Origin of the sequence: Pseudomonas graminis (assembly GCF_004364335.1) — a bacterium.
GTDB lineage: Bacteria > Pseudomonadota > Gammaproteobacteria > Pseudomonadales > Pseudomonadaceae > Aquipseudomonas > Aquipseudomonas graminis_D.
This window is the reverse complement of record NZ_SOCR01000017.1, coordinates 1-56,509: the sequence shown is the minus strand read 5'-3', so window position 1 is coordinate 56,509 and position 56,509 is coordinate 1. Positions and strand designations below refer to the sequence as shown.

At 61.0% G+C, this 56,509-nt stretch carries 53 protein-coding genes and 1 pseudogene (1 of these 54 cut by a window edge); 20 read left to right on the top strand and 34 right to left on the bottom strand.

The genetic code is table 11. The annotated features are described in order from the left end of the window. The 3 genes from EC919_RS25310 to EC919_RS25300 form a co-directional block, all read left to right on the top strand. On the top strand, positions 1 to 361 hold the end of the coding sequence (locus EC919_RS25310; protein ID WP_133777034.1) for an MFS transporter. The gene continues 959 nt to the left of window position 1, outside the view; the window shows 361 of its 1,320 coding nt (coding positions 960-1,320); the start codon falls outside the window, past its left edge; the stop codon is at positions 359 to 361. Positions 362 to 753: 392 nt separating this feature from the next. Beyond that, entirely contained in the window at positions 754 to 1,026 is a 273-nt protein-coding gene (locus EC919_RS25305; protein ID WP_133777033.1) for a helix-turn-helix domain-containing protein, read from the top strand. A gap of 186 nt (positions 1,027 to 1,212) precedes the next feature. Beyond that, positions 1,213 to 1,932 (top strand): hypothetical protein, encoded by a 720-nt coding sequence (locus EC919_RS25300; RefSeq protein WP_133777032.1) that lies wholly within the window; start codon positions 1,213 to 1,215, stop codon positions 1,930 to 1,932. A 32-nt stretch (positions 1,933 to 1,964) separates the two neighbouring features. On the opposite strand, the gene EC919_RS25295 is transcribed toward EC919_RS25300, so the two are convergent. After that, positions 1,965 to 3,044: a diguanylate cyclase gene (locus EC919_RS25295; protein WP_133777031.1), complete on the bottom strand. Its 1,080-nt coding sequence runs from the start codon at positions 3,042 to 3,044 to the stop codon at positions 1,965 to 1,967. Positions 3,045 to 3,349: 305 nt separating this feature from the next. Between EC919_RS25295 and EC919_RS25290 the strand changes: the two genes are divergently transcribed. Together EC919_RS25290 and EC919_RS25285 are read left to right on the top strand one after the other, a co-directional pair. Continuing rightward, positions 3,350 to 3,985 carry a LysE family translocator gene (locus EC919_RS25290; protein ID WP_133777030.1) on the top strand — a complete coding sequence of 212 codons (636 nt, stop codon included), beginning with the start codon at positions 3,350 to 3,352 and terminating at the stop codon, positions 3,983 to 3,985. 105 nt (positions 3,986 to 4,090) lie between these two features. After that, positions 4,091 to 5,260, top strand: a complete 1,170-nt coding sequence (locus EC919_RS25285; protein ID WP_133777029.1) for an RsiV family protein — start codon at positions 4,091 to 4,093, stop codon at positions 5,258 to 5,260. A gap of 90 nt (positions 5,261 to 5,350) precedes the next feature. Here EC919_RS25285 and EC919_RS25280 read toward each other — a convergent pair whose 3' ends face one another. Further along, positions 5,351 to 5,935, bottom strand: a complete 585-nt coding sequence (locus EC919_RS25280) for a polyribonucleotide nucleotidyltransferase (protein WP_133777028.1) — start codon at positions 5,933 to 5,935, stop codon at positions 5,351 to 5,353. A gap of 718 nt (positions 5,936 to 6,653) precedes the next feature. Between EC919_RS25280 and EC919_RS25275 the strand changes: the two genes are divergently transcribed. Further along, on the top strand, positions 6,654 to 8,330 hold the full coding sequence (locus EC919_RS25275) for an NAD-dependent malic enzyme (RefSeq protein ID WP_133777027.1): 1,677 nt from the start codon (positions 6,654 to 6,656) through the stop codon (positions 8,328 to 8,330). 65 nt (positions 8,331 to 8,395) lie between these two features. Here EC919_RS25275 and EC919_RS25270 read toward each other — a convergent pair whose 3' ends face one another. The 3 genes from EC919_RS25270 to EC919_RS25260 form a co-directional block, all read right to left on the bottom strand. Next, entirely contained in the window at positions 8,396 to 9,160 is a 765-nt protein-coding gene (locus tag EC919_RS25270; RefSeq protein ID WP_133777026.1) for a 2-keto-4-pentenoate hydratase, read from the bottom strand. Between the two features lie 64 nt (positions 9,161 to 9,224). After that, positions 9,225 to 10,523 (bottom strand): MFS transporter, encoded by a 1,299-nt coding sequence (locus EC919_RS25265; protein ID WP_133777025.1) that lies wholly within the window; start codon positions 10,521 to 10,523, stop codon positions 9,225 to 9,227. 101 nt (positions 10,524 to 10,624) lie between these two features. Next, positions 10,625 to 11,836 (bottom strand): pyridoxal-phosphate-dependent aminotransferase family protein, encoded by a 1,212-nt coding sequence (locus EC919_RS25260; protein ID WP_133777024.1) that lies wholly within the window; start codon positions 11,834 to 11,836, stop codon positions 10,625 to 10,627. A gap of 161 nt (positions 11,837 to 11,997) precedes the next feature. Between EC919_RS25260 and EC919_RS25255 the strand changes: the two genes are divergently transcribed. After that, positions 11,998 to 12,735, top strand: coding sequence for a GntR family transcriptional regulator (locus tag EC919_RS25255; protein WP_133777023.1), 738 nt, complete (start codon positions 11,998 to 12,000; stop codon positions 12,733 to 12,735). Positions 12,736 to 12,760: 25 nt separating this feature from the next. Beyond that, positions 12,761 to 14,014: a glycine hydroxymethyltransferase gene (locus tag EC919_RS25250; protein ID WP_133777022.1), complete on the top strand. Its 1,254-nt coding sequence runs from the start codon at positions 12,761 to 12,763 to the stop codon at positions 14,012 to 14,014. Positions 14,015 to 14,492: 478 nt separating this feature from the next. Here EC919_RS25250 and EC919_RS25245 read toward each other — a convergent pair whose 3' ends face one another. Further along, complete coding sequence (locus EC919_RS25245; RefSeq protein WP_133777021.1) at positions 14,493 to 15,479, bottom strand: restriction endonuclease; 987 nt, start codon at positions 15,477 to 15,479, stop codon at positions 14,493 to 14,495. A 360-nt stretch (positions 15,480 to 15,839) separates the two neighbouring features. Here EC919_RS25245 and EC919_RS25240 point away from each other — a divergent pair, with 360 nt between their 5' ends. Continuing rightward, positions 15,840 to 16,130, top strand: a complete 291-nt coding sequence (locus tag EC919_RS25240; protein ID WP_133777020.1) for a hypothetical protein — start codon at positions 15,840 to 15,842, stop codon at positions 16,128 to 16,130. 33 nt (positions 16,131 to 16,163) lie between these two features. Here EC919_RS25240 and EC919_RS25235 read toward each other — a convergent pair whose 3' ends face one another. From EC919_RS25235 to EC919_RS25205, 7 genes and pseudogenes are all read right to left on the bottom strand, one after another. Continuing rightward, complete coding sequence (locus EC919_RS25235) at positions 16,164 to 17,078, bottom strand: HNH endonuclease (RefSeq protein WP_243842340.1); 915 nt, start codon at positions 17,076 to 17,078, stop codon at positions 16,164 to 16,166. A gap of 132 nt (positions 17,079 to 17,210) precedes the next feature. Beyond that, a pseudogene (locus EC919_RS25230) lies at positions 17,211 to 17,744 on the bottom strand (REP-associated tyrosine transposase). A gap of 261 nt (positions 17,745 to 18,005) precedes the next feature. Next, complete coding sequence (locus tag EC919_RS25225; protein WP_133777019.1) at positions 18,006 to 19,253, bottom strand: ribonucleotide-diphosphate reductase subunit beta; 1,248 nt, start codon at positions 19,251 to 19,253, stop codon at positions 18,006 to 18,008. Between the two features lie 642 nt (positions 19,254 to 19,895). Next, positions 19,896 to 20,513: a putative adenosine monophosphate-protein transferase Fic gene (locus EC919_RS25220; protein ID WP_133777018.1), complete on the bottom strand. Its 618-nt coding sequence runs from the start codon at positions 20,511 to 20,513 to the stop codon at positions 19,896 to 19,898. Beyond that, entirely contained in the window at positions 20,513 to 20,683 is a 171-nt protein-coding gene (locus EC919_RS25215; RefSeq protein WP_108120523.1) for a YhfG family protein, read from the bottom strand. Before EC919_RS25215 ends, EC919_RS25220 begins: the two co-directional genes overlap by 1 nt. 192 nt (positions 20,684 to 20,875) lie before the next feature. Next, the gene (locus EC919_RS25210; RefSeq protein WP_122622261.1) at positions 20,876 to 23,791 is read right to left on the bottom strand and encodes a ribonucleoside-diphosphate reductase subunit alpha; all 2,916 of its coding nucleotides are present in this window, start codon (positions 23,789 to 23,791) and stop codon (positions 20,876 to 20,878) included. Between the two features lie 528 nt (positions 23,792 to 24,319). Next, a complete protein-coding gene (locus tag EC919_RS25205) occupies positions 24,320 to 24,814 on the bottom strand; it encodes a hypothetical protein (RefSeq protein WP_133777017.1) in 495 nt (164 codons plus the stop codon). Between the two features lie 11 nt (positions 24,815 to 24,825). Between EC919_RS25205 and EC919_RS25200 the strand changes: the two genes are divergently transcribed. The 3 genes from EC919_RS25200 to fhuF are packed head-to-tail and all read left to right on the top strand — an operon-like array spanning position 24,826 to position 27,938. Continuing rightward, positions 24,826 to 25,563, top strand: coding sequence for a response regulator (locus tag EC919_RS25200; RefSeq protein WP_133777016.1), 738 nt, complete (start codon positions 24,826 to 24,828; stop codon positions 25,561 to 25,563). A gap of 3 nt (positions 25,564 to 25,566) precedes the next feature. Further along, positions 25,567 to 27,207 (top strand): ATP-binding protein, encoded by a 1,641-nt coding sequence (locus tag EC919_RS25195; RefSeq protein ID WP_133777015.1) that lies wholly within the window; start codon positions 25,567 to 25,569, stop codon positions 27,205 to 27,207. After that, positions 27,165 to 27,938: a siderophore-iron reductase FhuF gene (fhuF, locus tag EC919_RS25190; protein ID WP_432213851.1), complete on the top strand. Its 774-nt coding sequence runs from the start codon at positions 27,165 to 27,167 to the stop codon at positions 27,936 to 27,938. Before EC919_RS25195 ends, fhuF begins: the two co-directional genes overlap by 43 nt. Here fhuF and EC919_RS25185 read toward each other — a convergent pair. Then, the gene (locus EC919_RS25185; protein WP_208295014.1) at positions 27,889 to 28,614 is read right to left on the bottom strand and encodes a 4'-phosphopantetheinyl transferase family protein; all 726 of its coding nucleotides are present in this window, start codon (positions 28,612 to 28,614) and stop codon (positions 27,889 to 27,891) included. The two genes, fhuF and EC919_RS25185, sit on opposite strands and share 50 nt — an antisense overlap. A 1,204-nt stretch (positions 28,615 to 29,818) precedes the next feature. On the opposite strand from EC919_RS25185, the gene EC919_RS25180 reads away from it, so the two are divergent. The 5 genes from EC919_RS25180 to EC919_RS25160 all read left to right on the top strand — a co-directional run bounded on the left by EC919_RS25180 (position 29,819) and on the right by EC919_RS25160 (position 35,465). Further along, positions 29,819 to 30,247: a hypothetical protein gene (locus tag EC919_RS25180; protein WP_133777012.1), complete on the top strand. Its 429-nt coding sequence runs from the start codon at positions 29,819 to 29,821 to the stop codon at positions 30,245 to 30,247. A gap of 126 nt (positions 30,248 to 30,373) precedes the next feature. After that, positions 30,374 to 31,051 carry a response regulator transcription factor gene (locus EC919_RS25175; RefSeq protein ID WP_133777011.1) on the top strand — a complete coding sequence of 226 codons (678 nt, stop codon included), beginning with the start codon at positions 30,374 to 30,376 and terminating at the stop codon, positions 31,049 to 31,051. Beyond that, positions 31,048 to 32,391 (top strand): ATP-binding protein, encoded by a 1,344-nt coding sequence (locus EC919_RS25170; protein ID WP_133777010.1) that lies wholly within the window; start codon positions 31,048 to 31,050, stop codon positions 32,389 to 32,391. The genes EC919_RS25175 and EC919_RS25170 overlap by 4 nt, the downstream gene beginning before the upstream one ends. Before the next feature lie 299 nt (positions 32,392 to 32,690). Beyond that, complete coding sequence (locus EC919_RS25165; RefSeq protein ID WP_133777009.1) at positions 32,691 to 34,028, top strand: dicarboxylate/amino acid:cation symporter; 1,338 nt, start codon at positions 32,691 to 32,693, stop codon at positions 34,026 to 34,028. Positions 34,029 to 34,283: 255 nt separating this feature from the next. Continuing rightward, positions 34,284 to 35,465 carry a CaiB/BaiF CoA transferase family protein gene (locus EC919_RS25160; RefSeq protein ID WP_133777008.1) on the top strand — a complete coding sequence of 394 codons (1,182 nt, stop codon included), beginning with the start codon at positions 34,284 to 34,286 and terminating at the stop codon, positions 35,463 to 35,465. A gap of 9 nt (positions 35,466 to 35,474) precedes the next feature. Here EC919_RS25160 and EC919_RS25155 read toward each other — a convergent pair whose 3' ends face one another. Both EC919_RS25155 and EC919_RS25150 read right to left on the bottom strand, forming a co-directional pair. Continuing rightward, positions 35,475 to 35,969 (bottom strand): SprT family zinc-dependent metalloprotease, encoded by a 495-nt coding sequence (locus EC919_RS25155; protein ID WP_133777007.1) that lies wholly within the window; start codon positions 35,967 to 35,969, stop codon positions 35,475 to 35,477. 80 nt (positions 35,970 to 36,049) lie between these two features. Then, positions 36,050 to 36,652, bottom strand: coding sequence for a Yip1 family protein (locus EC919_RS25150; RefSeq protein WP_133777006.1), 603 nt, complete (start codon positions 36,650 to 36,652; stop codon positions 36,050 to 36,052). A gap of 424 nt (positions 36,653 to 37,076) precedes the next feature. Here EC919_RS25150 and ttcA point away from each other — a divergent pair, with 424 nt between their 5' ends. Then, positions 37,077 to 37,901, top strand: a complete 825-nt coding sequence (gene ttcA / locus EC919_RS25145; protein ID WP_133777005.1) for a tRNA 2-thiocytidine(32) synthetase TtcA — start codon at positions 37,077 to 37,079, stop codon at positions 37,899 to 37,901. 172 nt (positions 37,902 to 38,073) lie between these two features. Here the strand turns inward: ttcA and EC919_RS25140 are convergent, their stop codons facing one another. The 16 genes from EC919_RS25140 to arsC form a co-directional block, all read right to left on the bottom strand. Next, the gene (locus EC919_RS25140) at positions 38,074 to 38,991 is read right to left on the bottom strand and encodes a dihydrodipicolinate synthase family protein (RefSeq protein ID WP_133777004.1); all 918 of its coding nucleotides are present in this window, start codon (positions 38,989 to 38,991) and stop codon (positions 38,074 to 38,076) included. A 232-nt stretch (positions 38,992 to 39,223) separates the two neighbouring features. Next, positions 39,224 to 40,261, bottom strand: a complete 1,038-nt coding sequence (locus EC919_RS25135) for a trans-3-hydroxy-L-proline dehydratase (RefSeq protein WP_133777003.1) — start codon at positions 40,259 to 40,261, stop codon at positions 39,224 to 39,226. A 198-nt stretch (positions 40,262 to 40,459) separates the two neighbouring features. Further along, positions 40,460 to 41,182: an amino acid ABC transporter ATP-binding protein gene (locus EC919_RS25130; protein ID WP_133777002.1), complete on the bottom strand. Its 723-nt coding sequence runs from the start codon at positions 41,180 to 41,182 to the stop codon at positions 40,460 to 40,462. Further along, positions 41,175 to 41,825, bottom strand: coding sequence for an amino acid ABC transporter permease (locus tag EC919_RS25125; protein WP_108120509.1), 651 nt, complete (start codon positions 41,823 to 41,825; stop codon positions 41,175 to 41,177). Before EC919_RS25125 ends, EC919_RS25130 begins: the two co-directional genes overlap by 8 nt. Positions 41,826 to 41,835: 10 nt before the next feature. After that, positions 41,836 to 42,501, bottom strand: coding sequence for an amino acid ABC transporter permease (locus tag EC919_RS25120; RefSeq protein WP_133777001.1), 666 nt, complete (start codon positions 42,499 to 42,501; stop codon positions 41,836 to 41,838). Then, entirely contained in the window at positions 42,494 to 44,278 is a 1,785-nt protein-coding gene (locus tag EC919_RS25115) for an aconitase X (protein WP_133777000.1), read from the bottom strand. Before EC919_RS25115 ends, EC919_RS25120 begins: the two co-directional genes overlap by 8 nt. 351 nt (positions 44,279 to 44,629) lie before the next feature. Further along, entirely contained in the window at positions 44,630 to 45,442 is an 813-nt protein-coding gene (locus tag EC919_RS25110; protein WP_133776999.1) for a transporter substrate-binding domain-containing protein, read from the bottom strand. Positions 45,443 to 45,833: 391 nt separating this feature from the next. Next, on the bottom strand, positions 45,834 to 46,586 hold the full coding sequence (locus tag EC919_RS25105; RefSeq protein WP_133776998.1) for an AraC family transcriptional regulator: 753 nt from the start codon (positions 46,584 to 46,586) through the stop codon (positions 45,834 to 45,836). A gap of 85 nt (positions 46,587 to 46,671) precedes the next feature. After that, the gene (locus EC919_RS25100; RefSeq protein ID WP_133776997.1) at positions 46,672 to 47,946 is read right to left on the bottom strand and encodes an NAD(P)/FAD-dependent oxidoreductase; all 1,275 of its coding nucleotides are present in this window, start codon (positions 47,944 to 47,946) and stop codon (positions 46,672 to 46,674) included. Further along, positions 47,943 to 48,179 carry a (2Fe-2S)-binding protein gene (locus tag EC919_RS25095; RefSeq protein WP_133776996.1) on the bottom strand — a complete coding sequence of 79 codons (237 nt, stop codon included), beginning with the start codon at positions 48,177 to 48,179 and terminating at the stop codon, positions 47,943 to 47,945. Before EC919_RS25095 ends, EC919_RS25100 begins: the two co-directional genes overlap by 4 nt. Continuing rightward, positions 48,172 to 49,308, bottom strand: coding sequence for an NAD(P)/FAD-dependent oxidoreductase (locus tag EC919_RS25090; protein WP_243842339.1), 1,137 nt, complete (start codon positions 49,306 to 49,308; stop codon positions 48,172 to 48,174). The genes EC919_RS25095 and EC919_RS25090 overlap by 8 nt, the downstream gene beginning before the upstream one ends. Beyond that, complete coding sequence (locus EC919_RS25085) at positions 49,305 to 50,255, bottom strand: 4-hydroxyproline epimerase (RefSeq protein ID WP_133776995.1); 951 nt, start codon at positions 50,253 to 50,255, stop codon at positions 49,305 to 49,307. Before EC919_RS25085 ends, EC919_RS25090 begins: the two co-directional genes overlap by 4 nt. Positions 50,256 to 50,558: 303 nt before the next feature. Next, positions 50,559 to 51,233 (bottom strand): GntR family transcriptional regulator, encoded by a 675-nt coding sequence (locus EC919_RS25080; protein WP_133777101.1) that lies wholly within the window; start codon positions 51,231 to 51,233, stop codon positions 50,559 to 50,561. A 99-nt stretch (positions 51,234 to 51,332) separates the two neighbouring features. Then, on the bottom strand, positions 51,333 to 52,004 hold the full coding sequence (locus EC919_RS25075; protein WP_133776994.1) for a DNA-3-methyladenine glycosylase I: 672 nt from the start codon (positions 52,002 to 52,004) through the stop codon (positions 51,333 to 51,335). 241 nt (positions 52,005 to 52,245) lie between these two features. After that, complete coding sequence (gene wrbA, locus EC919_RS25070; RefSeq protein ID WP_133776993.1) at positions 52,246 to 52,851, bottom strand: NAD(P)H:quinone oxidoreductase; 606 nt, start codon at positions 52,849 to 52,851, stop codon at positions 52,246 to 52,248. Continuing rightward, positions 52,848 to 53,201 (bottom strand): arsenate reductase (glutaredoxin), encoded by a 354-nt coding sequence (gene arsC / locus EC919_RS25065; RefSeq protein ID WP_133776992.1) that lies wholly within the window; start codon positions 53,199 to 53,201, stop codon positions 52,848 to 52,850. Before arsC ends, wrbA begins: the two co-directional genes overlap by 4 nt. A gap of 135 nt (positions 53,202 to 53,336) precedes the next feature. Here arsC and EC919_RS25060 point away from each other — a divergent pair, with 135 nt between their 5' ends. Continuing rightward, on the top strand, positions 53,337 to 53,804 hold the full coding sequence (locus EC919_RS25060; protein WP_133776991.1) for a TlpA family protein disulfide reductase: 468 nt from the start codon (positions 53,337 to 53,339) through the stop codon (positions 53,802 to 53,804). Between the two features lie 44 nt (positions 53,805 to 53,848). Here EC919_RS25060 and EC919_RS25055 read toward each other — a convergent pair whose 3' ends face one another. Both EC919_RS25055 and EC919_RS25050 read right to left on the bottom strand, forming a co-directional pair. Continuing rightward, positions 53,849 to 54,361 carry a GNAT family N-acetyltransferase gene (locus EC919_RS25055; RefSeq protein WP_208295013.1) on the bottom strand — a complete coding sequence of 171 codons (513 nt, stop codon included), beginning with the start codon at positions 54,359 to 54,361 and terminating at the stop codon, positions 53,849 to 53,851. Positions 54,362 to 54,760: 399 nt separating this feature from the next. Next, positions 54,761 to 55,186: a GlcG/HbpS family heme-binding protein gene (locus EC919_RS25050; protein ID WP_243842342.1), complete on the bottom strand. Its 426-nt coding sequence runs from the start codon at positions 55,184 to 55,186 to the stop codon at positions 54,761 to 54,763. Between the two features lie 174 nt (positions 55,187 to 55,360). On the opposite strand from EC919_RS25050, the gene EC919_RS25045 reads away from it, so the two are divergent. Then, positions 55,361 to 56,242 carry a LysR family transcriptional regulator gene (locus tag EC919_RS25045; RefSeq protein WP_133776990.1) on the top strand — a complete coding sequence of 294 codons (882 nt, stop codon included), beginning with the start codon at positions 55,361 to 55,363 and terminating at the stop codon, positions 56,240 to 56,242. The last annotated feature ends 267 nt before the right edge of the window (positions 56,243 to 56,509 follow it).

Here is a 56,509-nt window from a genome sequence, read left to right as displayed (position 1 = left end):
GCTGCCCGTCGGTGTCGGCGTGCTCTACGCCAGTCTGGTCATTCACTGGTTGCCGTTGAGCCTTGCTTACGCGGTGGCCGGTCTGGCCTGCGGCATCGTCGGCGTCGTGCCTTCGGTCATGGTCGGACTGTTCCCGGCGAACATTCGCGTCTCCGGCATCTCGTTGACCTACAACATCAGCTACGCCCTGTGGGCAAGCACCACGCCGCTGGCGCTGATTGCCTTGATGCCGTGGAGCCCGTGGGTGTGCGTGGGCTATTGCGTGATCATGGGTGCAGTCGGTCTGGTGACGGCCATGGTCTTTGGCCTGCGCAAAGGTATGCAGGTTGATGACCCGCGGGTGGCACAGGCTGGAAACTGAACGGGCAGGGGCGCCGCAATGGCGCCCCTTCTTGTGACTCAATGGCGCGGATTCCCAATGCGCAGCGTTTGAAACGATTGATCCGCTGATTTGTAACAGATGATTGTAATTATCATTTGCAGCGTTTATTGTCCCCGTCTATACAACTGACCCGCTGTTATATATCCCCATGGCTTTGCACTGGGTCGTGCGTGTGTAGATTGTCTGCAGGGGCAATGGGGATGCTTCACTAATATTTGTAGGAAACTTTACTTATCATGGTTCGGTTATTAACCGGGCTTGACTGTGCAAATTCTCTAATGCTTAGAGACTTAAAAATCAATAAGAACACTGTTATGGCCCTGGCTAATTCAATGCCAGGGCCGGCAAGTCGCGGAGACTGTTGGGGACCAATGATAGAAGAACAACGCAAGCGTAAACCATTGAAAAAGACCACCCCCAGGGAGCAGGAAGTTCTTCATCTTGTGCTCCAGGGATTCACCAACAAGGCGATCGCCCAGCGTCTGGGGATCAGTGATTACACGGCCCGCGACCATGTCTCGTCGTTGCTGAGGAAGAGCGAAGTCAAAAATCGGGCGCAGCTCATCGCTCTGCATATTTCCCCAGTGCGCAAGAAAAAACTGACAGCACCCCTACATCTGACGGATTGTTCCGCTGGACAGTAAGTGCATAATTAACCCGATTTAATCGCTGAACTTTTAAAGCCGTCGTCGGCCTTTTTGCCATGATGACGTTTGCGTCGTAATTAGCGGCCTTTTGAATCATGACCCTGTTTCAGTACTTTGATGTGCCCTGTCAACGTGTTCGCGATGATGCCCCCACAATAATGATCAATAATAAGGATGGAATCGATGACCCTTCAAATCGTAACGTCTGAGCCCTTGAAGCAACCGTGCATCGATGCAGACTTTAATGTGGACACTTCAACCGCGTTTCAGCAATTGGTCGATGAGCAAAGCCGGCTGTCCAGAGACCAGCTGAGCGAGTTGCACAAGCAATGGCTCGGACCCCACGGCGTGTTTGCCACCTTCAGCGCAGAGGTGGAGCGACTGGGGCGTCAGGCCCCCGCGCTGGATGATCTCTCCAGCCTGGGCAGCACAGAGCGCATGAACCAGGCCGAACGGGCGGTGGCTTTCGCGCTGGCGCAGATCAATCGCCGGCGCGCGACCAACAACCCCTTCGGCTCGCGCTCGCGTCAGGACCTGTGCTGCGTGGTGTTTGACGACTCCCGCGCGTACACCCTGGCGGAGCGTTACGCCGCGTACGAAGCCATGCGCCAGAGCGACTCGGATTTCTTCATCAAGTTGATCGCCACCACCCGCGGCGTCACGGAGCGGCGCATCGTCTTTCACGGCTTGCTGGAACATTACGACCGGCTGCTGCCGATCGAAAAAAGCATCTACCCCGAAGCCTACCGCGACGTGCAGCAAGCGCATCTCGATCGGGAAGAAGGGTTGTATGGGCCGCTGATGTTGGGCGACAGCCTGCACAACCTGCTGACGCGCATGACGCCGCTTGAGCTGCTCAAGCAGGTTAAGGCTCCGACCGATGCCCTGGCTTGCAGCGAATAGCGAATCTTCGATAGATCATCTACGCCGCCGACTCACCCCAGCGCAGCACCCTCGCGCGCACCCACCTTGCCGGACGGCTGCGCCGGAGTGACACGATTGCGGCCGGCGCTTTTTGCGTCGTACAGCGCCATGTCGGCTTCATGCAGCCACAGGCCGGCGTCGGTCTGGTGCGTGCCATACGCCGCGACGCCGATGCTCAGGCTCAATTTCAGATCGGGAAGGGCTGAGTGGGCGTGTTCATGGACCGTGCGGCGCAGGCGTTCGAGTATCTCGATCGCCTGGGTCAGAGAGGTGTCGGGCAGGATGACGCAGAATTCGTCGCCGCCGTAGCGGCCGGCCAGATCGGTCTGACGCAGGCTCGCCGACAGCGCGTTGCTCAGTTGCTTGAGCACGTTGTCGCCGGTGATGTGGCCGTAGGTGTCGTTGATGGTCTTGAAGTGGTCAATGTCGATCAGCGCCACGCTGTGCTGGCGGTTGTGCTTCTGGCATTTATTGAACTCCAGCGCCAGTCGATCCTTCCACGCGCCGTGGTTCATGAGGCCTGTGAGGCTGTCGGTGGTGCTGAGTTTTTCCAGCGCCTTCTTGCTTCTGGACAGCTGCACGGCCACGCGATAACAGACCAGCCCGATGGCCATCGGGTAGATCACCAGCATGGGCAGGCAGGCGAATACCTGCAGTTGAGTGACGTGGGGGAACAACGCCGGCAGGAAAATCTTGTACGCCACCAGCGCGCCTGCTATTTGCGCCAGCGAACCCAAAACAAACAGACGCAAACCACCGGCGGCGATGTTGTTCATCGCCATCATCGACAGCACCGTCACGGTGGGCAGCGGGCTGATCCCCATCGCCCCTGCCCAGAAGCCGCCGCCCAGCGAGTCGTAAATCAGGTTACGGCGTTCGGCGGCGTACGGTTGAGTTGAACGTTTGGCCAGTTGGTAGGCCATGTGCGGCCAGCCGTAACCGTGGGCGATCATGGCGATCCACACCCAGGCCGGCGGATGGGAAGGGTACAGCGCTGCAGCCACCGCGAAGAACCCAATGCCCAGGCCAATGCTGCGCGGCAGGTACATGCGTCTGGCGAAGGAGAGACCTTTTTGGACCGAAGTGTTCATAGCGCTCTACCGGGTAATAACGCAGCTTCCCGACTGATACATCGGTCACGACCAACCACTCCGAGTGTCCCTCGCCGACGGGATGCTGGGAAGAGCAGTTGGCCACTATTGAGCAAATAATTCACGCCGGTTGTCGCCGGAGAGTGCGGGGGTGCAGGTGCCGTGTGGACAGGTGACGCGTGTCGTCTGTCATGGCGTGTTTTCCGGCCATCTGTATATAGACCGTTCTGCGCAGTTTGGCTGAAATATCGCTGCCATTCGGCGCGGTTCGGATGCGCATACCATCACGCCGGCAGGAGCCTCCGATGCCTGAACTCTCAAACCTCATCGCTTTTTCCCTGATCGCCCTCGGCATGGTGCTGACGCCAGGGCCGAACATGATTTACGTCATTTCGCGATCCATCTCACAAGGACGCAAGGCGGGCCTGATCTCCCTCGGCGGCGTGGCGGTCGGCTTTGTCTTCTACATGCTGTGCGCGGCGTTTGGCATCACCGGCCTGGTGATGGCGGTTCCCTATGCCTACGACACGCTGCGCATGGCCGGTGCCGTGTATTTGCTGTACCTCGCCTGGCAGGCCGTGAAACCGGGGGGTCGCTCGCCGTTTCAATTAAAGGAGTTGCCCCAGGACAGCAACCGGCAGCTGTTTCTCATGGGCCTGATGACCAACCTGTTCAATCCCAAGGTGTCGGTGCTTTACCTGTCGCTGTTGCCGCAGTTCATTACGGTCGGCGACGGCACCCGTGTGCTCAGCCAATCGCTGATCCTGGGCAGCGCGCAGATTGTGGTCAGCCTGAGCGTCAACGCCGTAGTCGCTATGGCGGCGGGGTCCATCGCCGTTTTTCTGACCCAGAAGCCCGGTTGGGCAACGGTGCAGCGCTGGCTGATGGGCACAGTGTTGTTCGGGTTTGCGGTGCGGATGGCGGTTGAAGGCAGGCGGTGAGTGGACTGTCAGGCTGTGAGGGAAACACCGCTGGCCCTTGCCAGACGCGCCGCGATTCGCGAGATTACCGTCCCGACTCGTTAGCATCATCACAAGGGACGTCTGATGCCTGTTTCTCTCTCCGTTTTGCGTATTACCTGCCTCACTGCGCTGATGGCGCCATTGGCCCTGCACGCCGAGAGTGCGGTCCATGTTCTGACAGGCACCCTGGGTAAATCGCCCATCGTCGTCGAGCTCGACCTCACCAGCGCTGAAAACGTGTCGGGCCGGTATTTCTACGAGAAGTACCACAAGGACCTGCCGCTTTCCGGTACCTCCAAAGGGAGTGATCTGACGCTGACCGAGGGCCTGAGCTACGACGACGAAGCCAAGTTGCCGAAACTGGTGCTTCACAAGAATTCGGACGCGACCTGGACCGGAGACTGGAGCAGCAAGGGCAAGTCCTACAAGGTGCAACTGGCCGAACACGCCATCGGCGCGCCGGATGCTTCCGCCGAACCGGGTTGGCAGGACATTTACAGACAATCGGCGTACGACTACCTGCGGCTCACGCACCTGAACCTCAAGGCGGATAAAAACGCTACATTTATGGGCCACCGGCTGCAATGGTGGGTCGAGCCGGAGTCGGGCGTCTCGATGTTTGAAATCACGTCGGGTTACGCGCCGGATCAGGCCACCCGTATCAATCAGCAACTGCGCTCGCGCTTGTGGCAGGAGGTTGTCAGCTACCACCAGTGCATGCTCAACGCCAGTCGCAACGGCGGTGATTTCGCCCAGACGGTCACGCCGCGCTTGCTGACGCCAGGCATCGTGAGTTTGAGCGTCTTCACCGATTACGATTGCGGCGGTGCGCACCCGGACTTCGGCGATTCGCCGCTTAATCTGGATGCCAGCTCGGGGAAGGCCTTGACACTGGAAGATGTGTTGTGGATCGGCAAGGGCGCGCCGTTTCACTACGAACGTGATGAAGAGGGTGGCACGAGTTTCGACACGTATTCGGACTACCGCGGCAAAGTCCTCGCCCCCTGGCTCGTTGACCAGTTGAAAGCGGCGCACCCGGCAGACATGGTGAAGCCTGCTACTGAAGACGACTGCGACTACACCGACCCGTCGGTGTGGGAATTTCCGTCGTGGTATTTCACCGAAAAAGGCATCGTTTTTGGCCCGTCCTTCGCCCGGGTGATGCGTGCGTGTGAGAGTCCCGACTGGTCGGTCTTGCCTTACAGCGTGATCAAGGCGCATCCGGGCGGGACCCAACTGACGTTGCCGGAATGAATCAGACTCTGTTCCTACCGGCGTCTTACGACGGTGGATCTGAAATCGCTGCTTTTCCGGCTGCAATCGCCGCCCAAAAAGCAGCAGTCCTCACTTGCCGCCGGTCACACCCTTGACCACCTCGCCATGGGCCTTGGCATCCTTCGCCAGGGAGATCACGTTGACCATTGCCGTGCGTTTGCCGTAGGCCGCGGTAATCGTCGTGCTCAGCACACGGCCGCCGTCTACGCTGCCCGAGATATCCAGCTGACGCATGCCGAGGCCTTTTCGTACGATCTTCTTCTCGCCCAGCTTCTTGAAGTCCTTGTAGCTGGACTGCTGCTGTTGCAGCGTGTCGGCGATGATCCCGTCGAGGGTTGGCTTGTCGTTGGCGCCGACCTTCTGGTCATTGGGCAGCGGCGCTTCGGTGATGATGACCACGCGCTTGGCCGGCTTGTTCATGTACAGCGAGCCGGTGACGCCGGCGGCCCTGGCTTTGGCGTCGATCTCTTCCATCGGCCCTTTGACGTAGTCCTTCGGCAGGGTAAAAGCGAATTTGCCGCCGAGCATCGCGACTTTTTGCCCGGAAGGTTTCGGCGCGGGTTTGGCTTTGGTCGCGGCCTGCGCGCCGACCATGCCCAGGCATGAAGCCAAAGCGGTGCAGACCAGCAGGGTTCTTAAACTGAACAAGCGCATTCCGACCACTCCTGGGGATAATTCCTACATAGGTCCGGCATTTTGCCTGAGGGTGATGGCAGGTTGATAGTCGTGAGGGCGATGCTGGCCTTAGTCGGTCCCACTGGATGATCGTGGTGTATCTGTAGACCGGCTTCAGCCGGGAAGAGGCCCGCATGGACAACACAACATTTGCAGCGCGACGCCTGACGCTTTCCCGGCTAAAGCCGGTCCCACAGGGTATGCGGCATGAGCCAATTCCCTGGGGGAAGAGGCCCGCATGGACAACACAACATTTGCAGCGCGACGCCTGACGCTTTCCCGGCTAAAGCCGGTCCCACAGGGTATGCGGCATGAGCCAATTCCCTGGGTATACGCGGTGTTTAGTGGGACCGGCTTCAGCCGGGAAGGGGCCCGCATGGACAACACAACATTTGCAGCGCGACGCCTGACGCTTTCCCGGCTAAAGCCGGTCCCACAGGGTATGCGGCATGAGCCAATTCCCTGGGTGTACGCGGTGTTTAGTGGGACCGGCTTCAGCCGGGAAGAGGCCCGCATGGACAACACAACATTTGCAGCGAGACACCCAACGCTTTCCCGGCTAAAGCCAGTCCTACGGGATGATCGCAGTCTTCCCAGGGAATATGCAGGTCCGAAGAATCGTGAACACCTCCACGGTTGGCTTTCCAGGCCAAAGGTGTACATTGAATTCAAAATACAATAAGCACAGGAGACAGACATGACCCATGCCACTGATCGCACCTTGCAAGTCCCTTTCGCCGGGCCCACGTTGTTGGGCACTCCGCTTCTCAACAAAGGCACAGCGTTCAGCCTCGACGAACGCGAAGCCCTTGCCTTGCAAGGCCTGCTCCCCGAGCGGGTCGAAACCATCGAACAACAGGCGAGCCGCGCCTATCACCAGTACCAGGCCTGCGCGACCGATCTGGATAAACACATTCTCCTGCGCTCCATTCAGGACTCCAACGAAACGCTGTTCTACCGCGTCGTCGACGACCACCTCGACGAGATGCTGCCGATCATCTACACCCCCACCGTCGGCAAGGTTTGTCAGGAATTTTCCCGCATTTACCGCAGCCATCGCGGTTTGTTCATCAGCATCGCCGACAAGGACCGAATCGACGAAATCCTCAACAACGTCACCAAGGACAACGTCAAAGTCATCGTCGTCAGCGACTGCGAGCGCATTCTCGGCCTGGGTGATCAGGGCGTTGGCGGCATGGGCATTCCCATCGGCAAGTTGTCGCTGTACACGGCGTGCGGTGGCATCAGCCCGGCTTATACGCTGCCAGTGGTGCTCGACGTGGGCACCAACAATCCGGCGCTGCTGGCGGATCCGCTGTACTTCGGCCGTGGCCAGGAACGTGTTCGCGGCGCTGAATATGATGCGTTCGTGCAGGCATTCGTCGAGGGCGTTCAGCGCCGTTGGCCGGAAGCCATTCTGCAGTTCGAAGACTTCGCGCTGACCAATGCCATGCCGTTGCTGGCTCGCTTTCGCGATCAGCTGTGCTGCTTCAACGATGACATTCAGGGCACTGCCGCCGTCACCGTGGGCACCTTACTGGCCGCCTGCAAGATGAAGGGCCAGCGCTTGTCCGATCAGACCGTCGCCTTCGTCGGCGCCGGGTCAGCGGGTTGTGGGATCGCCGAGCAAATCATCGCCGCCATGCAGCTCGAAGGCTTGTCCGAAGCCCAGGCCCGCAGTCAGGTGTATCTGCTCAACAGCAAAGGGTTGCTGACCGATCGCCAGCCGGGCCTCTACGATTTCCAACAGCGCCTGGCCCACTCCAGCGAATCGTTGAACGACTGGGCGTTCAGCGCCCACTGGCCCTCGCTGCATGAGGTGGTCAGCAACGCCAAACCCACGGTGCTGATTGGCGTGTCGGGCAAGGCCGGACTGTTCACCCAGCAGATCGTCGAAACCATGCACGGCCATTGCCCGCAGCCGATCATCATGCCGCTGTCCAACCCGACTTCGCAGATCGAAGCGCACCCCAAGGACATTCTGCAATGGACCGACGGGCAGGCGCTGGTGGCCACGGGCAGTCCGTTTCTGCCCATTGAGGTGCTGGGCAAAACCTTCCCTATCGCCCAGTGCAATAACTCCTACATCTTCCCCGGCATTGGCCTTGGCGCCATCGCCAGCAAGGCGACCCGCGTCACCGACGGCATGCTGATGGCGTCGGCCCAGGCGCTGGCAGAGTGTGCCGCGGCAGGGCAGATGTTGCCGCCGTTGCGGGATGTTCAGTCGGTCAGCAAGCGCATCGCGTTCGCTGTCGGCATGGCGGCCCAGCGCGACAGTGTAGCGCCGCCGCAATCGGAAGCTGAACTGTCAGCAGCGATCGAGAAAGACTTCTGGCAGCCTGTTTACCGGTCGTATGTCCGCCGCCCTGACTAAAAGCTTCACAGCAAAAAAGAACCCGCCAAATCGGCGGGTTTTTTTTATGACAGCGAGATAAAACGTCAGGCCAGCGTAAGAGATACAGGCGGCAGCCCATTGATCTGCCCCATCACCTCAGCCATGCCCTGGGCGAGGTGCATGCCGGTATAAGAACCCGTGGTGATCACGAAGTCCTCGGGCAACGGCAGTCCATTAAGGGTGTGATGGTTGACCAGCCACGGCAACAGCCGGCGCGGGTCGCCTGCCGGGTTGGCGACTTTCGACGGTACGATGGTCTCGCCATTCACCGTGAAGGTCAGCGTCGGCTCAACAAAGGGAAAGGACGCGTCGTAGGGTACGAAATCCCCCACCACCAGGGCGCCGTGGTTAAGCAAGTCGGCCAATTGCGTCAGCGGCTCGATCTTTGGCCAGGCCGCAAACCGGCTGGACACCACCTCAATGGACGCCGCCATTTCGCCGATGCCCGCCATGACTTCTTCGTCGCTGTACGCCTCATCCCGCGGGCTAAAGGTGCGGTTGAAGCGAAAGGCGATCTCCAGCTCCAGACCCACCGGCGGATAGACGCTGCGGTCCAGCGTGCCGGTGGACGGGAACAGGCAGTCGCGGGGCAGCGGTGAGCCTTGGATCGGGCCGTCAGCGGATTTCGAACCAATCTTCCAGCCGCCGGCTTCAACGCCACGCAGGCGCAGGATTTTCTGTTGCGTGAGGTACGCCGCGTCGCGGTCTGTCGGATTCAGGTCAAAATCCAGTTCGCCCAACAGGCTGCGCTTGTTCTGCCCATCGACGATCAGCTGCGCCAGGCGCGAAGGTTGGGTGTCAGTGTCCAAAAGAATGCTCCATTGAGTGGGCTCGACTGCACCTTACAGGACGGAGGCGGCCCCCGTTGTCGCTTTATTTACTGACCACCGGCGCCGGTTCCGCACCCGCTGTCAGCGGCGCAGCCGGCTGCCCGTAGTCAAACTTGTTCTGTGGCTTCATGCGGAACGACAGCACCACGCCAATCGCCAGCAGAACAATGCTGACCAGAAACGGCAGCTGCCAGTTGCCAAACGTGTCGATCAACAGACCGGCGGCCACAGGGCTGACGATGGCGGCCATGGCCGATCCGGTGTTCATCATGCCGCTCGCGGTGCCGCAATGGTCCGGCGCGATGTCCATGGGAATCGCCCACATCGGGCCGATGGTCATCTCGGAGAAGAAAAACCCGATCGCCAGGCAGGCCAGGGAAATGTGCATGTCCTTGGTGAACATCAGCGGCACCAGCGACAGCAGCGTCAGGCCCAGACACACCGCAACCATCAGACTGCGCGCCTTGTTCAGGTCCTGGGTGCGCGCATAAATGCGGTCGCTGACGATGCCACCCAGGGTGTCGCCGACCACGCCGCCGAAGAACACCGTCGATGCGAAAATCGCCGTGCCCTTCAAATCCAGGCCCATGTTCATGAAGTACATCGGCACCCAGCTGAGCAGCAGCCACAGCGTCCAGCCGTAGCAGAAGTAAACGATCGTGACCGGGGCCATGCGCTTGAACAGGCGACCCCACGGCAGCACGACGCTGGATTTCACTTTCGGCGGCGGCAGGGTGTCCAGTTCCTGCTTGGAAATGCGCGGGTGGTCTTTCGGGTGCTCGGTGAACACCGCCATCCACAAGATGACCCAGACAAAGCTGGTGGCCGCGCAGACGTAAAACGATTCGCGCCAGCCATACGTGGCCATCACCGCGATCATCGCTGCCGGCGCCAACGCGTTACCGAGACGGGCGAAGGCGTGGGTGATGCCTTGGGCGAAGCCGCGTTTCTCTTTGGGGATCCAGCGGGACATTGCCGCTGTTGCAGCCGGAAAGGTGGCGCCCTCACCGAGGCCGAGCAATATCCGCGCGACGATCAGCGAGACGAAGCCGCCGGCCAGACCGGTCAGCACTGTGGCGCTGGCCCAGATCAGCCCGCACACCACCAGCGTGCGCTTGGCGCCGAAGCGGTCGCTGACCCAGCCGCCGATGATTTGGAAGATCAGGTAGGGGTACGCGAAGGCCGAGAAGACGATGCCGATCTCGGTTTTGCTCAGGTTGAATTCTTTACCGAAACCGACGGCGGCGGTGCTGACATTGACGCGATCCAGGTAGGTAATGAAATACATGGCGCACAGCATGAACAGCACCACCGTGGTGGGGCGCAGACGTAAAAACTTCATGTGCTATCTCCAGTTTCTTATTGTGTTCGCTGACAACGCGATGATTCGGGATAGTGAGATGTGTCAAAAAAGCTGCGGGTGTGCCGCAGCCAAGTGTTGCGTCAGTCGCGTCGCAGCGGCACCGCTTGCCCTCCCAAGTAATCCATCGCGGCCAGAACACCGCTGGACTGAAGTTTTACGCCGGCCATCTGCAGGCCCATTTCACAGCCGGTCAGGGTGGCCATTAGCATCAGGTCGTTGCAGTCGCCCAAGTGGCCGATGCGGAACATGCGGCCTTTCATCTTGCCCAGGCCGGTGCCGAGGGACATGTCGAAGCGCTCGTAAATGGTCTTGCGCACTTGGTCGGCGTCGATGCCTTCAGGCGTCATCACGCCGGTGAGCACGGGGCTGTAAACGCTCGGGTCGGCGCACTGAATCTCCAGGCCCCAGGCCGTCACGGCGGTGCGGCAGGCCTTCGCCAGGCGGTTGTGACGGATGAACACGTTGTCCAGGCCTTCGCCGAGGATCATGTCCAGCGCCTCGGACAAGCCGTACAACAGGTTGGTGTTCGGCGTGTACGGCCAGTAACCGGTCTTGTTCATCTCGATGATCTCGTCCCACGCCCAGAAACTGCGTGGCAAACCGGCGCTTTTGCTGGCCTCGATGGCCTTCGGCGACAGGGCGTTGAAGCTGATGCCGGGCGGCAACATAAGGCCTTTCTGCGAGCCGGAAACCGTCACGTCAACGCCCCACTCGTCATGACGATAGTCGGCGGAGGCCAAGCCGGAGATGGTGTCGACCAGCAGCAGGGCAGGGTGGCCCGCCGCATCAATGGCCTTGCGCACGGAAGCGATGTCCGACGTCACACCGGTGCTGGTCTCGTTGTGCACGACGCAGACGGCCTTGATGCGATGCCCGCCGTCAGCGCGCAGGTGGTCTTCGATCATTTGCGCATCGACGCCGCCGCGCCAGCCTTCAATGCCGGGCCGACCGATGAACTGCGGCTTGAGGCCGAGATTCAGGGCCATCTTCTGCCACAGCGTCGCGAAGTGGCCGGTCTCGAACATCAACACTTCGTCGCCCGAACTCAGGGTGTTGCACAGCGCCGCTTCCCAGGCACCGGTGCCCGACGCCGGATAAATCACCACTGGATGCACGGTCTTGAAGATCTGCTTGATGCCTTCCAGCACCTTAAGCCCCAGCTCGCCGAACTCCGGGCCGCGGTGGTCAATGGTGGGGTAACTCATCGCACGAAGGATACGATCCGGCACCGGGCTAGGTCCGGGAATCTGAAGGAAGTGGCGACCGGCAGGGTGGAAATCGAGCTTCAGCATCGGTGACTCCTTGTTTTTTATAATTTGGTATTTTGAATTCAAAATTAACCTAGCACAGGGCATTGCTGTGTCAAACGGCCTAATTACGCTAATCTTCCCAGCGAACTGGAGCATTTTCGAATAAGGACTCTGTGCTAGAGCGGGTCCGATAAGGATTTTGTATGCAAAATTTTGACGAGATAACCGACCAACCGCGCGACCAACCGGCTGCACGACTGATCCCCAAAGTCGAACGCCAGCGCCTGCACGACATCGTCATCGATCACCTGCGCGGCTTTATTACTGAGGGCGTGCTCGCCCCGGGCACCAAGCTCAACGAGCGCGAGCTGTGCGAAACCCTCGGCATCTCCCGCACGCCACTGCGTGAAGCGCTGAAAGTGCTGGCCATGGAAGGGCTGATCGAGATCAACCCGAACCGTGGCGCCAGCGTTGCGCGCATGTCCGAGCTGGAGATCCGCGAAACCTTCGAGCTGATGAGCGGCATCGAAGCCTTCGCCGGGGAACTGGCCTGTGAGCGCATCACCCCCCAGGAAATCGACGACATCAAAGCGCTGCACTACGCCATGGTGGTCAGCAAAAACCAGAACGACCTGCCGGGTTACTACCAGCGCAACCGCGCCATCCACGACCTGATCAACCTGGCCGCGCGCAACTCGGCGCTGCGTCAGGTTTACCTGTCGCTGAATCGGCGCATCCACGCATTACGCTTCCTCTCCAATCATCAAGCCCCAAAGTGGGACCGCGCACTGCACGATCACGAAGAAATGATCGAGGCCCTGCAAGCCCGGGACGGGAAGCGCCTGAGCAGCATCCTGCGCCACCACCTGCTGGAGAAACGCGACGCCCTGATGCTGCTGGTCAGGGATGAATCCGAGCACCCGAATTCCATTCGTCGTTGACTCGTCATTAAGGAGGCGGCCGACCATGCCCCGTGATCTCGATGCCTTGCTCGCCGCCTGTGCCGACCGATTGCCGCAACTGGAGACCCAGCGCCTGATGCTCTACGCCGGCGCCAACCTCCCCAGCGCACGCGCCATGGCCGCCTACAACCCCGCGCTCAGCGCCTACCCGGCGATGGGCCCGACCGGCCACAAAGAACAGCCAGACACCGAGCTGGTCAGTGTGCTTGAAACTTTCACCAGCCACGCCGCGATTACCCTGTTCGGCGCGGCATGGGCCGAAGTCCGCCTGGCCAGCTGCACCCTGGCCAACCTGGCCATCTTCCACGCCTACTGCCGACCGGGCGACAAAGTGCTGGCACCCGCCGCCGAGCACGGCGGGCACCTGAGCCAGCGCCGTGGCGGGACTGCAGAATTGGCAGGCCTTATCGTTGAGGACCTGCCGTTCGACCGCCGCAACTGCCAGCTCGACGCAGCGCGCGCGGCAGAGATGATCACCCAAACCCGCCCTAAGCTCGTCGTGCTCGGACGCAGCGTCATGATCAAGGCAGACGACATCGCCCCGGTGGTCAGCGCCGCCCGTGCGGTCGGCGCCAAAACCCTGTTCGACGCCTCCCACGTGCTCGGCCTGATCGCCGGCGGCACGTACCCCAATCCGTTTGCCGCCGGCGTCGACCTCATCAGCAGCTCCACCTACAAAACCTTGCCCGGCCGGCCGCAAGGACTGGTGCTCGGCCGCGACCCGGAAGACGCAACGCCACTGCGCAACCTGCTCGACACCCGCCTGCTCGCCAACTACGACGCCGGCCGGCTGCCCTCCCTGGCGGTCACCCTCACTGAAGCCCAAGCCGGTGGCCGCGAATACGCTGCCCGCATTGTCAGCAACAGCGCGGGGTTGCATCGGGCGCTGGTTGATGCCGGTTTGCCGGTCATAGGGGCCAACGACGGCGAAGTGCACACCCATCAACTCTTGCTGCCGCTGTCTCTTGATGCTGATCCGCGCGCCGTGATGCATGCGTTGCAGGCGCAGGGGATTCTCATTGGGACTTGCGTTGATCCTTCACGGTCCGGGCACCAGGCGCTGCGATTGGGGACGCAGTTCATCACGCGGCAAGGGATGGAGGTCTTGGACATGACAGAGGTTGCGCGACTACTGGGCGATGTTTTGCGTGTGGGTGTTTGCGGTCGGCTTCATGCGCGCCCGGTCGCTGATATGGCGCAGATGGCAGGCCGGATTCAGCAAATGCTGAGCAAAAAAAAGCCGCTGGGGAGCGGCTGAAGTTTGGAGCTTGGAGGCACCACGTCGGGAGCAACGACGCAGCGAACGACAGAAACAAAATGCTAAAAGCTGATCAGGCGTTTGACGTTCTCCGGCTTGGGTGTGGGTTTCCATCGTTCCTGCGTTGGGCGGGTTCGATGGGGTGAAGCCACTTTAGGAACGATGGGCGGCGGGGGCAAATGAAACCCGGGTAACTATTTGTTAGCGAAAATGTTATGTGGGGAAGAGGGTTTAGGCGGGAACTTTCAGGGCTTCGCGGCACGGCGCTTCTTATGAGGGGCGGCCAGACAGTCCCTGCCAAGCACACATCCACTGTAGGAGCGCGCTTGCCCGCGAAAATCGTGTCAGCACCTGATTCGCCACTGACACACCGCCATCTCATGATGCCGCTAGCGTGTTGCCGCGGCGGGGGTTGCAGGTGCGAGATTTGTGCGAAGCACGTCAGGGGGGGCGGACGTGTTCAATTGGTCTAGCGGCGTTACTTCACCGTCATCGGCGCGAAAATCGCCCGGATCCCACGGCATTTCGGATAAGCCACACAACCCCAGAAATTCCCGCCAGCGTTGGCGCCGGTTCTCGCGACACGTATCACCATGGTTTTGCGGCAGTGCGGGCACAGAGGCGCTGGGGGCAGGGCAGCAGGTTCAGGCTCGGCTTCACGTGTGACGGGTGGCGTCGCGGTTGGAGCGGGCGCTTGAACGGGAATCGGAGCTGGAGCGGCACTTGACGTAACGACCACCTCTGGCTCAACGATTGCGGGCTCGACACGCTCTGGCACCACCTCGACCGTCGGCCGTGGACCGGGCTTCTTCGCTTCTCCGATCCACTGCTTCAGCACCGATCCGTCGACCAGTTGCACGTTGCGACCTGCTGCAAAATCCCTCGCCGGTTTGGTGAACGTCCCACTGGTGACCACGAAGCCACCGACAGCGCCCTCAGCCGCCATCGCGCCATACAACTCCCGCACCACCGGCAGACCGACCTGCATCGAACGCCATTGCTTGCACTGCACCACGTACGTCTCGCCGTCCTTGCGCGCGATCAGATCAATGCCGCCGTCCGGGCCGTTCTTGCCTGTTTCTTGTACTGAATAGCCGCGCCGGCGTAAGGCTTCACCCACCAGTAATTCGAACTCGTGCCAGGTGATGCTCAGCAGAGGGTTGCCCTTGGTGGTGGCGGCAGATTCGAGGAGATTGCGGCGTTTGCGGCGGCCGATGATTGAGGCGATCGCGCCGGCGGAGAAGATGAATGGCAGGAGGTATTGCCCAAACAACGCGCCGGTGTGCGCCATCGTGCTGAAGATTACCGACTGCAATTGTTGAGGGTCGGAGTAGACGGGCATTGGCGCGGTCGCTACCGAGTGCAGGTAGAGGCCGGAGCTGATCGCAATGAGCGCGCTGATCCACCAGGGTAATTTGCTGGCGATGTGAAACAGGTCTTCGAAGAGGGAGGTTTTCTTGGCCATGTCCTTGGTGTTTTTTGAGTCCGTTAGGGTGGGGATTGGCGAGCGATGTTGATTCTGTTGGGGTGAGCTTGCTCGCGATGCGGTGAGGCGGATATCAACCTATCGGCGGGTTTGGCCGTTGCAATAGGGATTTGGGGTTTCCGCCAACCGCCGAAATTGGCGGCGTCCACACCGTCAACTAGTTTTCGTAAATGCAACCTGCGCGAATGCTACCGGAATGAAGCAAGTCGTCCATGAAACTTACCGTAAACGGTTTACGGAAAAGTCAGAAAATCCATAGAGAAAACTCATTGTGATGGCTCAATGATGGCATGGTACAAGTCAGCACGGAATTTTCGTCCGTACAGCTAAGGAATGGCCATGAGAAATGTAGGACTCAGCTTCATTGTAGCCCTCACGCTGCTCTCCGCTTTCACCGTCTCCGCCAAAGAAATCCGACTCACCGACGACGCGATAGCGCAGATACTCATTGAGGACTCCATCTCGTCCTATCCCAAAAATTGTGCATGCCCTTACAACTCGGCTAGCAACGGCAGCCGCTGTGGCAAACGCAGCGCATATAACCGTGCGGGAGGGTATTCGCCCTTGTGCTTCAAAGAAGATGTAACAAAGGGCATGGTTCAGGAGTATCGGCAGCGGGTGAAGGGTTGATTTGCTAGTTAGTGCAGCTTGAGCTGGATATGCTCAATACGATTCTAGAGCGTTGAAATGCGACCTTAGCGCCTCAGCGCTAGGTCGGTCGAATACGTCGTCGGGAAGACGGATCGGCTGATCTCGCAATGCCTCGTACTCGCTGCCCTCTAAACCTTCGGCTAGTTTGATGACCAGCCTGCTGGGATCAATCCAACACAAACCAAGATCAAATAGGGTGTGAATGTCAGCGCGAAGTAGCAGGCCATTGCTGACGACGTTCGTGTCAGCTCCCTGATAAGGGACGATATGAGCAGCTTCCAGCAAGGCCTCTATCTCGCACCCCGTCACTGCGCACCTGTGGTTGTAAGCTCTGAGCAACGTTGATCGAAATTTGCTCTGTCCTTTGCGACGAACTATGGATGCAAGCACTTTCTCACGGGCATCGATGATATTTTCAGGGTCGAATTCGCCTGCCGTTTGTAATTTCGCTTCGATGAAAGGGCTGGTCAGCGTTGGGCTGCTCGCTTGAGTGAGTGTGAAGCTCGTAGGGAGTGACCCTGAATGGCTTTGGTAAAGAAATTTGCCTTTATAAGTGAAGCCGGCACCAGGGTGCTCGAATTTATTCTTGCGATAAAAAAGGAGTAGTTCTAGCCCTCGTTCGACGTGCTCTTCCAAAAGATGGTCGGTGCCTCCCTGCGTCTGCCCTTCCATGTGCAGTATTTCGCCAGTAAGAAGATCATCGTATTGAGTACGGTCTGCTGTTTTGTGCTCGGTGACGAAAAGCCAGACTGAATCGAACGCTGAAGGTTTGAAGATCCCGTTGTTGATACTAGAGGCGGTGATGGAGAAGAGGTCTCGCAAGTCATTTCGTGTGTAGACATGGCCCTCTTGGAGTAGCTCCGAGGCATAGGCGCCGACGGAGACCGTAGCCGGTTTTTTTCTTGCCACAGCGTAGTCCTTTTCCATGCCTCTTGTAGGAAAGGGATGGTGCGGCAACGAAGGTCTTGTTACAACTGGTTTACGTCATTAAGAATTCCCTGGAGTACATGATCGTTCCCATGCTCTGCGTGGGAATGCAGCCCAGGACGCTCTGCGTCCTTAGTACCAGCGCTGCACCTCGATCAGCCCCGACTTACCGTGATAATCCCGCGCACTCGAATATCGCCATTGCTCCCCGAAGTCCACATACCCTCGCTTCACAGGGTTCTGGTGTATGTAGTCGAGCTTCTGCTGCATGACACTCTCGCTGTAGACCATCTCCGTGTGCACGCCTTCCTGCCAGACCTGATAGACGCGGTCGACCTTGTGCGCGCGCTTAGCGAATCGAAGACGTTGGAGGGTGCTTTCAGCATGCGCGAGTTGGAGGTGGTCAATGATGTTTCGCGCCGTTTAGGACTTGAAGCTTGCCACGGATTTTGCAAGGTCTGGAGACTGAGCGAGATAGTGAAGGTGATTTTCTAAAACGACATACCCATAGAGCTGTAGACCTTGATTCGCCTGTTGAAAGCGCCACGTGTTAAGCACGATATCGACCAAGGCCGGGCGGGTGAAGAGCGGTAGCCATTCAACGATGGTGCAGGTCAGGAAGTGGGGTTTGTCGATTTCCGTAATCGTGTAGCGGCTTCGGCCCATGGATTCGTCCTTTAATCTGAAATGGGGGCGGAGCGTTGGAGGCTAGTTTATGTGGATGGTAGGTAGAACCGCCTTGGTGTTGCGGGGTGCTTCAGCTTGTTTAGTTTGCTCCGGCGTGGTGGACGCGGAGCGTCTAGGGCTGTATTCCCACGCGGAGCGTGGGAACGATCAAGGTGTCTGCTCGGCAGTCCGCAGCGCAATAAAAAAGGGCCACCATTTCTGGCAGCCCCTTCGTGTGCAGCTTACTGAGTCTGAATCAAATCAATCCCAGCTCAACGCCCCACCGGTCTGATACTCAATAACCCGCGTCTCAAAGAAATTCTTCTCTTTCTTCAAGTCCATGATCTCGCTCATCCATGGGAACGGGTTGGTCGTCCCTGGATACTCTTCCTTCAACCCAATCTGGCTCAAACGACGGTTCGCGATGAACTTGAGGTAGTCCTCCATCATCGCGGCGTTCATGCCGAGCACGCCGCGAGGCATGGTGTCGCGGGCGTATTCGATTTCCAGTTGGGTCCCTTGCAGGATCATCTGGGTCGCTTCTTCCTTCATTTCGGCGTCCCACAGGTGTGGGTTTTCGATTTTGATCTGGTTGATCACGTCGATGCCGAAGTTCAGGTGCATGGACTCGTCACGCAGGATGTACTGGAACTGTTCTGCCACGCCGGTCATTTTGTTGCGGCGACCCATGGACAGGATCTGGGTGAAGCCGCAGTAGAAGAAGATGCCTTCCAGGACGCAGTAGTAGGCGATCAGGTTGCGCAGCAGTTCTTTGTCGGTTTCGACGGTGCCGGTTTCGAACTTCGGATCGGAGATCGAGCGGGTGTATTTGAGGCCCCAGGCTGCCTTTTTGGCGACTGACGGGATCTCGTGGTACATGTTGAAGATCTCGCCTTCATCCATGCCCAGCGATTCGATGCAGTACTGGTAGGCGTGGGTGTGGATCGCTTCCTCGAAGGCCTGGCGCAGGATGTACTGGCGGCATTCAGGGTTGGTGATGAGGCGATACACGGCCAGCACGAGGTTGTTGGCAACCAGGGAGTCGGCGGTGGAGAAGAAGCCCAGGTTGCGCAGGACGATGCGGCGCTCGTCGTCGGTCAGGCCTTCCGGGTCTTTCCAGAGGGCGATGTCCGTGGTCATGTTGACCTCTTGCGGCATCCAGTGGTTGGCGCAGCCGTCCAGATACTTCTGCCAGGCCCAGTCGTACTTGAAAGGTACGAGCTGGTTGAGGTCGGCGCGGCAGTTGATCATGCGTTTTTCGTCGACCGCGACGCGGGCGGCGGAGCCTTCGAGTTCGGCAAGACCTTCAGCGACGTCCAGTTTGTCCAGCGCGGCTTTGGCGCGGGCAATGGCGTCGGAGTCGTTGGCGCTAACGGCGCGGGCTTCAAGCGCAGCAGCACCACCGGCGCTGTCGAGTTTGTCCATCGCAGCTTCCGAAGCGTGGCCGGCGTTGGCGCCTTTGGCGGGTTCAGCTTCGTCTGTCTTGTCGAATTCGTCCCAGCTCAGCATAGTGAGGAGGCTCCTGCTAGAGGACCGGTTTTACACGGCCTGTGGATTTGAGTAATCGGTGTGCTGCTGTTGTGACACGAGTCACGCCATACAGCGGTCGGGAGAGGGCTCTCTTGAAACTAGTGTGTTCGGGGTTCCGGTGAAGGCAGTCAGGCGCGAGGGCCGTCACCCGGGAGCGGAGCAAAACGCTGACACGGCAGGCACGTGGTGACCATTGAAGATTGGTCGGCTTTGGCTGCGCAGGTGGTCATAGCGTTGTCCTTGATTGGGGGGCGCGAGTATACGGAAATTTGCTCCGTACGTCTCCGCTGAAGGCCTTCTATCCGTCATTTCCAGTCGTCATTCGAGATCACGAACACGAGCTGAATTCTTCTTGACCTACCAACGATTCACTGATTGCGAATCGCCTATGTTGTGGTGGCAGGCGTAAGAATACACACGATATGGTGTTTGCGAAACTGAGATTTTGCAGATGCGCCGTTGTGCTTGACTCAAATCAACATCATGGAAACAGCCATGAGCCTTGAGAGTCACGGGAGCCGTGGCCCATCACCCCAATAGCGTGAGCTTGCCATCTGTCGGTTCGAGCAGCGTCTATCTGAGGTATTCCGGCTGCGTATCGAAACGAAGGAGCGGCAGGCTTTATTCATGGGGCTTGAAGTCCACTCCAATCGCCCCTCCAACACACCGCTCAAACACCCGCACCATCCCCTCATAATCACACCCCACCGCATCCACATTCGCCCGTATCCATTCCTCCGCCTCCACCGGCCACCAACTGATCTCAAACCCTGCATTCACAATGATGTGTTCAAACAGAATCCGCTGCGCACGCCCGTTCCCTTCGCGAAACGGATGAATCACGTTCAAATCCCCAAACAGCTCGGCACTCGCCGCAATCAAGCGCCCGCGATCCAGCTCCTGAAACCAGTTCGCGTCGGCCAATACCTTGAACAGCTTATTGGCCTCGGGCTCGATGCGGTGGGTCACGCAGAAGTGGGTCTGGTCTTTGGAGATGTCGACGGTGCGCAGTTCGCCCGCCCAGTCGTAGAGATCAGCGAACAGCTGGCGATGGATGGCTTGCAGATAGGGAAAATCGTAGGGAGGAGGGGAGAAATCGATGGACTCAGCGGCGACTTCGGACAGGTCGCGCTCGGCTTGCGCCAGGGTTTTTGCGTCGGTGAGGTTGAGGCGGTTGCGCAGCACGGTGCTGCCAGGCGGACAGTAAGGGTCTTGTCCGACGCCGTATTTGTCGACCATCAGGCCTGTTTTTTGCGGTAGCTGTTGAGCAGCTCTTCCCGGGAGGGCAGGCGGCGTTCGGAGTCGGCGGGCGAGCTCTCGAAACCTTCCAGACGGAGGCTGGCGGCGTAGTTGGAGCGGCGCGTTTTGGCGCAGTAGGCTTTTTTGGACTCTAGCGAGGCAGCTGGCATGGGGCGTTCTCCTGGCTTGGCAAGAGGGGAGTGTAGCTGAAACCGGGGAGGGTCAGCGAGGGCCGGGAGCGTTTGGGCTCCCGGTTCGCGGTGTTGCTTGAACCGCTTCGCGAGCAAGCTCACTCCTACAATTAGAGCGAGCTGTTCGCGGGCAAGCGCGCTCCTACAGAGAGGTGCGCTTGCCAGCGGGTTTTACTGGCAGGCTTCGCAGTCCGGCTCGTCGATCGCGCAGGCTTTAGGCACTGGCGCTGGACCGGCCGGTGCCGCTTCGGCTGGACGCGGGGCGGTGATCGCCGAGTCGTCCGGGCCGTGGCCACCGCTGGAAACGGCGTTCAGCTTGCCGGTGTTGATGGTCGACTTCTCGGTGCTGGTCGCGGCCAGGGCACGGAGGTAGTAAGTGGTTTTCAGACCACGGTACCAGGCCATGCGGTAGGTCACGTCCAGCTTCTTGCCCGATGCGCCGGCGATGTACAGGTTCAGCGACTGCGCCTGGTCGATCCACTTCTGACGACGGCTGGCCGCGTCAACGATCCACTTGGTGTCCACTTCAAACGCGGTCGCGTAGAGGTCTTTCAACTCCTGCGGGATGCGCTCGATCTGCTGTACCGAACCGTCGTAGTACTTCAGGTCGTTGATCATGACCGAGTCCCACAGGTCGCGGGCTTTCAGGTCGCGAACCAGGTACGGGTTGATCACGGTGAATTCGCCCGAGAGGTTCGATTTCACGTACAGGTTCTGATAAGTCGGTTCGATCGACTGCGACACGCCGGTGATGTTGGCGATGGTCGCGGTCGGTGCGATGGCCATGATGTTCGAGTTACGAATGCCTTTCTGAACGCGAGCACGCACAGGCGCCCAGTCCAGGCTTTCGTTGAGGTCGACGTCGATGTACTTCTGGCCACGCTGTTCGATCAGGATCTGTTGCGAATCCAGCGGCAGGATGCCCTTGGACCACAGCGAACCCTGGAACGTCTCGTAGGCACCGCGCTCGTCCGCCAGATCGCAGGACGCCTGGATCGCGTAGTAGCTGACGGCTTCCATCGAGCGGTCGGCAAATTCCACGGCAGCATCGGAACCGTAAGGAATGTGCTGCAGGTACAGCGCGTCCTGGAAGCCCATGATGCCCAGACCGACCGGACGGTGACGGAAGTTGGAGTTCTTCGCTTGCGGCACCGAGTAGTAGTTGATGTCGATCACGTTATCGAGCATGCGCACGGCCACGTCGATGGTGCGCTTGAGCTTGTCGGTGTCCAGCTTGCCGTCGACGATGTGGTTCGGCAGGTTGATCGAGCCCAGGTTGCAGACCGCGATCTCGTCCTTGTTGGTGTTCAGGGTGATCTCGGTGCACAGGTTCGAGCTGTGAACCACGCCGACGTGCTGCTGCGGCGAACGCAGGTTGCACGGGTCCTTGAAGGTCAGCCATGGGTGGCCGGTTTCGAACAGCATGGACAGCATTTTGCGCCACAGGTCTTTGGCCTGAATGGTCTTGAACAGCTTGACCTTGCCCGGGTACTCGGTCAGCGCTTCGTAGTACTCGTAGCGCTCTTCGAAGGCTTTACCGGTCAGGTCGTGCAGATCAGGCACTTCGGACGGCGAGAACAGGGTCCACTTGCCGTCGTCGAAGACACGCTTCATGAACAGGTCAGGGATCCAGTTGGCGGTGTTCATGTCGTGGGTACGACGACGATCATCACCGGTGTTCTTGCGCAGCTCGATGAACTCTTCGATGTCCATGTGCCAGGTTTCCAGGTACGCACAGACAGCGCCTTTGCGCTTGCCGCCCTGGTTGACTGCTACTGCGGTGTCGTTCACGACTTTCAGGAACGGCACGACGCCCTGGGATTTGCCGTTGGTGCCCTTGATGTAAGAGCCCAGCGCGCGAACCGGGGTCCAGTCGTTGCCCAGACCGCCTGCGAATTTGGACAGCATGGCGTTGTCGTGGATGGCGTGGTAAATGCCCGACAGGTCATCCGGAACGGTGGTCAGGTAGCAGCTCGACAGCTGTGGACGCAGGGTGCCGGCGTTGAACAGTGTCGGGGTCGAGGCCATGTAGTCGAAGGACGACAACAGGTTGTAGAACTCGATGGCGCGGTCTTCGCGGGCTTTCTCTTCGATCGCCAGGCCCATGGCCACGCGCATGAAGAAGATCTGCGGCAGTTCGAAACGGATACCGTCTTTATGAATGAAGTAACGGTCGTACAGGGTTTGCAGGCCCAGGTAGGTGAACTGCTGATCGCGCTCGTGGTTGATCGCCTTGCCCAGTTTTTCCAGGTCGAATTCGGCCAGCACAGGGTTCAGCAGTTCGAACTGGATGCCTTTCTCGACGTAAGCCGGCAGCGCCTTGGCGTACAGGTCGACCATTTCGTGGTGGGTGGCGCTTTCGGCGACACCGAGGAAACCCAGGCCTTCGGCACGCAGGGTGTCCATCAGCAGGCGCGCGGTGACGAACGAGTAGTTCGGCTCACGCTCGACCAAGGTGCGCGCGGTCATCACCAGGGCGGTGTTGACGTCGGTCAGTGCAACGCCGTCGTACAGGTTTTTCAGGGTTTCGGTCTGGATCAGGTCGGCATCGACCTCGGCCAGGCCTTCGCACGCTTCGGTGACGATGGTGTTCAGGCGGCCCATGTCCAGCGGCGCGAGGCTGCCGTCTTTGGCGGTGATGCGAATCGACGGGTGCGCCTGCACTGGGGTTTCGCCGGCGGTGCGACCGGCACGCTCCTTGGAGCGCTCGTTGCGGTAGATCACGTAGTCGCGGGCAACTTTCTGCTCGCCGGCGCGCATCAGCGCCAGTTCGACCTGATCCTGGATTTCTTCGATGTGGATGGTGCCGCCCGACGGCATGCGGCGCTTGAAGGTCGCGGAGACCTGTTCGGTCAGGCGCGCAACGGTGTCGTGGATACGCGACGAAGCGGCAGCGGTGCCGCCTTCAACTGCGAGAAAGGCCTTGGTGATGGCGACGGTGATCTTGTCATCGGTGTACGCAACGACAGTGCCGTTACGCTTGATCACACGCAGCTGACCCGGCGCGGTGGCGGACAGGTCCTGCTGGGTCGCACCTGTCTGCGGCGCGGTGGCCTGCGGATTCTCGCGAGTTGTGTCGGTTTGCATGGGTGTCTCCACGTTCTCTAAGTTTGTTTGGGCGCAAAATGCACGCCCACCGTTTCGTCTTGCGGCAGTGGACTGACAAACGTCAGGCCATGACTTCAAGACGAATGGGAAGGTGGATTTACCCTCCCTGGCGTTGAAGTCGAAAAGGGTGCCGGACTTGAGCCCGTCACCCGAAAAACTGTTGCAGAATGCGCGTGTGATGTTGCAACACGTGTGCCGCTGCGCGCAGATCCCAAGGCTGGGTGGTCTGCCATTCGCGCTGGCGGGGTAGAGCGGTAGATTCGGGGGTTATTCAGCCCTTCATACACAGGCAATGGGCGCGAAAAAAACCTTGAAATTGCGCCCTGACTTGTGTTTGAGATTTAGGCGAAAACCCTACATGTAGGGGCTCCACCGTCGAAGGGCTACAAGATAATGCGTTTGTGACACTAATTGCAACGCATGACCTGTGGATAAAGCTGTGTGTAATTTGTGTGTGAAACAGGTAAATCCCGTGTAGGCCGCATGGCGTCTGGCATGGGCCGCTGGTCACTGTTTTTTCACCATTGAAAACGCCGGTGAAAAACCATTGCCCGGCTTTTTGCGGGCGCGAACGCTATCACAAAAAACGTATCTGGCAAGGGCGATCCCGGCGTGGATTTGCCCCGAATCAAAAATCGAGGTCGTGCGCAAAATCGGCTTGAGGTGAACGCAAAAGCGTCGGCGTACGCAAAATCTGTAGGAGCCGGCTTGCTGGCGAATGCGGTGCGTCAGGCGAAATGGATGGAGCAGGCAGATCGCCTTCGCGGGCAAGCGCGCTCCTACAGTGGATTTGCGTCGAATCAAATCATCGCGTTCATGCGCAAAATCGGTTTGCGTCGAAAGCAAAAACGTCGGCGCACGCAGGTCTGTAGGAGCCGGCTTGCTGGCGAATGCGTTGTGTCTGCCGTCCGATTTGCCCATGATCGGGCGCATCGCGGGGAAGCGCTGCCGGCACCTTCGAAAGGCGCGGATCTGAAACCGGCTATTAATAAGAAAAAACAAGGAGCCTCACCGTGCAGCCCCAACCCTGGCAGGTGCTGATCGTCGAGGATGACCAGCGGCTGGCCGAGCTCACCCGCGACTACCTCGAAAACAACGGCCTTCGCGTGAGCCTGGAAGGGGACGGCGCGCGGGCGGCCCGGCGCATCATCGACGAGCAACCGGATCTGGTGATCCTCGACCTCATGCTGCCCGGCGAAGACGGCCTGAGCATCTGTCGCAAGGTGCGCAGCCACTACGACGGCCCGATCCTGATGCTCACCGCGCGCACCGACGACAGCGACCAGATCCAGGGCCTCGACATGGGCGCCGACGATTACGTCGGCAAACCGGTGCATCCCCGGGTGCTGCTCGCGCGCATCCATGCGTTGTTAAGGCGCAGCGAAACCGTCGAAAGCCCTATCCAGGAACAGCATCGTCTGGAATTCGGCGCGCTGGTGGTGGACAACACCCTGCGCGAAGCCTGGCTCAACGACCAGAGCGTCGAGCTGACCAGCGCCGAATTCGACCTGTTGTGGCTGCTGGTCGCCAACGCCGGGCGCATTCTCTCTCGCGAAGAAATCTTCACGGCCCTGCGCGGTGTCGGCTACGACGGCCAGGACCGCTCCATCGACGTGCGCATCTCGAAGATCCGCCCGCGCATCGGTGACGACCCCGATCACCCGCGCCTGATCAAGACCGTGCGCAACAAGGGTTACCTGTTCGTCCCCCACGCCGCCGCGCAACTGCCCTCCCTCAAGCGCGACGGCTGACCGATGAATTCCATCTTCCTGCGCATCTATGGCGGCATGCTCGGCGTTCTGGTGCTGGTGGCGTTGCTCGGCGTGCTGACCCTGCATCTGGTCAACGCCGTGCGCGCCGATCAGTACCGCGAGCAGTTGGCCCACGGCACCTTCACGCTGATGGCCGACAATCTGCGCGGTATGAATGACATTGAACGCACCCGCGCCCTCGCCGTGTGGGAGCGCCTGCTGGGCATTCCGCTGACACTGGAAACCGCCGAGCACGCGCATCTGGACGGGAGCGCGCGCAGTCGGTTGAGTCGCGGGCAGGTGGTGGTAGAACAGACCGGACCCCATGCCGCGCGGGTATTTCGCGAGGTCGAGCCGGCGATGTCGGGCAATCCGTCCGGCGGCTTGCTGCTGACCGGCGAGGTGCGGCAGATCAGCGAGCAACTGGCCCGCGCGACGATCTTTCTGTTGCTCGATGAACTGGTGCGTCTGCCGGTCGATGAACAGCCGGCGCGGCTTGAAGTCTTGCGCCAGAGCAAGGGGTTCGGCTTCGACATGCAACTTATCCGGCTGGAGAAGCTCGACGTGGATGACGACCAGCGTCGGCGCATCGACGAGGGCGACACGGTGATGGCGCTGGGCAAAGGCGGCGATTCGATCCGCGTGCTGTCTGGCGTCGGCGAAACCCCGTGGGTGCTGGAGATCGGTCCGCTGTTCCAGATGAATGCCTATCCGCCGGAGTTGCTGATCCTGATCGCGTTTCTCGGTCTGTGCCTGATCGGTCTGGTGGTTTACCTGCTGGTGCGTCGGCTTGAGCATCGCTTGCGCGGTCTGGAAGCGGCGGCCACGCAGATCGCCCAGGGCAGCCTGGAAACCCGCGTGCCCGCGGCGGGCGCGGACTCGGTCGGGCGGCTGGCGTCGGCATTCAACGGCATGGCCGAGCACCTGCAGCGCTCGTTGATGATCCAGCGCGAACTGGTCCGCGCGGTCTCCCATGAACTTCGCACGCCGGTGGCGCGGCTGCGTTTCGGGCTGGAAATGGTCAACGACGCGACGACCCCGGAAGCGCGGCATAAATACATGGTCGGCATGGACAGCGATATTCAGGACCTCGACAAGCTGGTCGACGAGATGCTCACCTACGCGCGCCTGGAGCAGGGCGCGCCGGACCTGAACTTCCAGCGCATCGACCTCGACGCCTTGATTGAGCAGGTGATTGCCGAACTGGCGCCGCTGCGGCCGAATATCAGCGTCAGGCGCGGGGAGTGTGTGGATGCGCTCAACCGCGTCGGATCAGGGGAAGCGCAGTGGGTGGAGGCGGAACCGCGTTACTTGCATCGCGCGCTGCAGAACCTGGTGAGCAACGCCATGCGCCACGCCGAGTCGCAGGTAAACATTGGCTATCAACTGAGTGAGGAGCGCTGTCGCATCGACGTTGAAGATGACGGCCCCGGCGTACCGGAAAGTGCCTGGGAGCGGGTCTTCACACCGTTCATGCGCCTGGACGACAGCCGCACCCGGGCGTCGGGCGGCCACGGTTTGGGGTTGTCGATTGTGCGCCGTATCATTCACTGGCACGGCGGCCGCGCGTTGATCGGGCGCAGCCAAACCCTCGGCGGCGCGTGTTTCAGCCTGGCCTGGCCCCGCCAGCAAGGGGAGGCCTGATGTTCGAAGGTGCCCTGGCCGGGTTTGCCCGCACGATGGTGGTCGATCAAACGCGGCCTGTGCTGCCGCTGACCGAGCTGTTGCGGGATGAGGTTCTGCATCGCTTGCTGCTGAGGGTGTATGGGCCGGAACTGGTGAAGGACCAATTGCCGGTGCTGGTCTCGCAATGGATGAAGTATTACGCGATGCAGCTGATTCCGCCGGTGGTGGTGGCAAGTGTGGCCCATGGCCTGGGGTGGCCGCTGGGGCTGGACCGCCTGAGCTTCGCCCTGCATGAACGGGGGTTTCTGGACAGGGTACGGTTTGAGGGGGCCGTCATGCAGGTGCCGGTTTCGGACGATCCGTTCGAGCTTTTTGCGCCGTTGCTGGAGAATCTTCAGCAAGTCATCGAACGCTTGAGTGCCTACGGCGATGTGCCGGCGGCCGTGCTGTGGGGCAACGCCGGGGATTATCTGGAAACCTGCTTGCGGCAGCTGTCCGCGGCAAGCGAGGTTTCCGTTGCTGCGGGGTATGGCTTGTTGCGTGAAAGGCTGAGGCCGGATGGGCGGCGCAATCCCCTATTCAACGCCGTCAGCTATATAGAAGGGGACGTGCGAATGGTCCGGCAGAGGCGCACGTGCTGCTTGAGTTATCGCGTGGAATGGGTGGGGCGGTGTGAGCATTGTCCGTTGGGTATGGCCGTCAGCCCCGAATCGCCACCAGACTCAACAGCTGCCCGTCCTTCACGCTGAACTGTGCTTCCAGCTCCTTGCCGTTGTGCCATTCCTCCGACAGATCGATGTTCAGCCGCAGCCGCGCGTTGCCGTCGTCTGACCATTCCAGCAGTTCGGCGTCTTCGAAATAGAAGCGCTTGAGCACGATGGGGTAGAGCGCCTTGAACAGGCTTTCTTTCAGGGAAAAGGTCAGGGTGACGGCTTTGGCTGCTTCATGCTCGGGCCCGGCGTTAAGGCGCTGCATTTCTGCCGGCGTCAGAATCTCCCCGGCCAGACGCACGGCGCGCTCGTTGCTCATCAGTTGCTCGACGTCCAGGCCCAACCCGCGCCAGTCCGTTTTGCGCGCAACGATCGCGGCGGCCCAGCCGGTGCTGTGGGTGATCGAGCCGGTGACGTCCGCAGGCCAGATCGGGGCGCGGTCCTCGCCGATCAGGGGGACGTGGGAGCGGCCGTCCAACTGACGTATCGCTTCCCGCGCGCACAAACGACCGGCGAGAAACTCCGTCTGCCGCTTGGCCACCGAACGCTGAATGGAGGCGGGCGGCTCGATGAGACAGCGCTGAAAATCGCCGTCGATGAGTTTTTGCGGATCGAACCGACTGCTCACCAACACCACATCCGCGAGCCCGTGGGGCAGCGGCCAGTGAGCGGTCAGGGCAGGGCAACAGTCGGGGAGTGTCGGGGATCGAGTCATGCCCGGCATTCTGCCGGAACCGCAGCATCGTGCGCAAAACCGGTTTGCCGTCGAACGCAAAAGCCAAGGACCCGGAACACCGGTTTGTGGCGAACGCAAATCCACGACCAGCGCACAACCTGTAGGAGCGCGCTTGCCCGCGAACGCGGTATATCAGGCGAGATCCATGTGGCAGACACACCGCCTTCGCGAGCAAGCTCACTCCTACAGTGGATCGGCGTCGGATCAGGAAATCGCGGGCGCGGGCAAATAAATGGGTGGCGAACGCAAAATCCAACGGCTGGGCAGAACCTGTGGGAGCCGGCTTGCTGGCGAACGCGGTGTATCAGGCGACATTGATGGCACAGTCAGATTGCATTCGCGGGCAAGCGCGCTCCTAAAGTGGATCGGCGTTGGCCGGGATTTCGGCGTCATGCACAGAACTTGTGGGAGCCGGCTTGCTGGCGAATGCGGCGGGTCAGTCGAAATCGATGGCACAGGCAGACCGCCTTCACGGGCAAGCGCGCTCCTACAGTGGATAGGCGTTGGCCGGGATTTCGGCGTCATGCGCAAAACCTGTGGGAGCCAGCTTGCTGGCGAACGCGGTGTATCAGGCGAAATCGATGGCACAGGCAGATTGCATTCGCGGGCAAGCGCGCTCCTACAGTGGATAGGCGTTGGCCGGGATTTCGGCGTCATGCGCAAAACCTGTGTGAGCCGGCTTTCTGGCGAACGCGGTGTATCAGGCGAAATCGATGGCACAGGCAGACCGCCTTCGCGGGCAAGCGCGTTCCTACAATGGATCGGCGTTGGCCGGGATTTCAGCGTCATGCGCAAAACCTGTGGGAGCCGGCTTGCTGGCGAATGCGGTGGGTCAGGCGACATTGATGGCACAGGCAGATTGCATTCGCGGGCAAGCGCGCTCCTACAATGGATCGGCGTTGGCCGGGATTTCAGCGTCATGCGCAAAACCTGTGGGAGCCGGCTTGCTGGCGAACGCGGTGTATCAGGCGAAATCGATGGCACAGGCAGACCGCCTTCGGGGGCAAGCGCGCTCCTACAGTGGATCGGTGTTGGCCGGGATTTCAGCGTCATGCGCAAAACCTGTGGGAGCCGGCTTGCTGGCGAATGCGGTGGGTCGGTACATGTTCAGGAGGGGTTCAGCGCTGGCTGCGTATGCTCCAAACCGTACCCAACAAGGCGCCTGGCGCCGGAGGACCTGCTCATGCTGACGTTCAACAAGCTCTTTCTGGCGCTGGCGTTTCTTGGTAGCAGCGCGGCGGCGCAAGCGGCTGATGGCAACGCGGACCTGTCCCGCACCGATTTCGGCAAGAACACCGAACGCGCCGACCGCCTCAACGGCCTGCGCCGCAGCATTGCCAGCAGCACTCAGGTCGGCAGCTGGAGCCAGACCTTCAGCCAGCAGCCTGTGGGTGATCCTTACGCCGCCGGCTACGGAAATCTCACCGCCCGTGTCAACGGTGTGAGCGTGCAAACGGGCACTCTTGCGGCCGCTGATACCGCGCAGATGTCCTTGCCGAGTACGACTAGACTGTTCGAAACCCGCTCACCGGTCCGCACCGTGCAGCAGTCGCCCTCGCTGAGCCTGAGCGAGAGCCCGCACACCTATCTACCCGTCCACCACGTTTTATAAGCCGCCAGCCTGTTTTTCGCGGTGTCTGGATTGCACAATCGCTGCCGGGCTCGTCACACTGCACGCGCTCGGCAGCGTCGTTGAGACTCTTGAAAAAAGAGGGTTGCCTTTGCCTGGGAGAGCGTCATGAAATTGCTGGTTGTCGAAGATGAAGCCCTGCTGCGTCACCACCTGCAGACCCGCCTGACCGAAAGCGGTCACGTCGTCGAAGCGGTGGGCAACGCCGAGGAAGCGTTGTACCAGGCGGGGCAGTTCAACCACGATCTGGCGGTCATCGACCTGGGCCTGCCAGGTGTGGGCGGTCTCGACTTGATCCGCCAACTGCGCGTGCAGAACAAGGCGTTCCCGATCCTCATCCTGACCGCGCGCGGCAATTGGCAGGACAAAGTCGAAGGCCTGGCTGCCGGCGCCGACGACTACGTGGTCAAGCCGTTCCAGTTCGAGGAGCTCGAAGCGCGCCTCAACGCCCTGCTGCGCCGCTCCAGCGGTTTCACCCACTCGACCATCGTCGCCGGCCCGCTGAGCCTGGACCTCAACCGCAAGCAGGCGTCCCTGGACGAACAGCCGCTGGCGCTGACCGCCTACGAATACCGGATTCTCGAATACCTCATGCGGCATCACCAGCAAGTGGTGCCCAAGGAACGCCTGATGGAACAGCTGTACCCCGATGACGACGAGCGCGATCCGAACGTGATCGAAGTGCTGGTCGGCCGGCTACGGCGCAAGCTCGAAGGGCCCGCCGGCTTTAAACCGATCGACACCGTGCGTGGCCTGGGCTACCTGTTCACCGAGCGCTGTACATGATTCGTTCGCTGCGCCTGCGTCTGATGCTGGGCGCCGCGACCCTGGCGGTCATCTTCATGCTCCTCATGCTGCCGGCGCTGCAAAGTGCCTTCAGCCTGGCGCTGGAAAGCTCCATCGAAAAACGTCTGGCGTCGGACGTCACCACGCTGATTTCTGCCGCCCGGGTCGAAGACGACCACCTGTTGATGCCGTCGTTACTACCCGGCGAACAGTTCGCCCTGCCCGACAGCCGTTTGCTCGGCTACATCTATAACCGCGCCGGCAAGCTGGTGTGGCGCTCCCGGGCCACCGAAGACGAAGCCATCGACTACCAGCCCCGATACGACGGCCGCGGCAACGAATTCGCCAAGATCCGCCAACCCAACGGCGAAGAGTTTTTCGTCTACGACGTCGAAATCAAACTCCTCGGCGGGCGCAATGCCGCCTTCAGCATCGTCGCCCTGCAACCGGTGCGCGAATACCAGGAAACCATCTCCAGCCTGCGCCAGAAACTCTACCTGGGTTTCGGCGGCGCGTTGCTGGTCCTGCTGATTCTGCTGTGGGGCGGACTGACCTGGGGCCTGCGTGCGCTGCGGGGCATGAGTCAGGAACTCGATCAGGTCGAGGCCGGCTCGCGGGAAAGCCTCAGCGAAGAACACCCCAGCGAACTGCTGCGCCTGACCGATTCCCTCAACCGCCTGCTGCGCAGCGAACGTGAGCAACGCATTCGTTACCGCGACTCCCTCGACGATCTCGCCCACAGCCTGAAAACCCCGCTCGCCGTGTTGCAGGGCGTCAGCGAGCAGATTGCCAAGCGGCCGGAAGACCTGGAGCAGGCGCGGATTCTGCAATCGCAGATCGAGCGCATGAGCCAGCAGATCAGCTATCAATTGCAGCGCGCCAGCCTGCGCAAAAGCGGGCTGGTGCGCTATCACGTGGCCTTGAGGCCCGTGGTGCAAAGCCTCTGCAACACGCTGGAAAAGGTCTACCGCGACAAGCGCGTCAACGTCGTGCTCGACCTGCCGGACAACGGCCAGGTGCAGATGGAAGAGGGCGCCTTGCTGGAAATGCTCGGCAACCTGCTGGAAAACGCCTATCGCCTGTGTCTTGGCGAAGTGCGCGTGAGCTGGCGGTCTTCGATGATGGGCGACGAGTTGTGCATCGAAGACGACGGCCCCGGCGTTCCTGAAAGCCAGCGTGCACGGATTCTCGAGCGCGGCGAGCGGCTGGACACGCAAAACCCGGGGCAGGGCATCGGTCTGGCGGTCGTCAAGGACATCATCGAAAGCTACGGCGCGCAGCTGACCCTGGGCGATTCGGAACTGGGCGGCGCGGCCTTCCGCATTCAGTTCGCCCTCTAACCTCAAGCTGTTCGCTCGCCTTTCGAGGCGGATACCCGCCAGTGTGGCGAGTGATTTGCCGACAAACGGCGGAAAACCGCCACTGCCTTCCTGCCAATAGGTCTACTGTTAACCACGCGGTTCACGGAATCCGGGCCTGTCACAGGATCTAACAACTATGGCACGGTGCTTGCGATGCACTGGGCAGAGGTCTGCCGCGCGCAGCTCGACAAAAACAAATCCCTCCGAGCAGGAGGGTTCGCACTTTAGGCGTCTCTGCAACAGGAATGCTGCAGACCGATGCTCTTGAGGAAACTGCAATGACGACTCGTCAGCCCATCTATAAATCCCTGTACGCCCAGGTGATTGTCGCGATCATCATCGGTATCGCGCTCGGTCACTGGTACCCCGAAACTGCCGTAACGCTCAAACCGCTGGGTGACGGGTTCATCAAACTGATCAAAATGGTCATTGCACCGATCATCTTCTGCACCGTCGTCAGCGGCATCGCTGGCATGCAGAGCATGAAATCCGTGGGCAAGACCGGTGGCTACGCGCTGCTCTACTTCGAAATCGTCTCGACCATCTCGCTGATCATCGGCCTGATCGTGGTCAACGTCGTCCAGCCGGGCGCCGGCATGAACATCGACGTGTCCACCCTCGACGCTTCCAAGGTCGCGGCCTACGTGACCGCCGGTAAAGACCAGAGCATCGTCGGCTTCATCCTCAACGTGATCCCGAACACCATCGTCGGCGCGTTCGCCAACGGCGACATCCTGCAAGTGCTGATGTTCTCGGTGATCTTCGGTTTCGCCCTGCATCGTCTGGGCGACTACGGCAAGCCGATCCTGGACTTCATCGATCGCTTCGCTCACATCATGTTCAACATCATCAACATGATCATGAAGCTCGCCCCGCTGGGCGCGCTGGGTGCCATGGCGTTCACCATCGGTGCTTACGGCGTCAGCTCGCTGGTCCAACTGGGTCAGCTGATGCTGTGCTTCTACATCACCTGCCTGCTGTTCGTGCTGTTGGTGCTGGGCTCCATCGCGAAAGCTCACGGCTTCAGCATCCTCAAGCTGATCAAGTACATCCGCGAAGAACTGCTGATCGTGCTGGGTACGTCGTCGTCCGAGTCGGCGCTGCCACGCATGCTGATCAAGATGGAGCGTCTGGGCGCGAAGAAATCCGTCGTAGGTCTGGTGATCCCGACTGGTTACTCGTTCAACCTCGACGGTACCTCGATCTACCTGACCATGGCCGCGGTGTTCATCGCCCAGGCCACCAACACCCACATGGACATCACCCATCAGGTCACCCTGCTGCTGGTGCTGCTGCTGTCGTCCAAAGGTGCGGCAGGCGTGACCGGTTCGGGCTTCATCGTGCTGGCCGCGACGTTGTCTGCTGTCGGCACGCTGCCGGTGGCCGGTCTGGCGCTGATCCTCGGCATCGACCGCTTCATGTCCGAAGCCCGCGCCCTGACCAACCTGTGCGGTAATGCCGTGGCCACCCTGGTTGTCGCCAAGTGGGTTGGCGAGCTGGACGTTCCGCAGATGCAGGCCGAGCTGGCCTCCGGCGGTCGTGCCATCGACAACACCGCTCCGACCGACGACCTGGGTGTGGCTGAAACTGCGCCAACCCCTGTTGTCCGTTCGTAAGGTGCACTAGCGGTAAAAGGTTGTTGAAAAAGCCTGTCTTCGGACAGGCTTTTTTTTATGGGTTAACGCGATGCGATTCTTTGTGGGAGCCGGCTTGCTGGCGAACGCGGTGGGTCAGATCCCCGGATGCTGGCTGACACACTGCATTCGCCAGCAAGCCGGCTCCTACAGTGGGTACGTCGATTCATCCTGCTTATTGCCCCTCGCCGTGCGCGCACCTACTCTGAACCACCCGCTGGCCATTAGAGAACGCCCATGCACGGTCCGCTGTCATCGCTCAAAGTCCTCGATTTCTCGACGTTGCTGCCCGGGCCGTTTGCCTCGCTGTTGCTGGCGGACATGGGCGCCGAGGTGTTACGCATCGAGTCCCCGACCCGTCCGAACCTGCTGCGGGCATTGCCGCCCCATGACCATGGCGTTTCGGCCAGTCACGCCTACCTCAACCGCAACAAGCGCAGCCTCGCGCTGGACCTCAAACAGGCTCAGGCCATCGAGGTGGTCAAGCGACTGGTGGCGGATTACGACATCGTCCTGGAGCAGTTCCGGCCCGGCGTGATGGACCGGCTGGGGATTGGCTATGAGGCGTTGAAGGCGATCAATCCGCGGCTGATCTACGTCGCCATCACCGGTTACGGCCAGACCGGGCCGTATCGCGATCGCGCCGGCCACGACATCAACTACATGGCCGTGGCCGGGCTGGCCAGCCACACCGGGCGCAGGGACAGCGGACCGTTGCCCCTGGGCGTGCAGGTCGCGGATGTGGCCGGCGGTTCGCTGCATGGGGTGATCGGCCTGCTCGCGGCGGTGGTCGCCCGCCATCAGACCGGGCAGGGCCAGTACGTCGACGTCAGCATGACCGATTGCGCGTTCAGCCTGAATGCCCTGAGCGGCGCGGGTTATCTGGCGGCCGGCATCGAGCCCGAGCGGGAGGCGCAGATGCTCAACGGCGGCAGCTTCTACGATTATTACCGCAGCCGCGATGGGCGATGGTTTTCGGTGGGAGGCCTGGAACTGGCGTTTCTCCACGGGATGTGTGCCGCGCTGGGGCGACCGGAGCTGGCGAGACTTGGGCTGTCATTTGTGCCCGACGAACAGGCCGCGCTCAAGCGTGAGCTGGAAATCGAATTCGAGCGCCGCAGTTCTGATGAGCTGGAAGCGCTGTTCGCCGGGATCGACGCCTGTGTCGAGCCGGTGCTGAGTTTCTCCGAAGCGACGCAGCACCCGCACCTTCAGTCGCGAGAGATGCTGGCGCACGTCCCCCGGGGCGATGCCAGCGCTCAAGTGCAGATGGCCTGCCCGGTGAAGTTTTCAGAGGGACTGCCCGCGCCCCGGCACATCGGCGTGGCCGTCGGCGCGCATTCCGCCGAGGTGCTGGCCGAAGCGGGGTTCAGCGCGCAGGAGATTGAGTCGATGGGGGAGGCGGGGGTGTTTGGTTGAGGCGGGCCATCACTCCACCCGCGTCTCGCCGCTGAACACCAGGATCTCCCGGCAGCGCTTGCACAGATAGCGGCGGCCCTTGCGCACCAGCTTGTGGCGCTGGGGGGTGAACGGGAAATCGCTTTGCGGGCACGGGCAGCGGTAGATGTAACGGGTCACGCTGCGGCGCTGGATTTCATAGGTGTGGCAGCGGTTCGGCGGCAGCTCGTAGACGCCGCGCATGATCAGTTGCCATTCCTCGCCGTGGGGCTGGATGGTGTCGCCGAACAGTTGATGAGCGACCAGGTGCGCCACTTCGTGAGGGACGGTCTGGCGCAGAAAGTCTTCGCTGTTTTCGAGGTACAGCTGCGGATTGAAGCGCAGCATGTTCTCGTGAAGATGTGCCACGCCAGCCTTCTGGCCGCGCAGCTTGACGCTCACGACCGGGCGCTTGAAAGGGCGTTTGAAGAAATCTTCGGCTTGCTGGTAGCAGGATTCGACGCGGGTGTTGAGTGGTTCGAGCATGCTTCATCGGTCTCCAGAGGAGGCGAGTATGCCGCAAAGCTTCTGTGCCGCCAAAACCCCAGGCGCCGAATGGTCACGCTCTAGTTCGTATACTCCGGCCCGAGCCCGACGCCCCACAGCACCACCGTGAACGCCATGATCGCGACCAACACCACCAGCCCGACCGCGAGCACCGAGCTTGAGAACATGAAGCCTTCGTCCGGGTGTACGTCCATGAACACCGGCAAACCGACGTACAGCAAGTAGACCGTATAGCAGACCGCCGCCAACCCGACCATCATCCCCAGCCACATGTGCGGGTACAGCGCGGCCAGCCCGCCGAGGAACAGCGGCGTCGCCGTGTAGGTGGCAAACGCCACGCAGCGCGCCAGGCGGGGCGTGGCGTCGTAGGTGCGCGCCATCCAGTGGATGAAACCGCCCATGACGCCCACCCCCGCGAGCATGGCGACGTACGACATCAACGCCATCCACAGCGCGCTGCCGCTGGTCAGCATGACCGGCGCTTGGTCGCCGATCTGCCAGCCCACCTGGGTCGTGCCGATGTAAGCCGACACCGCCGGGATCGCCGCGAGGATCAGCGTATGGGTGAGGTACATAGGGCCGATGCTTTCTTCATCTTCGCCACGTATCTGCTGCCATTCCTGATCGGGGTGGGTGAACAGCCCCAAGACGTGATGGATCATGTCTGTTACTCCCGTAAAGTGTGCCGCCGCTTGCGACGAAGCGCCCGACTGCAGATGCTGTCAGGACAAGGTCACAATCGATCAGGGGAAATGGCTGCGACCTCTCAGGTCAGTATAGAAAGCTGAGCACCCGTAAACCGGATGCGTTAGAGCGATTGCGATGTTCAAGCACCCTGCTAATAGCGGTTGGTCATGAGCGCTCAGGCAAGGGCCTCATAAACTGTAGGAGCGCGCTTGCCCGCGAAGGCGTCGTTTCAGTCACTGGGTCAGGTTCTGACACACCACAATCTTCCGGATGTGGCCCAGACCAAGCGCGGCCCTACAGTCGGTGGGATGGCCATGCATTACCCATCCGGGACTTTTTGCGTAAAATGCCGACCCTTTCCCACGTCTCTTCCCACCACAGCGAGCGGATACCAGCGCCATGGGCACCCTTTCAGTCAATCAGAACAAACTGCAGAAGCGTCTGCGTCGACTCGCGGGCGAAGCAGTGGCCGACTACAACATGATTGAAGAGGGCGACAAGGTGATGGTCTGCCTGTCCGGCGGCAAAGACAGTTACACGCTGCTGGACGTGCTGCTGCATTTGCAGAAAGTCGCGCCGATCCGGTTCGACATCGTCGCGGTGAACATGGACCAGAAACAGCCGGGTTTCCCCGAGCACGTCCTGCCGGCGTATCTGGAGCAATTGGGCGTCGAGTATCACATCGTCGAGAAGGACACCTACTCGGTGGTCAAGGAATTGATCCCGGAGGGCCGGACCACCTGCTCGCTGTGTTCGCGCCTGCGTCGCGGCACGTTGTATACGTTTGCGGATGAAATCGGCGCGACCAAGATGGCCCTCGGTCACCACCGTGACGATATCGTCGAGACGTTCTTCCTGAACATGTTTTTCCAGGGCAGCATCAAGGCCATGCCGCCCAAGCTGCGCGCCGACGATGGCCGCAACGTGGTGATCCGTCCGCTGGCGTACTGCGCGGAGAAGGACATTCAGGCCTATTCGGACTTCAAGCAATTCCCGATCATCCCGTGCAACCTGTGCGGCTCCCAGGAAAACCTGCAGCGTCAGGTGGTCAAGGACATGCTGCAGGATTGGGACCGTAAAACCCCGGGCCGCTCCGACATGATTTTCCGCAGCCTGCAGAACGTCCAGCCCTCGCAACTGGCGGACCGCAACCTGTTCGACTTCACCAATTTGCGCATCGACGAAACCGCTGCGTCGCGGTTTGTGAATGTGGTGAATGTGTAAAAGCCGGTTTGAACTCTTCCAGACTGTAGGAGCGCGCTTGGTCTGGGCCGCATCCGGACGATTGCGGTGGGTCAGACACACAAATGTCTCAGACAAAATGCTTTCGCGGGCAAGCGCGCTCCTACAAAGGATTCGCGTCGTTATCGGACAGCACATCGATAGGCAGGCGTTTTTACAACCCCACATCCGGCAACACCGGCTTGTTCGCCAACGCTGTCTTCATCAACTTCTCGACATATTCCCGATCACTGTCCGGCAGCGCCAGGCGCGGTGGGCGGGTGAGGGCGCTGCCGCGTTCCATGATCGCTTCGCACAGCTTGATGCACTGCACCAGGTCCGGGCGCGCATCCAGGTGCAGCAGCGGCATGAACCACTCGTACAGCGCCATCGCCTCGGCAAAACGCCCGGCCTTGGCCAGACGGAACAAGGTCTCGCCCTCTTTGGGAAAGGCGTTGGACATCCCCGACACCCAGCCCACCGCGCCCACCGCCACGCTTTCGACCAACACATCATCAAGCCCGGCAAACAGCACGAAGCGATCGCCGACTTCGTTGCGCACGTCGATGAAGCGGTTGGTGTTGCCCGATGAATCCTTGAAACACACGATGGCCTCGCAGTCCGCCAGGGAAATGAGGATGTCCGGCGTCACGTCGTTCTTGTAGATCGGCGGGTTGTTGTAAACCATCATCGGCAGGTCGGTGGCGGCGGCCACGGTGCGAAAGTGCGTGGCGGTCTCGAAGGGCTTGGCCGAGTACACCAGCGCCGGCATCAGCATGATCCCGTCGGCCCCGGCTTTCTGCACTTCTTTGGCAACCGCGCTGGCGTTGGCGCTGGTGAACTCGGCGATGCCGGAAATCACCGGCACGCGCCCGGCGGAAGCGTCTTTGGCGGTTTCCACCAGGCTGATCTTTTCAGCGACGCTCAACGAGGTGTTTTCCCCCACGGTCCCGCAGATCACCAGCCCCGACACGCCATCGCGAACCAGGTTGGAAATGACCTTATGGGTCGCCTCCAGATTGAGGGAGAAATCGTCGTTGAATTGCGTGGTAACGGCAGGGAAGACCCCGCTCCAGGATACGGACTGGCTCATGATTGACTCCTGATTGAGTAAAGGTATTTCGTATACGGTTAATTTCGGGCGAATCACGCCCGACGATTGCTGCGTTTGACCAGTACTGCAGGCCGCCCCCGATCCTCTGTAGGAGCGCGCTTGCCCGCGAATGCGTGGTATCAGTCACCACATCCATTGCAGACATACCCCATTCGCGGGCAAGCGCGCTCCTACACGGGTTTGTGTAAACCCGACGACTCAGGTGTTTCCATCACAACTTCAACCCCACCGGCCAGGTATCACTCAACTTGTACCCCTCTGGCCACGGGTCGCTCGGGTCGAGCATGTGCTGGTGGGTCCCGGTGATCCACGCCCGCCCGGACAGGCTCGGGATGATTGCCTTACGCCCGGCTACCTCGGTTTCGCTCTGAATCTTGCAGTGAAACTCCGAACCGATGATCGAACGCCCGATAAACCGGTCGCCCACCTTCAATTGGCCCTTCGCATGCAACACCGCCAGCCGCGCCGAACACCCGGTGCCGCAGGGCGAGCGGTCGATCTTGCCCGGTCGAATCACCACCGCGTTTGCCGCATTGGCCACGCCGCCGTCGAAATTCACCGGCGCGGCGATCTGGCAGAAGGAAATGTGATTCCAGTCCTTGTTCAACGGATGGCTAAACCCCAGTTGCTCGTTGGCGGCTTTAGTGATTTTCAGGCCGGTTTCAACCAGGTCCTTCGCTTCATCGGCGGTCAGGGAAAAGCCCAGCTTCACCGAATCGACGATGGCAAAACTGTCGCCGCCATAGGCAGTGTCGACCTGAACCGAACCCAGCCCCGGCACCTCAATCCACACGTCCAATTGATCGGCGAAAGACGGGTGGTTGTGCACCTCGACGCTCGTCACCTTGCCGTCACGGCACTGGGCGATCGCCTCGATCAAACCGCCCGGCGCCTCCAGAATCAGCCGGGTTTCCGGCTCGGTCATCGGCAGTATTCCGCTGTCCAGCAGCACTGTCGCCACGCACAGGGAATTGGAGCCGGACATCGGCGGCACGTCGGCCGGTTCCATGATGATCCAGCCCATCTGCGCTTTCGGGTGCTTGGGCGGCACCAGCAGATTGACGTGGCGGAACACCCCGCCGCGGGGCTCGTTGAGCATGAAATTGCGCAGCACGTTGTCCTTCTCGATCCAGCGCGACTGCTCCCAGATCGTGTCCCCCGGCGGCGGCGCAACCCCGCCAACAATCACATCGCCCACCTCACCCTCGGCGTGACAACTGACCACATGAATCACTTTCGATGAGCGCATGACCTTGAAGCCCTTCTGTCGGACACGGTTGAACTGATAAAGGAGATCGACCTGTAGGAGCCGGCTTGCTGGCGAACACGTGGTGTCATTCACCGCCCTGGTGACTGAACGGACGCTTTCGCCAGCAAGCCGGCTCCTACAAATGTGTTGTGTCAAACACCACAACGTTGATTGACCTCCTGCTGAATCCTTATTTACCTAATTGATCGATCGCAAAAAATCCGCCGTCTCCGGCCGTTGCGGGTGGCCGATCACCTGATCCGGCGTGCCGATCTCGTGCACCAGTCCGTTGCGGAAAAACGCCACGCGGTCGGAGACGTCCCGGGCGAAGCGGATCTCATGGGTCACCAAAATCATCGTCATGCCGTCCTCGGCCAGCATGCGCATGGTGTCCAGCACCTCGCCCACCAGCTGCGGATCGAGGGCCGACGTCGCCTCGTCGAACAGCATGTAATCCGGCGACATCGCCAGCGCTCGGGCAATCGCCATGCGCTGTTGCTGGCCGCCCGACAACTTGCCGGGGAATACTTTCAGCTTGTCGCCCAGCCCCACATGGGTCAGTTGCTTGACCGCCAGCGCCTCGGCTTCGGCCTTGCTTTTGCCCAGCACGGTGCGCGGGGCGAGCATCACGTTTTCCAGCACCGTCAGATGGGGAAACGCGTTCCACTGCTGAAAGACGATGCCGATTCTCTGCCGCAGCTTGTTGATGTCCGTGCCCCTGGCGTGAACCTCCGTGCCGTCGACGCGAATGCTGCCGCTCTTGATCGATTCCAGCCCGTTGATGCACATCAGCAGCGTTGACTTGCCCGAGCCCGAACCGCCGATGATCGACACCACTTCGCCCTTGTTCACCTGCAGGCTCACGCCCTTGATGACTTCAAGCTCGCCGAATGACTTGTGCACGTTGTCGATCTCAATCATTTTCCTGCCACCTCGTTTCCAGCCGGGCGCCCAGGCGAGCGACCACCAGACTCATGACGTAATAAATCAGGCCGGCGATGCACAGCACCAACAGCGGCTCCTGAATGCGCGTGACGATGGTTTGCGAGGCTCGCAGCAGTTCGACGATGCCGATCCACATCACCAGCGCGGTGTCTTTCATCACCCCAAGCAGCAGGTTGATCCAGCCGGGAAACGCCACGCGGGTGGCCATCGGCATGACGATCTGGCGCAAGTCCTGCCAGTACGTCAGGCCCAGGGAACGGCTGGCGCGGCGCAGGGTGAGCGGCACCGACAGCACGCCGCTGCGCACGATCTCTGTGCAGTACGCGGTGACGTACAGGCCCAGCACCACGCAGGCCACGGCAAAGGCGCTCCAGTTCAGGCCGACGATGCTTTTCAGCGCGTTGAACAGCACGAACTGAATCAACAACGGCACGCTGCGAAACACGTCCAGCACCCAGGCCAGCGGAATCGTGCTGCGCGGCAGCAGGGCGCGGGCCATGCCGCAGACCACCCCGGCCAGCGTGCCGATGAACATCGACACCACGGTCAGCAATATAGTGACCCAGGCCCCTTGCAGCATGAATTGCAGGTCGTTCCAGGTGAACGTGCTTTCGAACATGCCCATCTCCTCAGTACCGGAACAGCCGCCAGGACAGCAGGCGCGCAACGGCCACGATCAGCTTGGCGATCAGGTAATAGAGCACCGCCGCAATGGCGAAAAATTCGAAGGTGCGGAAGGTTTTGACGTTGTAATCCTGGGTCACGCCGGTGAGGTCGTTGTTCAGACCCACGATCACCCCCATCGAAGTCATCAGCACCGCCCATACCATCTGGTTGGTCAGCGGATAGAAAACGATGCGCAGCAACTGTGGGATGACGATCAGCCGATAGGCCTGGGGCGCACTCATGCCCAGCGAACGGGCGGCGCGCAACTGGGTGTCGGGCACGGCCTTCAGACCGCCACGGAAATTCTCCGCCAGATAGCCCGCGTTATTGATGGTGATGCCCGCCAGCAACGCCGCCCACGAACTGATGTGCAGGCCAAACGAGCCCAGGCCGAAATACAGGATGTACACCTGAAACAGCGACGGCGTGTTGCGCGCAATGGAAATCCAGGTCGCGGCGAAGCCCCGGAACAACCGGTTTTTGCCCTGGCGCATGAACACCAGAAACAGCGCGATAGTCACGCCGAGGATCATCGACAGCGCGGCGGTTTCGAAGGTCACCCACGCGCCGTCGAGCATGTCGGGCAGGGCCTTGAAGGCCGCGCGCCAGTGGAAGTTGTAATCAAACATGGGGGCTGGCCTCGGCTGCATCGGCGGCAAGGGCAGCGGCGTGCAGCCAGACCGGCAGGCGGCCGCTGGCGACACCGGTGATCGCGCTCTCGACGCATTCGGCCAGGCTGGCGAAATGCACGCGACGCCCCACCAGCCCCGGGGCGTAGTGCGCGTATTTGCCGGAGTTGGTCATCAGGTTGCGCGCGGTCGGCGGGATGACCGGCTCGCCGAGCATGCACCAGCAGGTGTCGGTGACGAACTGCACGCCGAAGTTTTCGAGCGTCTCGGCATAGCCGGCCTGTTGCGCGCGCTCCAGGGTGGCGCGGCCGCAGGTGATCACGATCGCCACGTTTTCATGCTTGCGCTGGTTGCCACACAGGTGCGCCAGCGTCGCGCATTCGCTCAGGGAAAAATGCGGATTGCCCAGCGTCACCGCGTCCACTTCCGGCGTCTGCGCGCTGGTCAGTTCGCGCCAGCTGTGCCGCAAGTCGGCCGGGCTGACGCTCAGGGTTTTCTCCGGCGCGTGCCCGTCCAGCGCCAGTTCGGCGGTGGTGGCTTCGGGTGTCACCCCTGCGATATGAAACATCGGCGCAGCGGACGTGGTGGCGAACGCGGCGCCGAACGCTTTGAGGTCATCCAGCGTCGGCGCCTTGTTTTCCAGGCCGCAAATCACCGGGATGGAGGCGCCGCACAGCAGCCCGACGTGATAACCGAGCAGCGGGTAGAAACTGTCGTCGAGGCCGTCCAGTGCAGGGACGTCGATGCGCAGGGTCGCCAGCCGTTGTTGGGTCAGGTGGCAACCGATCTTCGGCGCGCGGCCGGTGAGGGCGATGCAGATGTCGAGGTAGTCCGGGTATTTCAGGGTGCGCGCGCCGATCACGCTGTTGGCGTACACCACGGCGTTGGACTCGGCCCAGACGATCTGCTCGCCCAGCTCCGGGGCGCTGTCCAGCAGGTACGGCGCGCAGGTAAAACTCACGCGCGCGCCCATCTCCAGATACGCATCGCCCAACTGACTGGCCGGCTCGCCGAGGGCCGGATCAACGCCCAGTTCACGCCAGCGGCGCTTGTCCACGGAGATGGAATTGAGGGTGGTCGGCACGCGGACTTTGCCGCCCCATGTCACCAGTTGCCGGGCGAAACGCAGGCTGGCCGGCCCGGTGTAGATGCAGCCGTCGATGTGCGCCTGGGTGATGTCCAGCAGTTCGGTTGCGCCCTGCAGCTCGGCCATGCGCAGGATGATGCCCATCGCCACTTGCGCAGCTTTGCCGTAAGCGCCGTCGAGAAAACCCTGGTCGGTTTCGGTCAGGGTGATGGTGCTGATGGCGCGGCGGTCTGCCTGGGGTGTGTGATCGCGAAAAAGTGGAGGCGGAGGGCTGGAAAAGCCGCTCACGCGGTCGTCCTCCACGCGCACGAACGCGACGTCCCGCAGCGCCGCAAACCCCGCTTCGCCGAGACTGATCACCGGGATGGAATGGCCGAACATTTGCTCGGCGATCAATACGCCGAGGGTGAGGATGTCTTCCACGCGTTCGAAGACCAGTGCGGCCGGCGCGTGGCCGTTGAGGATCAGTTCCAGCAACACGCTGCTGCCGGTGCACGAGCCGCGCCCGCTGGGAATGGCTAGCACCCGGCCGCTGATGAACTGGCCGCTGAGCGGGTGATGACGGTCGATCACTTCACCGGTAAACGGCTCGACCCCGCCCCAGAAACTCAGGCCCACGTCGGCGTACAGCAATTCGCCCTGGGCGCTGCCGGAGACCAGACAGCGCCCGTTCAACGAGACTTCAGACATCGTGGGCTCCTGAGTAATGAACCGAACCAATTTGCACTGCAACCTGTAGGAGCGCGCTTGCCCGCGAAAGCGATCTGTCTGCGCCCTCAATGGCAGCTGCTCCACCGCGTTCGCCAGCAAGCCGGCTCCTACAGAGTTTGCGTCCGGCTTAGGTGTTTGATCGTGCATGCATTCCGCGTGGCAACGATCATCCTCGTAGAGCGTGGCTTGTCCCGCGATCTGCCGGGAACCGGCAGCGGACAGGAAAACGCGGTGTCAGATCCAGCCGGTTGCCGGGTTTCACGACGGGTTCCCCGCCGATCGCGGGACAAGCCACGCTCCTACACGGTCCGCGCCCTCTGATCGTTCCCCTCAGTAATAAACGCCCGGCACGGTCAGGTCGACCGGCTTGCCGCCCACCCACTTTTCATACAACTCGGCATAGCGTCCCGAGCGCACTTGCTGGTTCACGAACAGGTTCAGGTAATGAATCAGCCCGTATTCGTTACGCTTCGCCGCAAGGGAAACATAGTCGATGGTGTAGGGCGCATTACCCGCAACCTTCAGCCCTTTGTATTTGCCGGATTTGAGCGTGGCCGCGGCGACGGTATTGGTGACCACGGACGCTTTGATGTGGCCCTGGGCGACGGCGAGGATTGTGTCGTTCTGGGTCTGGTACGCGCGGAAACTGCCGCTGCCCCATTTCTTCTGATCCTTCTCCAGCGCGATGGCTTCGAACGTGCCGCTGGTGTTGCCGACATCCTTGCCCTTGAGGTCGTCGTAGCTGTTGATGCCAGCGTCGTCGCGGGTCAGCACCACCATCTGAAACGCAAAATACGGAATGGTCATCGCCACCGTTTTTGCCCGCTCCAGGGTGTCCGAGGTCGACGCCACGATCACGTCCGCTCGCCCTGAAACCAGCGCAGGAATGCGGTCCGGAAACGGCGTCTCTACCACCTCGGCGGTGACACCCAGCACCTTCGCCAGGTCGTTGCAGTAATCGACGTCAAACCCGACCGGGTTGTTCTTGTCGTCACGGGATCCCATCGGCGGGAAGTCCAGGGTCACGGCGCAGCGCAGCTTGCCGGAATCGATGATGTCATCGAGCTTGTCGGCCAACGCGGTATTGATAAAAGACGAGCTCATGACGGCGAGGAGGGCGACGGCGACAGCTTGGTTTTTCATGGAAGCCTCGGTGCGTGCAGATGGAAGAACGGGCGGATAAGTAATTTCGTATACGATATTTCATATGCACGCAGCGTGCCTGTTTGGCCGGTGCGGCGTGGAAGGCTCTGGATCAGCAGGGTGGCTCATTGCAGCGTGATTAGAGCGAGGCGAGGGTGTTACATAAAGGAGCAGGAATGCGGGGCGTGCTTCATTGATGCACGTTGGCGTACCGCGGCATGAATACATCCTTCCCGATGACTTGCCCCCCTTTAGGAGCGCGCTTGCCCGCGACCGCGGTGGGTCAGTCACGAATAGGGTGCTGACCCACCGCGTTCGCGGGCAAGCGCGCTCCTACAGTTGAGGGTCGTCCGACCAAAACCATCCGTGTTTCACCTGCGTAGCAGCGAATTCAGACGGTCTTTTGCGAACCCCGATACTCACTCGGCGAAGCCCCGGTCAGCGCCTTGAACTGGCGGCTGAACGCGCTGTGATCGGTGTACCCGCAGCGCAGGGCGATCTCGGTGATCGACAGGTCTTCCTGTAACAACCGCGAGGCTTCCCCCAGCCGCGCCTTGTGAATCATCTGCCGTGGCGTGAGCTGAAAGATGCGTTTGCAGTGCCGCTCCAGCTGGGCGATGGACAGCCCGGCAATGGCCGTCAGTTGCTCAAGGGTGATGGGCTGCGCGAAGTGCTCGCGAATGTACGCGTCGACCTCGACCAGCTTCTGATACGCCGGGTGGGTCGTCTGCAGGATTTGCAGGTCCCGGGAAATGCCCGCCAGCCCGATGATCGCGCCGTGCCGATCGCGAAGGGCGAGCTTGTGGGTCAGGCACCAGATCGGTTGATTGCCGTAATAAAGGTGCAGCTCCAACTGATCGCTCAGTTGCGTGCCATCGGCCAGCACGCGGCGGTCCTGGGCGGTGTACAACGGGCCGAAGCGCGCGGGGAAGACTTCCTCGGCGGTCAGGCCGACGATCTGGCTTTTCTCCTTGAAACCGCAGCGCTGCACCAGCGTCTGGTTGACCAGCGCATAGCGGGCCTGGGCGTCCTTGACGAAGAACACCACCCCCGGAATCGCATCGAACAGCGGCGCGACCAATTCCAGGCTGGCGAGCAGTTGGTCGAGGTCGTGCAAGGGCGCGGTGGGGATGAGGTCAATCATGTTCACGGGCGGGAAGGCCGGGCGGAGGATGGGATCGATGATGCGGCATCTTCCCTGCGACGCCTAGTCGGGATCTCGACTCACTTCAAACAGATTCGCCCTCATCCAGGCAGGCCAGGGTGGAGATCCGCGCCGGGCTGAAGGGGGGGCGCAACAACGGCGGTTCCCAGCCGAACAACGTCTGCGCCGCTGTGCCACAGATACGGCCCTGACACGCGCCCATTCCGCAACGGGTGGCGAGTTTGGCCCCTGTCCAACTGCCATGTCCGGCAAGGTCCGCGTATCGCACGTCCTCGCAACGACAGACCAGCGTTTCCGGCGCTGCCAGAGTTTTCAGCGCAGGATTCAGACTGAACGCCGTGTTCAACCGATCGGCGAAACCCTGCCAGCGCAGTCGCTCAGCCCACAATCCTCGGGCCGTTTCGCGTTCACCAACAGCCACCAGCCCGGCAATACGGCCTTCGACCAGTGCCAATTCGCTGCCGCCGAACCCGGTGCATTCACCCGCTGCGAAGTGATCGGGCAGACGCGTCGCCTGCCACTCGTCCACCACGACGGCCTGATCCCGCACGGTACAGCCCAGTGCCTGGGCGATCTCGACGTTGGGCACCAGACTGAAACCGCAAGCCAGACGCTCGCAGGCCAGCTCTTCAATCTTGTCACCGACTTGAATGCGCACGCCTTCCAGCCGATCCGTGCCCAACGCCGTCAGCACGTGGGCAGAGGTTCGATAGGCGGCGCTGGCCAGGGTGATCGCCTGAATCGCCTTGTTCGGCCAGCGCCACAGCCCGGCGGCAAATCCGGCGACGGCGCTCAAGGACGCCTGCTCGGCAACGCGCACGACCTCGGCGCCGTGCTTTTGCGCAGTCGCCGACGACGCCAGCAACAGCGGGCCGGTCCCGGCGATGACGATGCGTTCGTCTTTCACCTGCAGGCCGCCTTTGATTAGCGCCTGCAAACCGCCGGCGCCGGTGACGCCCGGCAGCGTCCAGCCGGGGAAGGGCAGCAGCCGCTCCCGCGCGCCGGTGCACAGAATCAGGCTGTCGTAACTCAACACCCAGCCGCGCTCGGCGTCTTCCAGCAGCAAGCGCTTCGCCCCGGCCAGCGCGACCACCTTGCAGCCGCTGTGCAGGCGAATATTGCTGAAACCCTGCAACCGCCCGCGCATGTCTTGAGCCTGTTTCGGCACCTGAGCGTTGGGGCCGTCGCGCCAGATCTGCCCACCCGGCAGCGGGTTGTCATCCAGCAGGGCGATGCTCAGCCCGCGAGGCGCCGCCGCCAAGGCTGCCGCCATGCCCGCCGGACCCGCACCGATGATCAGCAGATCGACATGCTCATTCGTTGTCGCGTTCACGGTCATGGCTGAGTCTCGATCCGCATGCCGTCGCGGCAGATCGTCTGGCAGGCCAATCGGCGCAGGCCGTCGATGCTCACCCGGCATTCCTGACAGATGCCCATGCCGCACAAAGGCGCGCGACGCTGGCCGCTGACCGACGTGCGGCTGCAGCGATCGCCGCTCGACATCAGCGCGGCGGCCACCGTAGTGCCCTGGGCGAAGCGAAAGGGCTGACCATCGATGCTCAACTCAGGCATGGGCGCGGGCTCCGATAAAGCGTTGCGGCAGATAGGGTTCCAGGTCGAGGGGCGGCGGGGTGCGCAGCAGTTGCGCGGCGAGCAAGCGGGCGGTGCCGGTGGCCGTGGTGACGCCGAGGCCTTCGTGCCCGACCGCCAGCCACAGGCCGGGTTGATGCGGGTGCTCGCCAATCAGCGGCTGACCGTCGGGGCTGGCGGAACGAAAGCCGGTCCAGCTGCGAAGGCCAGTCATGTCGCCCAGGCCTGGGAGAAAATCCATGGCCCGGCGCAGCATCCGCCCGAGCATGGCCGCGTCCACTTCAGGGTCATGGTTGTCGAACTGTCGCGATGAGCCGATGAACAGCTGGCCGGTCGGACGCTGCTGCACATTGAACGCCACCGACGGGCCGTTGCCCTTGTGGGCGCTGGTGACGTAGCCCAATTCGACCAGCGTGTGGGTGATCTGCACGGGGTAACGGTCGGTGATCAACAGGTGGCCTTTCTTCGCTTGCAACGGCAGGTCAGGGCAAAGTTCGCGGGCGTAGATACCGCTGGCCAGCACCGCGGCCGGGGCTTGCAGCCATTCACCACTCGCCAGCCGAACACGGTTGCCCTGGACTTCCACGACTTCGGCCTGACGCTGAACCACACGGGAAGACTGGCGCTGCAACAGCCAGCGCGCGGCGTTGGGCGCGTACAGAATGCCGTCGCCGCTGACTTTCAGTGCGCCGAGCAGGCCGGACCGCAATGACGGCTCGGCACGCGCCAGTTCCGCGCCGGACAGCAACTCGCACGCCAGTCCGTATTCCCTTAACGCCGCATGCTTGCGCTCGGCTTCGGCCATTTCTTCTTCATTGCAGGCCAGCCACAGGGTGCCGTTGGTGCGCATCGCGCAGTCGTCCGGCATCTGTGGGGCCAGCTCGCACCAGGCCCTGACTGAATATTCCCCCAGCGCCAACTCGGCAGCGCTGTGATCGAGAACAACCAAGTGGCCCATGCCCGCAGCGGTCGCGGCGGGGCGCTGACTATCCAGCACCAGCACATGCAAACCCTGGGACGCCAGCTCATCGGCGCAGGCCGCGCCGACGATGCCGCCGCCGATGACGATCACATCAGCGGCATGGCCTTGCAGCGTGGGCGCCTCGCTCACGAGCGAATGCCCCAGGCGAACGGGTCTTCGTCGTCCAGCAACAAGGTGGCTTCGGCGCTGATGTAAGCGCGGCCGCGAATGGTCGGCACGATGCGGTCGCCCGTCTGCCGCTCGCCGTGCTCCCAGACGAAGCTGCCTTCGAACTGGCTGCCGATCACGCTGGCCTGCTGCCACAGCGTGCCGGGCTGAAGTTTGCCGTCTGCCGCCAGGCACGCCAGTTTGGCGCTGGTACCGGTGCCGCAGGGCGAGCGGTCGTAGGCTTTGCCCGGGCAGAGCACGAAGTTGCGGCTGTCGGCGTGGTCGTCGTCGGCGAACAGCTCTATGTGGTCGATGACGCCGCCGTCTTCGCCGCGAATGCCCTGGCTTTCCAGCGCCTGACGGACCTTCCAGGTGTAATCGGTGAGGGCATCGAGGTTGTCGGCGGCGACGCTCAGGCCGTGGTCGGCGATCAGGAAAAACCAGTTGCCGCCCCAGGCGATGTCGCCGGTCACACTGCCCAGTTCAGGTACTTCGACAACGAAGTCCTTGCGGTAGCGGTAGGAAGGCACGTTGTCGACGCTGACGGAGCGGTCGTGGTGCAGCGTGGCCTGAACCGTGCCGACCGGGGTTTCGATGCGGTGCACGCCGGGGCCGATTCTGCCCAGATGCGCCAGCGACACCACCAGCCCGATGGTGCCGTGGCCGCACATGCCCAGGTAGCCGCTGTTGTTGAAAAAGATCACCCCGGCGCACGCCTCGGGATCGACCGGCTCACACAACAGCGCACCCACCAGCACATCGCTGCCGCGGGGTTCGAGCACGGTGGCCGCCCGCCAGTCATCGAACTGTTCAGCCAGAAGCTGACGCCGCTCGGCCATGCCGCCCCGCCCAAGATCGGGAAAGCCGTCAAGCACCAAGCGCGTCGGCTCGCCGCCGGTGTGAGAATCGAGGATCTGGATGCGTTTCATATATTCCCCTGTCGGACTGAGTCTGGAACTGGCTTTTGCGTACACCCGATGTAACTGGCCACCACGATCCCCTGTGGGACCGGCTTCAGCCGGGAAGGCGTCGGTCGCCACGCTGCAAGATTTGTGGTGCCAACACTGGCCTCTTCCCGGCTAAAGCCGGCCCTACAAAAAGCGCTGTACAACCGGTATACAGAAAGCGGCGCGGAGCGGTCACGATTGCGGGTCAGAGTGCCGCGAACGAGGCCCGGGGTCTTGACCGATTTCACCTTCGCCAATGACGAAATCGGCACAGCGCCCTGGCGATTAAGTCTCGCTGAGCACCGCGTGGGGAAGGTGGGCGTAGAGGGTTCGGCAGACGCCGATGATGTGGTGCTCGATCAGTTCGGCGGCTTTGTCCACGTCACGATCGGCACAAGCCTTGAGGATCTCGCGGTGTTCCAGATCAGCGCGCTCCTTGCCTTCGTCGAAGCTCATCTGCACCCGCAGGTAGCGTTCAACCTTGTCGTGGATCGAGCGAATCATGTTCAGCAAAAATGGCCGCTGCGCCGCTTCATACAGGCAGGTATGGAATGCCCAGTTCAGTTCGGCCCAGCGTCCGATGTCGTCGTCGCGCATGAACTCGTCACAGATGGCCCGAGCCCGATCCAGCTGAGCAGCGGTCATTCTTGGCACGGCGAGGCGGATGGCCTGCACTTCCAGCAGCACCCGCACTTCAAAGATCTGCGCCAGCTCCGGCTCGGAAATCCGCGTGACCACGGCTCCCTTGTTGCGCTGGAACTGCACCAGCCCTTCGGCTTCCAGGCGTTTGAGCGCTTCACGCACGGGGATCTTGCTGACGTTGAACACGCGGGCGATGTCGTCCTGACGAATCGGCTCGTCCTCGGCAAACTGGCCGGAGATGATCGACTCGCGCAGGTGCTTGGCAATCACCTCGGACGCGGAGGGCGCGACGCCGAGGTTGGGGGCGTCAGGAAGCAGAAAAGGCACGCGAATGACTCGAAAGGGGCGGATGTCGAATATTGTATACGACCTCCGATTTGTTACGCGCTGTGTCTTTTCACTGCACCGGCAAAACGATCAATGGTTGGCGGTGTACGACAACATCATCGACAGCTGACACATCGGCCGTCCGCTCTCGGCATGCCACTGATTGAACGCCGCTTGCACCGCCGCCTGATCACGCTGGCTGCTGGGCACGCGGTCGACGATCTTCTGCGCGTTGAGCGCAGCGACCACGTCATTGCTGGGGATAAAGGTGTCCTTGCCGACCATGCGCAGGAAGCGCGGTGACGACAGCCCGCCCATCTGATTGCCGTGCTTGAACAGGTAACGCCACAACCCGACGATATCGGTCACCGGCCATTCAGCGATGAAATTGCCGAAGCTGCCGTGTTCGTGGGCGATGTCGAGGATGAGCTGCGCATTGCGGGGCACGCTCTTGAGCTTGCCCAGGTGGCGAATGATCCGCGCGTCCTGCATCAGGCGTTCAAGATGATCGCCGCCCATCAGCGTGACCTTTTCCGGATCGAAGCCGAAGAAAGCCTGCTCGAAAGCCGGCCATTTGGCGTCCACCAGGCTGTGCTTGAGGCCAGCACGAAACACCCGCAGCGCCATGGTCGACAGGTAACGGTCGTCGCTGAGGGCTTTCAGTTTTTTCGGCGTGGCGGGGGGCGGCAGATGCGCCTCGAGGGCGGCGACGGAACCAAAGCGGTTGAGACAGTACTCATGGAGCCATTTGTAGTCTTGCATGCCCTCTCCAAAACAAAATTCATGTGCGCGATTGCTGGCGTAGCGCATCTCTCACTGCTTACCGCAGACCCTGTAGGAGCGCGCTTGCCCGCGAATGCGATCTGTCTGAAAACATATTTATTGACTGATTCACCGCAATCGTCCGGACGCGGCCCAGACCAGACGCTCCTACAGCGCCCTGTGTTTGACCCGGTTTGAGCAAGGGGTTCCAGCAATCGCTTGCGAGCAACGCCTTGGGCTATTAACCCTTGGGCGGATCAAGCAACAACGCAGTCTTCGCCAGCCGCTGACCCAACGATCGACACAGCATGGTCTCATGCTCATCCAGCGCGCGTTTGCCATCGGCACCCGCGTGATGACTCGCGCCGTAAGGGGTGCCGCCGCCACGGGTTTCGATCAACGCCGCTTCGCTGTAGGGCAGGCCGCTGATGAGCATGCCGTGATGCAGCAGGGGCAACAGCATCGACAGCAACGTGGTTTCCTGGCCGCCGTGCAGGCTGGCGGTGGAGGTGAACACGCTGGCCGGTTTGCCCACCAGTGCGCCGGTCAGCCACAGGTTGCTGGTGCCGTCGAGAAAGTATTTCAGCGGCGCGGCCATGTTGCCGAAGCGGGTCGGGCTGCCGAGGGCCAGGCCTGCGCAGTTTTTCAGGTCGTCGAGGGTGGCGTATAAAGCGCCGGCCTCCGGAATGCTCGGCGCCACGGCTTCGCAGTCGGTAGACACCGCCGGCACGGTGCGCAGCCGCGCTTCCATGCCGGTCATCTCGACGCCACGGGCGATCTGCCGTGCCATCTCCGCAGTCGCGCCGTTACGGCTGTAAAACAGGACCAGAATGTACGGCGCGCTCATGGCAGGATCTCCAGAATGTTTTCCGGCGGACGACCAATCACAGCCTTGTCGCCGACGACGAGAATGGGGCGTTCGATCAACTTGGGATGCGCCGCCATGGCGGCGATCAGCTGCTCGTCGCTCAGGCCGGTGTCGGCCAGGTTCAGGGTTTTGTACTCGTCTTCACGGGTGCGCAGCAGTCCGCGAGCACCGATGCCGAGTTTGCCCAGCAGGTCGCGCAGCTGCGCGGCGTCGGGTGGGGTCTCGAGATAATGAATGAGGGTCGGCGTTAGGCCGCGGGCTTCAAGCAATTCCAGCGCGCCACGGGATTTGCTGCAACGCGGGTTGTGATAAAGCGTGAGATCGGTCATTTGCGGGTCGCATCTTGCCTGAGGTGGCGGCTATTCTACCTGCGTCACGGTAATGACCGGTAACACGCGGCGAGCGATGCACCATCGGCGTAGCGCGCTTCTGGAAAAAAAGAGCACCTAGAAGGAAACAGCATCATGGCAAGGCGATTGGCAGCAGCGGCAGCACTGATTGGAAGTCTGTTGCTCAGCGGGTGCGGCGTGGACCTCGGCACGGATCAGAATGGCGAAAAAGTCGCCAGCAGCCGCGTCGACAAGCACTGGCTGGTGGTCAATTACTGGGCCGAATGGTGCGGCCCGTGCCGAACCGAAATTCCCGAACTGAACACCCTGTCCGAGCAGGTCAAAGGGCAGAACGTCAGCGTCTTCGGCGTCAACTTCGACAACCTCCAGGGCGAAGACCTGAAGAGCGCCAGCAAAGCGCTGGGCATCACCTTCACCGTGCTGGCCCAGGACCCGGCCGATCACTACGACCTGCCGAAAAGCGAAGCCCTGCCGGTGACCTACATCATCGACGACAAAGGCAAAGTGCGTGAACAGTTGATGGGCGAACAGACGGCGGCGGGTGTGATGCAGAAGCTGACGGAGTTGAAAGGGAAGGGCTGAGGCAGATCAAGTCAGCTCAGTTGCGCAACGGCGTTGCTCGCGGATTAACGCTCATCGGCCAGAAGCGCCCAACGCTCGTGATCGCACCAGACGCCGGCGATCTGAAGGTATTTCGGGGAGAACCCCTCTTTCCGAAATCCGAGACGTTTGACCAGCGCGATTGAACGCACATTTTCAGGTTGAATGTTCGCCTCAATACGGTGAAGACCCAACTCTTCAAACGCATACTTCGTCGTCAGTTCCACCGCCCGGGACATCCTTCCCGTCCCGGCAAACGAGACCATGCCCCAGTAACTGAGATACGCGTTCTGAAAGCCTTTGTAGAAAATCTGGCTCAGGTTGGTCACTCCAACTATCTGACCCGATTCTCTATCGCGGGCCAATAGCCCAACGCTAGCGCCTGTGATTTGAGCTGAATACCACTCCTCGAATCCTGTGGCGGTAGTGAATGGCTGTACCCAGCGGCCGTGGTAATCCCGGCTTTCCCGATTCGCGTGGAGAAGCTCTTCGAGATCGGTGCGCGTTACCCGGGCGAGCTTAATGTTAGACATTTCCATGACCTCTTCTCGTTACCTGCTTTCCCGATGGCTTATTCGGATCACTGACGTCTATATTTCCCGGGACGATGTGTCCTGCCAACCTGCGATTTCATGATGATGACGAAACCGCACTGAGTCCAATCAGGCTGGGGAGTTGGTGTACCCAAGCGGGCTATAGGGGCCTGTCACCAGCGTCCGCTTTCGGCCAAAAGCCGTCTGTCCCTCCCAGCCGCTTGCGACATGATGTGGGCCGGCAGCGTCGAAATGGAACCAGCAATTGGCAGGCAGTATTCAATGCGCAGGTGATCCAACGATGCCGAGAATGTTGCTGAATTCAAAGAGATTAACGGCTTTGCAATCGTCAGGCAGAGCACCATAGCCCCAACTGGCAAAAGCAAAGGGTATTCCGAAAGGCGTTTAGTTGAATGCAGCCAGACCGGCTTGAGCGATCTCCTCATCGTGCTGTGGTGTGTCCGCAGATACCCCAACAGCCCCAACGGTGTGTCCGTTGACGATGATCGGAAAACCTCCACGCAACAGCACAAAGCCCTGGGCGGTGATCGCGGCGGGTCGGGTGCCGTTGATGGCGTCTTCCAACGCGCCGCTGGGACGTCGGAATAGAGCAGCGGTGCGCGCTTTTCCGGGAGCCAGCTCGACACCTGCCGGCACAGCGGCATTGTCCATGCGAGCGAGGAGAATAGGCAAACCGGCGTTATCGACCACTGCGATCACACACGGCCACCCAGCGGTTTGCGCTTTTGTCTGCGCTGCCGTGAGGATCTGTTGAGCAGCGGCGAGCGTCAGAACTGGCTGACTGGGCAAATCTGATGCTGCTGCCGGCACAGCGAAAAGCGCAAGGGATCCGGCAAGGGCCAAGGCAGTTGCGATATGAGGAAGACGGAAAATAGTGAACTCCTGGAGGATTGAGTCCACTGATTGGAACAGCAGCAACAATTCGGAACAACAAAGAAGATTGGCTTTATAATTCAGAAAATCTGAATACCGGGTTCTGCTGTTATGGATATTCGCCACCTGCGTTCCTTTGTCACCGTTGCGGAAAATCTGCATTTTTCACGCTCGGCCGAGCACTTGGGCATTTCTGCCCCAACACTGACTGCGCAGATTCAGGAAGTAGAGAGCTTGTTGGACGCTCGGCTCTTCAACAGAACAAAGCGGTCTGTCGCATTGACGCCGGCTGGGGAAGCGTTCCTCACAGAAGCCCGCTCTGCTCTCGAGCAATTCGAGAGGGCTGTTAGCGTGGGCCAACGCGCAGGCCGAGGCCAGGTTGGCCGAGTGGAAATCGGCTACGTGGGTTCAGCCGCTTTTTTTGGGGTACTTCAGAACCAGGTTCAGCGCTTTCGCAATCGGTGGCCAGACGTCATGGTGAACACCAAAGAGCTCCCTACCGAGCAGCTCACAGCACTTCTCGAGGACGGTCGGATTGATGTGGCCTTTGTACGGATGCCGGTGCATCTGCCCGACACAATCTCCAGTCGTATTTTGGCCCGGGACCGATTCTGCCTTGCGTTGCCGGCTGACCATATCCTCGCAAAAACAGATGATGACATTCCCCCACGCGCGCTGGCGGGTGAGGTGTTTGTGTTACCTGAACAAGAGTTGGGATTGCGCGAGGTGGCCGAGCGCGGGAGATTCGATCCATACGTTGGTTCAGTTCCGGGAAGTCTGGTCGCAGTGTTGACCCAGGTGGCACTGGGCGCGGGCGTGGCGGTGATTCCCAGCGTTCTGATTCAAACTGTCCGACTGCCCAATGTGGTTTTCAGGGAGATAGCCGGGCCTCCTATTTTTTCAGAGGTAGGGGCTTTGTTTCGACGCCATGAAAAGTCGCCAATTGTTTGCAACCTGATTAGCCAGATCCTTGAGACCGAGGAATGCTGGTAGAAAAAGCGCTGCTCGGCGATGTGCGCAGGAAGAAATGCCACGGAACGTTGCCAGACAATCCGCATTTTTTGGTGGGCGAACTCTGCCGCGACTAACCGGCCGCCTTGGGTCGGTAGCGGTCAATGACGGAAGGCTGCTTTCGACCCAAAGCAGACCTCCGCAGCAGCCTGCTCGGGGGTGTCAGAAATTTTGTGTTTGGGCATAACATGAGTAGGAGGTGCATGTATGCCAACCAAAAAGAAACCTGCGTTGCGTGAGCTACCGAAA

Coding starts and splice junctions, on each gene's coding strand:
- EC919_RS25220 (WP_133777018.1), bottom strand. CDS start 20,513: ATGGTCGACAAATACGGCGTCGGACAAGACCCTTACTGTCCGCCTGGC.
- EC919_RS25160 (WP_133777008.1), top strand. CDS start 34,284: ATGCACGGTCCGCTGTCATCGCTCAAAGTCCTCGATTTCTCGACGTTG.
- EC919_RS25060 (WP_133776991.1), top strand. CDS start 53,337: ATGGCAAGGCGATTGGCAGCAGCGGCAGCACTGATTGGAAGTCTGTTG.
- EC919_RS25100 (WP_133776997.1), bottom strand. CDS start 47,946: ATGACCGTGAACGCGACAACGAATGAGCATGTCGATCTGCTGATCATC.
- EC919_RS25300 (WP_133777032.1), top strand. CDS start 1,213: ATGACCCTTCAAATCGTAACGTCTGAGCCCTTGAAGCAACCGTGCATC.
- EC919_RS25085 (WP_133776995.1), bottom strand. CDS start 50,255: ATGAAACGCATCCAGATCCTCGATTCTCACACCGGCGGCGAGCCGACG.
- EC919_RS25260 (WP_133777024.1), bottom strand. CDS start 11,836: ATGCTGAAGCTCGATTTCCACCCTGCCGGTCGCCACTTCCTTCAGATT.
- EC919_RS25140 (WP_133777004.1), bottom strand. CDS start 38,991: ATGAGCCAGTCCGTATCCTGGAGCGGGGTCTTCCCTGCCGTTACCACG.
- EC919_RS25165 (WP_133777009.1), top strand. CDS start 32,691: ATGACGACTCGTCAGCCCATCTATAAATCCCTGTACGCCCAGGTGATT.
- EC919_RS25045 (WP_133776990.1), top strand. CDS start 55,361: ATGGATATTCGCCACCTGCGTTCCTTTGTCACCGTTGCGGAAAATCTG.
- wrbA (WP_133776993.1), bottom strand. CDS start 52,851: ATGAGCGCGCCGTACATTCTGGTCCTGTTTTACAGCCGTAACGGCGCG.
- EC919_RS25255 (WP_133777023.1), top strand. CDS start 11,998: ATGCAAAATTTTGACGAGATAACCGACCAACCGCGCGACCAACCGGCT.
- EC919_RS25075 (WP_133776994.1), bottom strand. CDS start 52,004: ATGCAAGACTACAAATGGCTCCATGAGTACTGTCTCAACCGCTTTGGT.
- EC919_RS25250 (WP_133777022.1), top strand. CDS start 12,761: ATGCCCCGTGATCTCGATGCCTTGCTCGCCGCCTGTGCCGACCGATTG.
- EC919_RS25185 (WP_208295014.1), bottom strand. CDS start 28,614: ATGACTCGATCCCCGACACTCCCCGACTGTTGCCCTGCCCTGACCGCT.
- EC919_RS25265 (WP_133777025.1), bottom strand. CDS start 10,523: ATGAAGTTTTTACGTCTGCGCCCCACCACGGTGGTGCTGTTCATGCTG.
- EC919_RS25215 (WP_108120523.1), bottom strand. CDS start 20,683: ATGCCAGCTGCCTCGCTAGAGTCCAAAAAAGCCTACTGCGCCAAAACG.
- EC919_RS25095 (WP_133776996.1), bottom strand. CDS start 48,179: ATGCCTGAGTTGAGCATCGATGGTCAGCCCTTTCGCTTCGCCCAGGGC.
- EC919_RS25290 (WP_133777030.1), top strand. CDS start 3,350: ATGCCTGAACTCTCAAACCTCATCGCTTTTTCCCTGATCGCCCTCGGC.
- EC919_RS25105 (WP_133776998.1), bottom strand. CDS start 46,586: ATGATTGACCTCATCCCCACCGCGCCCTTGCACGACCTCGACCAACTG.
- EC919_RS25295 (WP_133777031.1), bottom strand. CDS start 3,044: ATGAACACTTCGGTCCAAAAAGGTCTCTCCTTCGCCAGACGCATGTAC.
- EC919_RS25240 (WP_133777020.1), top strand. CDS start 15,840: ATGAGAAATGTAGGACTCAGCTTCATTGTAGCCCTCACGCTGCTCTCC.
- EC919_RS25135 (WP_133777003.1), bottom strand. CDS start 40,261: ATGCGCTCATCGAAAGTGATTCATGTGGTCAGTTGTCACGCCGAGGGT.
- EC919_RS25120 (WP_133777001.1), bottom strand. CDS start 42,501: ATGTTTGATTACAACTTCCACTGGCGCGCGGCCTTCAAGGCCCTGCCC.
- EC919_RS25130 (WP_133777002.1), bottom strand. CDS start 41,182: ATGATTGAGATCGACAACGTGCACAAGTCATTCGGCGAGCTTGAAGTC.
- EC919_RS25280 (WP_133777028.1), bottom strand. CDS start 5,935: ATGCGCTTGTTCAGTTTAAGAACCCTGCTGGTCTGCACCGCTTTGGCT.
- EC919_RS25210 (WP_122622261.1), bottom strand. CDS start 23,791: ATGCAAACCGACACAACTCGCGAGAATCCGCAGGCCACCGCGCCGCAG.
- ttcA (WP_133777005.1), top strand. CDS start 37,077: ATGGGCACCCTTTCAGTCAATCAGAACAAACTGCAGAAGCGTCTGCGT.
- EC919_RS25235 (WP_243842340.1), bottom strand. CDS start 17,078: ATGGAAAAGGACTACGCTGTGGCAAGAAAAAAACCGGCTACGGTCTCC.
- EC919_RS25055 (WP_208295013.1), bottom strand. CDS start 54,361: ATGGAAATGTCTAACATTAAGCTCGCCCGGGTAACGCGCACCGATCTC.
- EC919_RS25285 (WP_133777029.1), top strand. CDS start 4,091: ATGCCTGTTTCTCTCTCCGTTTTGCGTATTACCTGCCTCACTGCGCTG.
- EC919_RS25180 (WP_133777012.1), top strand. CDS start 29,819: ATGCTGACGTTCAACAAGCTCTTTCTGGCGCTGGCGTTTCTTGGTAGC.
- EC919_RS25275 (WP_133777027.1), top strand. CDS start 6,654: ATGACCCATGCCACTGATCGCACCTTGCAAGTCCCTTTCGCCGGGCCC.
- EC919_RS25175 (WP_133777011.1), top strand. CDS start 30,374: ATGAAATTGCTGGTTGTCGAAGATGAAGCCCTGCTGCGTCACCACCTG.
- EC919_RS25305 (WP_133777033.1), top strand. CDS start 754: ATGATAGAAGAACAACGCAAGCGTAAACCATTGAAAAAGACCACCCCC.
- EC919_RS25170 (WP_133777010.1), top strand. CDS start 31,048: ATGATTCGTTCGCTGCGCCTGCGTCTGATGCTGGGCGCCGCGACCCTG.
- EC919_RS25155 (WP_133777007.1), bottom strand. CDS start 35,969: ATGCTCGAACCACTCAACACCCGCGTCGAATCCTGCTACCAGCAAGCC.
- EC919_RS25150 (WP_133777006.1), bottom strand. CDS start 36,652: ATGATCCATCACGTCTTGGGGCTGTTCACCCACCCCGATCAGGAATGG.
- EC919_RS25110 (WP_133776999.1), bottom strand. CDS start 45,442: ATGAAAAACCAAGCTGTCGCCGTCGCCCTCCTCGCCGTCATGAGCTCG.
- EC919_RS25225 (WP_133777019.1), bottom strand. CDS start 19,253: ATGCTGAGCTGGGACGAATTCGACAAGACAGACGAAGCTGAACCCGCC.
- EC919_RS25195 (WP_133777015.1), top strand. CDS start 25,567: ATGAATTCCATCTTCCTGCGCATCTATGGCGGCATGCTCGGCGTTCTG.
- arsC (WP_133776992.1), bottom strand. CDS start 53,201: ATGACCGATCTCACGCTTTATCACAACCCGCGTTGCAGCAAATCCCGT.
- EC919_RS25245 (WP_133777021.1), bottom strand. CDS start 15,479: ATGGCCAAGAAAACCTCCCTCTTCGAAGACCTGTTTCACATCGCCAGC.
- EC919_RS25125 (WP_108120509.1), bottom strand. CDS start 41,825: ATGTTCGAAAGCACGTTCACCTGGAACGACCTGCAATTCATGCTGCAA.
- EC919_RS25115 (WP_133777000.1), bottom strand. CDS start 44,278: ATGTCTGAAGTCTCGTTGAACGGGCGCTGTCTGGTCTCCGGCAGCGCC.